Raw genomic sequence first — 51,110 nt, forward strand, 5'->3', positions numbered from 1 at the left:
TTTTCGCTGCAGGGCGGCGACTCCAGTGGGATCAAGTGAGTAAGATGACTCCAGTGGGATCAAGTGAGTAAGATGAGACTTCACAACGTACGCGCAAGCGGCGGTGAAGGCTCATCACTCACCCCACGGAAAGCGTCCGTCCTGCAGCGAAAATCATAGCGGTCACTAGTCAACGCATTACATCGCTGTATCCCTATATAGTGACCCAATAATAATCACCTTTAATACACAATAGAAAAAGAAGTAATCCATATCTATTTTAAGTCAAGATATGATAAACTTAGTGCATCCGATTAGTAAGCAGGGGGCACGAATATGCATAAAGAATTTGTTGTAATTGGTTTAGGACGATTTGGAGGAAGTATCGTTCGAGAGTTAATCGATCAAGGTGCCGACGTAATGGCCATCGATATTGCTACAGAACGAGTAGACGAATTTGCTACAATCGCTACTCAAGCAGTAGTGGCAGATACGACAGATGAAGCGGTGTTAAAATCACTTGGTATTCGCAACTTTGAGCATGTAATTGTTGCAATTGGTGACGATATCCAATCGAGTATTTTAACGACGCTAATGTTAAAGGAAATTGGTGTAAAGAAAATTACCGTAAAAGCACAAAATGATTACCATGAAAAAGTGTTACGTAAAATTGGTGCAGACCAAGTCGTGCATCCTGAACGAGATATGGGAATTCGGATCGCAAATAATATATTATCCAACAATGTACTGGATTACTTGGAACTTTCCGATGAGCATTCTATTATGGAGATTAAAGTAAATGAAAAGATTGCCCAGAAATCATTAGTAGATCTGGATATTCGGGCTAGATACGGGATTAATATTGTCGCTATTAAACGAGGGAATAGTATTAATGTATCACCACCAGCCGATGAGAAAATGCAGTTAAATGATGTGCTCATTATTATTGGTGCCGACGTCGATATTAATCGATTTGAAAAGAAGGTTCTATCTTAAAAAATGCCAGCGGGAAAATCTCCCACTGGCATTTTTTATATTTATTATCGATTAAACTTCCATAATAATCGGTAAGATCATTGGACGACGTTTTGTTTTTTCATATAAATAAGGACTTAGAACATCTGTAATTTCATTTTTTAGTTCCGCCCATTCAGCTGGTTTATCTTGTAGGGTGAAACGTAAATGTTTGTTTAACATTTGTTGTGCTTCATTTATCATTGTTCCAGATTCGCGCATATACACAAATCCACGTGAAATAATATCTGGACCAGAAACAATTTTCTTTCTATCCATATCTGCACTTACAACGACAATAACTAGTCCCTCTTCGGAAAGAATTCGACGGTCACGAAGAACGATATTACCGATATCTCCAATACCACTACCATCAATATACACATCTCCTGATGGAATTCGACCAGCGACATGCGCTTCTTTCGCACTTAAAGCAAGCACATCTCCATTTTCCATAATGAATGTATTTTCAGGAAGTACATCACAATCTACTGCAAGTTCCGTATGAATTTTTAACATACGATACTCTCCGTGAATTGGCATAAAGAATTTTGGTTTCATTAGTCGCAACATTAGTTTTTGTTCTTCTTGAGAACCATGACCAGATGTATGAATATTATTAAGTGAACCGTGAATTACTTCTGCTCCAGCTCGGAATAGAGAGTTAATCGTACGATTGACACTTGCTCTATTTCCTGGAATTGGGGAGGAAGATAAAACCACCGTATCACCAGGTTGAATTTGAATTTGACGATGTGTACCATTGGCAATTCGAGAAAGAGCGGCCATAGGCTCACCCTGACTGCCTGTACATAATATAAGTACTTCATTGGCAGGTAATCGATTCAAGGCACTCGCATCAACAAATGTTTCTTTTGGTGCTGTAATATATCCAAGCTCGCGGCCGATTGTCATTGCGTTATCCATGCTTCGACCAAATACAGCGATTTTACGGCCATGTTGCACCGCGGCATCGGTTACTTGCTGAAGTCTATGAATATTAGATGCAAATGTAGCAAAAATAATACGACCATTCACCTTACGGAAAATGGAATCCATACTTTCGCCAACTTTACGTTCGGACATTGTAAAATTCGGAATTTCTGCATTTGTACTATCGGATAGTAAGCAAAGCACTCCGTCACGGCCGATTTCTGCCATTTTTGTTAAGTTAGCTGGCTCTCCAACTGGCGTGAAGTCAAATTTAAAATCACCTGTATGGACAATGTTACCAGGTGGAGTTTTGACAACAATACCAAATGCATCCGGAATACTATGCGTAGTTCTGAAAAAACTTACTGCCGTTTTTCTAAATTTCACGATGTCATCTTCTTCGATCACATTCATTTTAGTTTGACGTAGTAAGCCATGTTCCTCTAATTTGTTTCGCAGTAAACCTAGTGCAAGTTTACCACCGTAAACTGGAACATTAAGTTGTTTCAATAAGTAAGGAATCCCACCAATATGATCTTCATGTCCATGAGTGATGAATAAACCTTTAATCTTATCTACATTTTTTACTAGATACGTGTAATCCGGAATAACGTAGTCAATACCTAATAGATCGTCTTCTGGAAATTTAATCCCTGCGTCTATTAATATAATTTCATCTTGAAATTGAACGCCATACGTATTTTTGCCGATTTCACCTAGTCCGCCGAGGGCGAAAACAGCTGTTTGATCATTTTTTACAAATTTCATAGGTTATCTCTTCTCTACTTCATAGTTCGGGCTTGCTTGCTCGTATTCTAAATGATTACCCTCAAGCAGCTGAATTAGTTCGATATTGTATTGGCGATCTTTTAATTGAGCACGAACTTCTCGTTCAGACTCTGCCTCTACATATAAGCTTTTTGTGTTTTCGCGAACTGGTACTTGCAATGCGTTTTCTTGATAATAAACTTTATAAATCATATTATACTCTCCTTTTTCACGTTCATAATAAATCAATTCTCTTTATATTATCACGCAACTTCTTTAAAATAAAGAAAAGCCCTCCATTTTTTGTGAAGGGCAAGTAATTTTATGCGATCGTTTTATTTCTGAGCATTCCACCGAGTCGTCTTAACCATTTCCTTCTTAGACGTTTCAACATGGTAACCCACTCCTTACAATATATTATATACGAAAAATGAAAATGTGTAAAGGATTTTTACTGAAAAGTCAAATAATTAGCATTGCGGATTGGAGTTTTTTAATTGGTAAATAAAGTATTGTTTTTCGATATAGATGGAACTATTTTAKATAATGATAAGAATATTCCACCTGGTGTTGTGGAATCTATTCAACAAGCAAGAGAAAATGGGCATGAAATTGTGATTTCAACAGGTAGAGCCCCATTCACAGCAATATCAATATTAGAACAACTTAAAATAGATTCATTCATATGCTACAATGGTCAAATCGTGCAGTTCCAAGGAAAGATTATTCATAAAGGAATTATCGATACAATGGAATTGCAGAATCTAACTGATTTTGCTATGAAACAAGATCAACCATTAGTTTATATGGATGATGTAGAATTTGTTTCCAATGTGCCGGGCCATCAAGATGTATACGAAAGCATCTCTTCTTTGAAAATGGCCTTACCTAGAACGGAAGAAAATTTCTTTTTGTCCAATGATATTCATCAAGCGCTTATTTTTTGCGATAGGAAAGTACAAGAAGAATATGAAAAAGCTTTCCCTAACTTGAAGTTTGTCAGGTGGCATCGGGTATCTTGTGATGTGCTTCCACAAGGCGTTTCTAAAGCGAAAGGGATAGAACTATTCCTCCAACATTTAAATAAAACACCAGAAGATGCTATTGCCTTTGGTGATGGTTTTAATGATATAGAGATGCTTCAATATGTAGGTACCGGCGTTGCCATGGGTAATGCGGTAGAAGAATTAAAAAGATGCGCAACCTTTGTGACAGACCATGTTTCTGAAAATGGCTTAGTGAATGCCATGAAAAAATTACAATTAATCTAGAGGAGTTATTATGAACGATTTAACGAAGAAGTTTGTGCTCATATATGGAGACGTATTTGTGGATTATATTGCAGATGACCAAACAAATACACAATTTACAAAATTTTTAGGTGGAGCGACCGTAAATGTTGCAGCGGGTATTGCGAGACTAGGTGCATCCTCCTCTTTTATCACGATTTCGGGTGACGATGAAACGTCCCAATTTGTGCGTCAAGAACTAACAACTGAAGGGGTAGACCTATCTTTTGCACAAATGGTACCGGAAAAACGGGTAAGTGGCGTATATGTGCACTTAACGGAAAATAATGATCGGCATTTTCATACATACGTTGATGAAACGCCTGATTTACAAGTGGATTTTGCTAATTTGAAAGAGGAAGTATTTAAGCAGGCTTCTTTATTTCATTTCTGTTCGGGTACATTATTTCATCCAACGGCACGTAAAACGACTCGCGATATTGTAGATCAAATGGAAAAATCTCAAGTGCTATTATCTTTTGACGCAAATATTCGTCCACTAAGATGGGAAAGCGAAGCACTTTGTAGAGAAACTATTTGTTCCTTTTTTAAGCAAGTAGATATATTAAAGCTCACAGAAGAAGAGCTTTTCTTTTTAACCGAAACGAAGACGATAGAAGAAGGGATTAATAAACTTCGAGACTACCAAATTCCGGTTGTCCTAATTACTGTTGGAGCAGAAGGGGCATATGTTGTAATAGAGGAAGAGACGATTCATGTAGACGTGGAAAAGGTAGTTCCCGTCGATACAACGGGAGCTGGAGATGCCTTTATGGCAGGGATTCTCTCCAAAATTAATTTAAGTGGGAAGCCAAAGACGAAAGAAGAGTGGATAGACTATGTCTCATTTGGCAATAGACTTGGAGCGATTTGCGCAACTAAGCCAGGAGCTCTTTCGGCAATGCCAAGATTAACAGAATTATAAGAAAAGGCCAGTATTACTTTTTGAGTAATACTGGCCTTTTCTTTACACTCGGTCATACGGTACGGAATTTGGTATTTCCGCGTATGGATTTACATTATTTATATGATCGTAAAACATAATGCCGTTTAAATGGTCTAGTTCATGTTGGAATGCAATTGCTGCTAATCCTTTTAACCGTTTTTTGAATGGTGTGCCATCAGGATAAAAGCCGGTTGCGGTAATTCGTGCATGTCTTGGTACATATCCCTCGATCACTTCATCAACAGAAAGGCAACCCTCACCAGCAGTAATGTAGGTGTTTTCGACGGAGTGGCTAATTATTTTGGGGTTGACTGCAACAAAGCTAACGTCCCCATCTTCAACACCTGGTATATGTAGTGCGAACATTCTCTTGTCAGCGTTTACTTGAGGAGCAGCAATCCCTATTCCAGGGCGTAATTTATATTGTTCCACCATTTCATCATCTTGACTATTGATCACGTATTCCAATAAATCATTTGCAAGCTGTATATCATCCTCTGATAAAGGAAAAGTCATTTCTTTCGTTTTTTTACGTAGTGCTGGGTGGCCATCTCTCACAATATCTTTCATTAATATCATCATAATCGTCCTTTCCGTGTTCATAGTCCTATTATACCGAAAAATCTTCAGATGCTAAACAAAAAATGCCTATTGTACGGTTGAATTTAGAAGCTAGAACAATTATAGTGAAGTGAATAGAGGAGGTTACGTGATGAAAAAATGGAAATACGTAATTCCTTTATGCTTTGTATTTCTTCTATCTGCATGTTCTTTTGGGGAGTCAACAGAAGAAAAATTGTCGAACATCTTAACGGAAATATATAATTTAGAAGCAGATTATAGAGATGTACAAACGCAGTTAGCCGAAACAGAACAAAAAGAACAAGCTAATTTTCAAAGCATGATGGAGTTAACGAAAGATCAAAAAGAAGAGCTTACGACTAAAGTGGAGGAAACGTCCCTACTTTTGGAGGAAAGACTCACACTAGTTGAAAAAGAAGCAACTTCTATTAAAGGTGCATCTGAAAAATTAACAGCAATCGATACACTTCTTTCGGAAACAGACAGCGAATCTGAAAAAGAAAGCATTCAAAAAATCGAAGAAGCGTTAAAAAATCGCTACACTGCATACGACGATTTAACAGAACAATATCATACTCTTGCTAGTTTACAAGAGAAGTTATATAACATGTTAATCGAAGAAGCAGCAGAAGTAACAACCATTCAAGAACAAGTAGCAGAAGTAAATAAACAAAGCGACATCGTACAACAATCGGTGGAAACATTTAATGAGCTTACAGCTGAGTTAAATAAAGTAAAAGAGGAAGTCTTTACTTCTTTACAAGCAGAAGATTAATAGAAAGAATAGTAGGATGTGCAACTACAAAAATAAAGTACAGGAATCTCCATGATTCCTGTACTTTATTATTTTTTTATACTTTAGGAAATAAAGTACCGCACTGTTTTGGGATACTGCGACGTAGTGAGTTGAATAAAGTGTCCGATGTGATTTTCGCTACAGGACGGACGCTTTCCGTGGGGTGAGTGATGAGCCTTCACCGCCGCTTGCGCGTACGTTGTGAAGTCTCATCTTACTCACTTGATCCCACTGGAGTCGCCGCCCTGTAGCGAAAATCAATGGAAATTTCCAAATTATTAGGATCCCATATTAACAATAAATGATTGGACGCGACAATAAGATAGCTGAACACGACAAACTAGTCGAGTAGATGCCGCCAGGCGTGTTCAACGGGCTTTAAGACATATAATTCCTATAATAGGTCGGAATTATAGTTGTCTTACATCAAGTAAAGAGCCATTTTGAGAATTGGTTGCTTTCACGAGTAATTTGATTGCTCTCGTGCTGATTTAGTTGCTTCCGTAGTAGAACTGGTTGCTCTCAGTCATCGGTTGGTTGCCCTAAGCCATTTATTGGATGTATGAAATGGAAAAATTGGGTAAAATTTTGTTTTTTTAACTGGTCTGCACTGATAAGTATGCAGATTCTATTAATTTTCACTTCTCCCAATGGAAGTCGTCCGCCCCGCAGTGAAAATCTTAGCGGTTAATAAGATGCGCTATCCCAATATAACGTCTCAATCCTAGTACACATGCTATTTTGAGAATTGGTTGCTTGCACAGGTATTTTGGTTGCTCTCGTGTTGATTTAGTAGCTTTCGTAGTAGAACTGGTTGCTCCCAGTCATCGGTTGGTTGCCCTAAGCCATTTATTGGATGAATGCAATGAAAAAACTGGTTGAAATTTTGTTTTTTAATGGGATGGTATGGATAATTGGGCAATTTCCACTGATTTTCGCTACAGGCGTCGACTCCTGCCGGATGAGTGGGCTAATGAGACATCTCAGGCTACGCCTAAGGGCGGCGGGGATGGCTCATCGCTCACCCGGCGGAAAGCGTACGACTGTAGCGAAAATCACAGCGGACACTTTATTCGCCTCACTACGTCGCAGTTTCACAATATTGCGCAATAGTAAACCAAAGCTTTTCTTACATAAAGGATGAACGGTTGTAATCTAAGAAAATACAAAACTGATATAATACAGACATAATTAATGACTAGTACAGAGTGGAGTAATTTTAATATTCTATTAAAAAGCAATCGATGATTTTAGATGATTGACCACAGATTTATTCTTGAGTATACTGAAAAGGAAAGATAGTTGTATCACTTATATTACGAGAAATTTTAATACAGTAGAAAAGGAGAGTTGCTATATGGCTGTAAACAAGTCGCCGCAGTTGGACCCAAAGAAAACGCTTCAAGAAATTGAAGAAAAGTTTGAAATGTTCCAGATTTTAAACGAGGAAGGGAAAATTGTAAACGAAGAAGCAAACCCTAACTTATCAGATGAGGAATTAGTTGAATTAATGAGTCGTATGGTATTTACACGAATTTTAGACCAACGCTCCATTTCACTAAACCGTCAAGGGCGTCTAGGATTTTATGCACCTACTGCTGGACAAGAAGCTTCCCAACTTGCATCTCAATTCGCACTAGAAAAAGAAGACTTTATCCTACCAGGTTACCGTGATGTACCACAAATCGTATGGCATGGTTTACCGTTATGGCAAGCATTCTTATTCTCTCGTGGACATTTCATGGGGAACCAAATTCCAGAAGGCGTAAATGTATTCCCACCACAAATTATTATTGGTGCACAATTCATCCAAGCAGCTGGTGTAGCACTTGGTATGCAAAAGCGTGGAAAGAAAGCGATTGCAATTACGTATACAGGAGATGGCGGTTCATCACAAGGTGATTTCTACGAAGGTATTAACTTTGCGGGTGCCTACCGTTCACCGGCTGTATTTATCGTACAAAACAACCAATACGCAATTTCTACACCGCGTGAGTTGCAAACATCTGCAAAAACAATTGCACAAAAAGGGATTGCAGCAGGGATTCCAAGTGTACAAGTAGATGGAATGGACCCATTAGCGGTTTACGTTGCAACAAAAGATGCAAGAGATCGCGCGATTAACGGAGAAGGTCCAAGTTTAATCGAAACAGTATGTTACCGATTTGGTCCACATACGATGGCTGGGGATGACCCAACTCGTTACCGTACGTCTGATACCGATTCTATTTGGGAAAAGAGAGATCCATTAGTTCGTTTCCGTACGTACTTAGAAGCAAAAGGTATTTGGAATGAAGCAAAAGAAGAAGAAATCATTGAAAAAGCAAAAGAAGAAATAAAAGAAGCTATCAAAAAAGCAGATGCTGCTCCAAAACAAAAAGTAACAGATTTGATCAATATTATGTATGAAGAAAATCCATATAATTTAGATGAGCAATTAGCTTACTATACTGAGAAGGAGTCGAAGTAACCGATGGCACAATTAACGATGATTCAAGCAATTACGGAAGCACTCCGTACCGAGCTTAAAAATGATGAAAACGTTCTAGTCTTCGGTGAAGACGTTGGCGTTAACGGAGGAGTATTCCGTGCAACTGAAGGATTACAAAAAGAATTCGGTGAAGATCGCGTATTCGATACGCCTTTAGCAGAATCTGGTATTGGTGGTCTGGCAGTAGGTTTAGCACTTCAAGGGTTCCGTCCTGTTCCTGAAATCCAATTCTTTGGTTTTGTATTCGAAGTAATGGATTCTATTAGTGGACAACTTGCTCGTATGCGTTTCCGTACGGGAGGAGCGTTTAACGCACCTGTTACAATCCGTTCTCCATTTGGTGGAGGGGTTCATACACCAGAAATGCATGCGGATAGTTTAGAATTACTTATGACATCTACACCAGGTGTAAAAGTTGTTATTCCTTCTACACCATATGATGCAAAAGGTTTATTAATCTCTGCAATTCGCGACAACGATCCTGTTATTTTCCTAGAGCATATGAAATTATATCGCTCATTCCGCGGAGAAGTACCGGAAGAGGAATATACAATTCCACTAGGAAAAGCGGATGTAAAACGTGAAGGTACAGATTTAACGATTATTTCCTACGGTGCAATGGTACATGAAAGTTTGAAAGCTGCGGAGGAACTAGAAAAAGAAGGACATTCAGTAGAAGTGATTGACTTACGTACAATCCAACCATTGGATATTGAAACGATTATCGCATCGGTTGAAAAAACAAACCGCGCAATCGTTGTACAAGAAGCGCAAAAACAAGCTGGTATTGCTGCTAATGTTGTAGCTGAAATTACGGAAAGAGCTATTTTAAGTTTGGAAGCTCCGGTTTTACGAGTTGCGGCTCCTGATACTGTTTATCCATTCTCCCAAGCTGAAACGGTTTGGTTACCTGGAGTTCGGGATATAGTAGAAACAGCGAAAAAAGTTTTAACATTCTAAACTAAAATTCAAAATAGAAAGGGTGAAAACTGTGGCATTTGAATTTCGATTACCAGATATCGGTGAAGGTATACACGAAGGTGAAATCGTTAAATGGTTTGTAAAAGCTGGCGATGAAGTACAAGAAGACGATATTTTATGTGAAGTACAAAATGATAAAGCAGTTGTAGAAATTCCTTCTCCTGTAAAAGGGAAAGTAACGGATGTTTTAGTTAGCGAAGGAACAGTTGCAGTTGTCGGGGATGTTCTTATTAAGATTGATGCACCTGGTTATGAGGATCTTCAATTTAAAGGACAAGACAGTGGCGAAGCGAAAACGGAAGCACAAGTACAAGCGACTGCGGAATCTAGCCAAGATATCGAAAAAGAAACAGTAGAAGCTCCTGTTCAAAAAGAAACTTCTGCGGAAGAACCAAAACAGCAACCAAAAGGTGAATCTCGTGTAATTGCAATGCCTTCAGTTCGTAAATTTGCTCGTGACAAGGAAGTAAATATTGCAGATGTAACGGGTTCAGGAAAAAATGGACGTATTTTAAAAGAAGATATTGAAGCGTTCTTAGCTGGAGATCAAAAATCTGCAGTGGTTGCTTCAGAGGAAGCTTCAGAAGTTACTACAAAAGATTCAAAAGCAGAAGAAAAAGTTGCTGCTCCTGTAGTGTTAGAAGGAGAATTCCCTGAAACGCGCGAAAAACTTTCGCCGATGCGTAAAGCAATCGCTAAAGCAATGGTACATTCAAAACACACAGCACCACATGTAACATTAATGGATGAAGTAGATGTGACAGAACTTGTTGCACATCGCAAAAAATTCAAAGATATTGCTGCGGAAAAAAATATTAAGCTAACTTATTTACCTTATGTAGTAAAAGCGCTTGTTAGCACGTTAAGAGAATTCCCACAACTAAATACTTCTTATGATGATGAAACAAATGAAGTAATTCAAAAACATTATTTCAATATCGGTATTGCAGCTGATACGGACAAAGGTTTACTTGTGCCTGTTATTAAAAACGCAGACCGCAAATCGGTATTTGCTGTTTCAGACGAAATTAATGCACTTGCTACAAAAGCTCGTGACGGTAAATTAGCCGCTGCCGAAATGAAAGGTGCATCTTGCTCGATTACGAATATCGGTTCTGCTGGAGGCCAATGGTTTACACCAGTTATCAACCATCCAGAAGTTGCAATTCTCGGAATTGGTAGAATTTCAGAAAAACCTGTAATAAAAAATAGTGAAATTGTAGCTGCTCCTGTGTTAGCATTATCTTTGAGCTTCGATCACCGAATGATCGATGGTGCGACTGCACAACATGCGTTGAACCACATGAAACGTTTGCTTAGCAGTCCAGAACTATTATTAATGGAGGCGTAAAAAATGGTAGTTGGAGATTTCCCAATCGAAACAGATACTTTAGTAATTGGTTCAGGTCCCGGAGGATATGTAGCTGCAATTCGTGCTGCACAAACAGGACAAAAAGTAGTAGTAGTAGAAAAAGAGCATATTGGTGGAGTTTGTCTAAATGTAGGATGTATTCCTTCTAAAGCTTTAATTTCTGTTGGTCACCGTTTTGAGCAAGCGCAACATGCAGATGATATGGGTATTACAGCAACTGACGTGAAAATTGACTTTTCAAAAGCTCAAGCTTTCAAAGATAGCGTTGTAAAAAAATTAACTAGCGGTGTTTCTGGATTATTAAAAGGAAACAAAATCGATGTAGTGATGGGTGAAGCGTATTTTGTTGATGCAAATACTGTTCGTGTCATGGATGAAAATTCAGCTCAAACGTATAAATTCAAACATGCGATTATTGCAACTGGATCCCGTCCAGTAGAAATTCCAACTTTTAAATTTACAAAACGTGTACTAAGCTCAACTGGCGCACTAAGTTTACCTGAAATTCCAAAAAACTTAGTAGTAATCGGTGGAGGATATATCGGAACAGAATTAGGTTCAGCTTTTGCTAATTTAGGTTCAAAAGTAACGATCATCGAAGGCGGCGACGATATTTTAGCTGGATTCGAAAAACAAATGACAACTATTGTCAAAAAAGGTCTTAAGAAAAAAGGTACTGAAATCGTTGTTAAAGCATCTGCTAAAGGTGTAGAAGAATCTGATACTGGTGTAGTAGTTACATATGAAGTTGGCGGAGAAGAGAAAAAAGTAGAAGCTGATTACGTGTTAGTAACTGTAGGTCGTCGTCCAAATACGGATGAAATCGGTCTAGAAGAACTAGGTATTAAATTCGCAGAACGTGGATTATTAGAAGTAGACAAGCAATGCCGTACAAGCATTGAGAACATCTTTGCTATCGGTGACATTGTTGCTGGTCCACAGCTTGCACATAAAGCTTCCTACGAAGGAAAAATTGCTGCAGAAGCAATCGCAGGTCAAACTTCTGTTGTAGATTACTTAGCTATCCCAGCAGTATGCTTTACAGATCCAGAAATGGCTACAGTTGGTTTAAACGAAGCACAAGCAAAAGAACAAGGATACGATGTTGCGGCTGGAAAATTCCCATTCGGAGCAAATGGTCGTGCACTTGCACTTAATGCTACAGATGGTTTCGTAAAACTTGTTTCTCGAAAAGAGGACGGTTTACTTCTTGGAGCACAAATCATCGGTCAAGGAGCTTCTGATATGATTGCTGAACTAGGTTTAGCGATTGAAGCTGGTATGACGGTTGAAGATATCGCAATGACTATTCATGCTCACCCAACTTTAGGTGAAATTGCAATGGAAGCTGCGGAAGTAGTAATGGGTCATCCGATTCATATTCTTTCAAAATAATACATGCATAACCTCTTTAAGTATAGAACTTAAAGAGGTTATTATTTTTTTGTCCAGTTTTAAAAGGTCAATCTATAAAAAGGTGAAGAGCAACAAACTGGTCATCGAAAGCTACTAAATCCATTCTGAAAGCAACCAATGTTAAAGTGGCGTTAATGCTTTCAGAAATGTGAGTGGAAACAGGTATAAAGTTAGAGGAAGTTGATAGAATAGTTCCTTTTGCAAAGTCTCTTTCTAGTCGTTTACAATCTGTGTGATTTAGTATGAATGTTTTGCTGCAAATAGAAAGAAAAAAAAAAGAAAAGGACTAACATCCAAAGGTCTGCATATAGTGACCTTTGGATGTTAGTTCTTTTTGTTTATAACTAATGAACTTAAGCATGAATCTAGTATTTTGAGGCTTTCCAAGGCACTTGCCTTAGGGTATCTTGGACGTGCTTGGTAATATTCTCTTTGAGGAGGATCCTTCAATTTGAATATAGTAAATTCCCCAGAGATGATAAAATTCCTAGCCATTGACATTGGAACTATCGCCCACTTACCTGGATGTTTTAATAGTGTAAGTATGAGTCCAGCAGAGTCTACACGAATTCCCGAAAATTCCAATCCATTACTCTTTTGATCATACCAAGTCCGAAATGACGGACTCCAATCATGATAAAGTTCGTTCGCGGGATCCAAACTTTGTAAATTTATGAAATTGTTCGGAAGGGTGTGCTTACCTTGGCAGATAACAACCATAGGCTCAGAATAGAACTTTTCTATTATCATGTTAGGCATTGGTTTTTCAAATAGTGCAAAGGCGATATCAATGTCTCCTTTTTCTAGCAGGGTATATAACTCAAAACCAAGAAAAGTTTTAAGCCTAATTTCTACGTTTTTTGAATGTTGAATCAAAGCTTGATAAACAGGGGGCAGGATAAAGTTGTGTATGCTGTCGACGGCTCCAATAATTAATTTGTTTTTTTTACTTGCACGGAGATGGTTTGTTTCTTGAACAAGTTCTTCCCACTTTTTTGCAATCTTTAAGAATTCCTCTCCATCTGAGGTTAGCGACAACGATCTAATTCCTCGTCCTCTGTCGATTAATGTCATACCTGTCGATTTTTCAAGTTGGACAAGCCTATGACTTAGGGTCGACTGAGAGAGATATAAAGTGTTCGCAGCACTAGAGAGGCTGCCATGACGCACAATGGCAAGAAAGGCTTCAATGCCTAACCAATCCATATTTAACACCTCAAGTATTTGTTTTTCATAGATAATTTAACGAGTTTTCCGTTTTTTATAAGAGCGATTGACTTAACTTAAAAGAAAGCTAAATTAATTGAAATCTTAATATCTATGATGTTGGTATTGTATCCCGTAAAGTTCGATTTTACAAATCTATTTTTTTTCAATATACTTCAATCATCTTCAGTTTTAAATTTTCAGAAAATTTTAAGGGGGGGAAAAAATGGAAAGCAGGTCAGAGTTATCTTGCCTAGTGGGTGGTCAACAAGGGGAAGGAATTGAAAGTGTGGGTGAAATTTTAGCCAAGTCGATGGGACGCATTGGATTTTATTTATTTAGTTATCGAAATTTCTCGTCTCGTATTAAAGGAGGACATACCGATTTTAATTTACGAATAAGTAACGATCAAGTTTATAACACTGCAGAAAAAATAGAAATTGTTATTGCTTTTGATGAAGAAACGATTAATCTTCATCAAGCATCCATGATTGAAGGTGGGGTTATTTTATTCGACCCTAAAACCGTAAAAATGGACAATATTGCGATTAGTGAAGGGGTTCACCTTTACGAATTTCCTTTTTATGAAATGGCAAAAGAAATTGGCAGTCCTTTGATGAAAAATATTGTAGCTGTAGGCGCTGCTTGTGCTCTCCTTAGTCATCCGATTGAAACTTTTGAAAGGGCGGTTAAAGAACAGTTTGAGAAAAAAGGGGAAGCCATTGTTAATAAAAATATTGTTGCACTTCAAAAAGGGTTTGAGTATTTACAACAATTAACTACTATTCGCTTTACGCTAGAAGACCCAGAACCGGGTGATCATATTTTTTTATCAGGTAATGATGCGATTACACTTGGATCTATTCTCGGTGGATGCCGATTTATGGCAGGATATCCGATTACTCCGGCATCTGAAATTTTGGAAAACTTGGTTAGGCTAATGCCACAATATGGTGGAGTTGTTGTACAAACTGAAGATGAATTAGCTGCTATTGCTATGGTAATTGGTGCAGGATATGCAGGGACACGGGCTATGACAGCTAGCTCGGGTCCAGGAATTTCTTTGATGCAAGAAGCTGTTGGGTTAGCTGGTATGACCGAAGTACCGGTTGTAATCGTGAATTGTCAGCGTGGGGGGCCGAGTAGTGGAATGGCAACAAAAGTAGAGCAAAGTGATTTAAATGCAATGATTACAGGAACACATGGTGAAGCCCCACGAATTGTACTAGCTCCTAGCACGGTTGAGGAAGCAATCAATGATATGCAAAAAGCATTTAACCTGGCGGAACAATTCCAATGTCCAGTTTTTATTGCCGCTGATTTACTGTTGGTCACATCTAAGCAAACAGTTGAATCAAATGATTTTCAACAAGCTAAACTGGAACGTGGAAAAATGATAAGTGATGCGGAACTTCTTGATAACCCAGATAAGATGTTTAAGCGGTTTGAAGTGACTGAAGACGGTATTAGTCCGCGAAGTATTCCCGGTCAAAGAAAAGGTATGCACCATTTTACCGGAATTGAACATTCCCAAACCGGTCACCCAAGTGAAGATCCGAATAATCGCGTTGCCCAAATGAATAAACGTGCGAGAAAACTACAATTTGTTCCGCAAGATGATGCCATCAAATATGATGGAAACAAGCAACCTGAGGTCTTGTTTATTGGATTTGGAGCTACTTATGGTGCTATTCGCGAAGCGAGAATGGAACTGGAGGGTCATGGGGTTAAGGTTGGGCATGCTCAAATCCGTATGGTTCATCCACTACCAAAGATGGAGCTTTCTAACTATATAGAGGAAGCAAGAACTGTCATTGTTGTAGAGCAGAACTCAACAGGCCAATTAGCAAATGCAATCAAACAAAAAATAAATGTACATTCGAAATTGCATAGTTGCTTAAAGTATAGTGGCATCCCTTTTTCTCGTTCCGATATAACCTCATTCTATAATGAAACAGCAATCGCATATAAGGAGTTGGTATAAATGGTTACAATGAAGGACTACCGCGTCGATATAAAACCGAACTGGTGCCCAGGATGTGGCGATTTTTCTGTGTTAGCTGCCATACAAAAGGCTGCTGCCAATTTGCAGATTGAACCGAAAGATTTTGTATTGTCTTCTGGGATTGGCTGTTCAGGTAGAATATCAGGGTATGTGAATGCGTACGGGCTGCATTCTATGCATGGTCGAGCTTTGGCTGTTTCACAAGGGATAAAATTGGCAAACAGAGATTTAACAGTGGTTTGCGCAGGTGGGGATGGAGATGGATTTGGTATAGGATTAAACCACTTCGTCCAAGCTGCCCGTCGAAACGTAGATATTACGTATGTTGTTATGGATAATCAAATCTATGGTTTAACAAAAGGCCAAATGTCTCCGACAAGCCCAAAAGGATTTTTAACGAAATCTTCACCAGAAGGAAATCCAGAATCTCCGATTTCACCTATTGAGGTAGCATTATCAGCTAATGCAAGTTTTATTGCACAGGGGTTTTCTGGTGACATTAAGGGAATCACATCATTAATTGAACAAGGAATACAGCATAAAGGGTTTTCCTTCATTAATATTTTTAGTCCATGTGTAACGTTTAATAAAGTCCTTACTTATGATTGGTTAAAAGAGAATATATACAATCTAGATGACGATGAAGAGTACGATACTACAAGTCGCTCAAAAGCATTTGAAAAAGTGGAAGAAAAAGATGGTTTCGTCACTGGGATTATTTACCGTAAAGAACGTATGGAATTCATTGAGTCATTACCAGGAAGAGCTGGCAAGGATAGTTTACAAAAAGAAAAACTACAATTAGATACAAATCAAATTCAAAAATTATTAATGGAATACCAATAGTACTAGGTCAATTTCATCATAATCTCATAGGAGGCGCTACCTTCCGCGAATTATGGCGGTGCTTGGCTTCCTAGATTAATAACAAATATAAATTTAAAAGGAGTCAAATTATGGGGGTTTATTCTATTGTAGACCAAGATACCTGCATTGCTTGTGCTGCTTGTGGGGCATCAGCACCGGACATTTACGATTATAATGAAGACGGAATTGCATACAATCTGATGGATGAAAATAAAGGAATTATTGAGATTTCGGATAATCTCAAGGCAGATGTATTGGACGCAAAAGAGGGCTGTCCAACTGAATCTATTAAAGTAGCGGAAGAGCCGTTTGATGGAAATCCTAATAAGTTTGAATAATTTGTGTGGTGTAATTGGGGGTATGGTATATAAATGAGTCCAACAATTGATATTTTATATGACATTGAGGAAAATATCCAAACAAGATTTATTAGTTTTATGGGTGAGAACGCTCGGCATGATTTAGCCATTATGAGAACTAACAATTTTTATGGAAAAAAGCTGGTTTTAAATCTACAGAGTAATCGGACTGCCATTATAGGGCAAGAAGATTTAAGAGAAGAAGGATATCTCGAATTTGCATTTAATATTTCTCATGAAGAGGCAAATGAACTGTTGGAATTTTTGTCATCTGTCATTTAACTTGATTCAAGGAGCCCTTAAATAAGACTTAATTGTAGAACATGATCTTAGATTCGCCAAGATTATGTATAACAATTACAACATTTCGAGGTGAAAATTATGCAACTTAGTGCAGTGAATAAGACGACAACCGCTTTTTCAAGGAATAATCCATTTCCAGCGAAGGTTCTCAAAAAGATTAATTTAAATGGAACCGGATCCAGTAAAGAAACGACACACTTGGAGTTATCATTAAGTAGTTCCGGCCTTTCCTATGTACCAGGGGATGCCCTTGGCATTATTCCTCAAAATGATCCTGAACTTGTAGCTTCCCTTCTTAAGGAGATGGAGTGGACAGAAGAAACACCTGTAACGATAAATAAAGAAGGTGATACGCTTCCACTGAGGGAAGCACTCACAATTCACTTTGAAATTACACTTTTGACAAAAAGCATTTTACAAAAAGCCGTGGAATTTACTGACAATGACGCGTTACAAAAGCTTATACTAGTTGATAATGAAAACCAACTGAAAGAATATACTTACGGGCGCGATTTACTTGATATGTTGCGCGATTTCGGTCCATGGAACGCTTCCGCTGAGAAAATCGTGTCACTTTTGAGGAAACTGCCGCCACGTCTTTATTCTATTTCAAGCAGTATTGCTGCGAATCCTGAAGAAGTGCATCTCACTATCGGAGCTATCCGTTATACAAATCAAGGTCGCGCGCGAAAAGGAGTTTGTTCTGTTTTAGTTGCGGATCGTATTCAAGTAGGAGATTCTATTCCTGTATTTTTCCAATCTAATAAGCACTTTCGTCTTCCGGAGTCCAAAGAAAAAGACATTATTATGGTTGGTCCGGGAACAGGAATTGCACCATTTCGTTCCTTCCTACAGGAAAGGGCTGTAACTAAGGCAACAGGAAGATCGTGGCTGTTTTTTGGAAATCTACACGTAGCGACTGATTTCCTTTATAAAAATGGGATAGAGCAATTTCAAAAAGGTAAGGTACTGACAAAATTAGATACAGCATTCTCTCATGATACGGAACGATTAGTATTTGTACAGCACAAAATGCTTGAGAATAGTAAAGAATTGTTTGAGTGGCTGAAAAACGGTGCCTACTTCTACGTTTGCGGAAATAAGCAATATATGGCTAAAGATGTCCATGATACTATTATTAATATTTTTGAAAAAGAAGGCAAGATGACTCACGAAGAAGCTGAAGCGTATATAGTGGGGATGCAGAAACAAGGACGTTATCAACGAGATGTTTATTAATATCAGTCGATATTATTGATAATTTCGAATTTGTAATATAAAGAGTGATTTTACTCTGTTAAGGGTGGTAATAAGGAGTCACACTTTTTTATTGCTTACCACTAACATAGGTAACTTTTAGGCGGTAGCTTGGTCGTGACATCACGGAAAATTCATTTTCGCTCATATTCCTAGGCAGATAATTGTTTTAAAGTGAGCGTATTGCAAGGACCAGCCTGAACTTGTAATTCTTTAAAAGCTTTTCTACTTCGTTATTTCATGGAATAAGTTTTGGATATTTCACTGAAAGCATAAGCTAACTTCGCAATTTCATCATTGAAATTAATTGTTTTGCTTGCATAAGCAGATGCTCTGTCAATATGTAAAAAACCATAAATCTAGTTGAATGCATCCATTTTTTCTAGGTGCGAAAGTTTAGATATGAAAATTCTAATATTAATCGACAAAACCTTCTGTTTTGGCATATTGAGAATTCAGTTAATTGTGATATTAATCGACAAAACTTTCCATTTTAAACATATTGAGGATTCAAAAAATTGTGATATAGTTGATTTTATTCAACAGAAAATATATGAGGAGGGCTCTAGTTTATTTCTAATTAATGTAAGCGGTAACAAAGTTAGTATGACTAATATCTATGAATAAATAAGTTCATAAACTTGGGAGGTTTCTTATGAGTACATTAGTATCTAAAGAGAATGAGGTCCAGAAAACAAGTTTTGGGAAAGTCGCAAATATGGTTGAACCTATGAAGCTAGAATTTAGAAAGTTTGAAATTCCAGAGGCTTCAGCCAATTCATTATTAGTGAGAGTACTTCGGACAAATGTTTGCGGCTCTGAATTACACATTTGGAGAGGGAATCATCCTACTAAAAAACAAGGAATACTAGGACACGAAATGGTAGGTATTATTGAAAAAATTGGACCTGGGTTGACCACGGATTTCGCAGGACAGCAAATTAAAGTTGGGGACCGAGTGGCTGCATGTTATTTTAGAACCTGTTTAAAATGTAAAGCATGCTTACGTGGAGATTTCAACACATGTGAAAATGGCATTGATAATTGGAATAAAAGAGCAGAAGAATATCCGCATTTTCACGGATCCTTTGCTTCCCATTACTATATTCATCCTAACCAGTACTTCTATAAAGTGGCGGATAACATTCCTGATGTTGCTGCAGCAAGTGCAAACTGTGCGCTATCTCAGGTTTATTATGGTCTTGATCAAGGTGAGTTAGCTACCGGGGAGAATGTTGTTATTCAAGGTGCAGGTGGGCTAGGTTTAAATGCTGCTGCCGTTGCCAAGGAACGAGGAGCACAAGTAATTGTCATTGATGGAGTTAATGGAAGATTAGAAACTGCCAAACAGTTTGGGGCTGACCATGTTCTTAATTTTAATGATTATGAATCTATTGAAAAGCTTGGAGAAGCCATTCGTTCATTAACAAATGGGGAAGGAGCAGATCTTGGTTTAGAGGTATCGGGAGTGCCGGCAGCCTTTGGTCAAGGAATACATTTTATTAGAAATAATGGAAGGTATGTAACTATGGGGAATATTTCACCTGGTGTAAATATAGATTTTGATCCAGGACTTTTAACAAGAAAGGCCATTAAAATAATACCTATTTTACGCTATAAGCCATGGTATTTATTTAAGTCTCTACAATTTTTATCAAAATACGTAGATAAATATCCTTTTGACAAGATGATAGACTGTGAGGTTCCTTTTGAAAATATTGCAGAGGCTTTAGAAAAATCGGCAAATCGTGAAGTTACACGTGCATCGATAACTATTTAATATTAAACCAAAAACAAAGTAAGCAAGTAAAGAAAGGATGAAATCTTAAATGCAAACTCAAACCAAGATAAAAACTTACAATAATTACATTTTTGGAGAATGGAAGGCTTCTAAAAGTAAAAATATTATTGAGATTAAAAACCCTGCAAGAAATTCAGAAATTGTCGGGGTTGTACAAAAATCTTCAAAACAAGATTTAGATGAAGCAGTAGAAGCTGCCCAAGCAGCTCAAAAAGATTGGAATAATTTAGGTTTTATAGCAAGAGGTCAGTATCTTTATAAAGTAGCTGAATTGCTAGAAAAAAATATTGACGATATCGCCTTAACCATGACGAAAGAAATGGGTAAAACCTTACCTGAAAGTAAAGGCGAAACTATGCGTGCAATTTCAGTTTTTAAATATTATGCAAGTGAAGGTATGAATAAAATTGGTGATGTTATTCCTCACACTGATAGCGAAGGATTAATGTATACGACCCGTGTGCCATTAGGTGTCGTAGGAGTCATTACACCCTGGAATTTCCCGATCGCTATCGCAGCATGGAAAATTGCCCCAGCACTTGTTTCTGGTAATGCGATTGTTTTTAAGCCGGCCCAAGAAACAAGCATAACTGCCGTTAAACTAATAGAGTGTATAGCCCAGGCAGGTATTCCCAAAGGCGTTATAAACCTAGTAACAGGAACAGGCTCTTCAATCGGTCAAGGGATCATCGATCATCCAGGAATTCAAGCAGTTACGTTCACCGGATCAAATGAAGTAGGGAAAAGGGTAGCTATAGGTGCTGCAACTCGAGGTGCAAAGTTTCAAACAGAAATGGGAGGAAAAAATCCTGTAATCGTTGCAAACGACGCAGATCTTGATTTAGCTGTTGAACAAACGATTAATGGAGGATTGAAATCGACCGGCCAAAAATGTACATGTACAAGCCGTGTAATCGTAATGTCTGAGGTATATGATAGTTTCAAAGAAAAGTTATTAACTAAAGTGAAAGAAATTACTTTAGGTGATGGAACAGATGAAGGTTCTTGGATGGGACCTTGTTCTAATGAAAAACAGTTTAATACGGTACTTAATTATATAGAAAAAGGAAAGGAGGAAGGAGCAAGTCTTTTGTTTGGAGGAGACAGATTAAAGAAAGGTGAGCTAGGTGAGGGATTCTTTGTAGAACCAACAGTGTTTGAAAATGTTACTACTTCAATGACCATTGCCCAAGAAGAAATTTTTGGACCTGTTTTAGCTTTGATCAAGGTTGAGACCTTAGAAGAGGCAATGAAAATCGCGAATGATGTAAAGTACGGGTTAAGTGCAGCTATTTTCACAAAAGATATAGGTAAAGCATTGTCATTCATTAAAGAAATCGATGCAGGATTAGTAAGAATAAACGCTGAAACAGCAGGAGTAGAACTACAAGCACCATTTGGCGGGATGAAGGAATCTAGTTCTCATTCACGTGAGCAAGGAAAAGCCGCTATTGAATTTTATACTGCTACGAAGACAGTATTTATAAAAGCATAGTAGTAAATTTCTAATTTAGAAGGAGGTCTGTCAAATGAAGGGAAAAGTTATTCTCTCTTTAATCACAGCTATTATGCTTGTTTTTTTGGCAGCTTGTAGTAGCAATAATACAACAAGTAGCCAAGAAAAAGACAAAAAGGTAAGCGCAAGCGAAATTAAGTTTCCGGAAAAGTCGATTACACTAATTGTACCTTATGCAGCTGGCGGTGGTACAGATGCAACTGCAAGGGCATTAGCAAGTGCAGCAGAAAAATATTTAGGTCAATCGATTGGTGTTGTTAATAAAACCGGTGGGAATGCTGTAGTAGGTATGACTGAAGTAGCAAAAGCGAAGCCTGATGGGTACACAATTATTATGAATGCTAATGAAATAGCTCTTTTGCCACATATGGGACTATCTCCGCTGAGTTATAAGGATTATGCACAGGTAGCGCAAATCAATTTTGATTCTGCAACTTTAACTGTGCCGGCCGACGCCCCATATAACACGATTGAAGAATTTATCACTTATGCAAAAGATCACCCAGGCGAAATTCGAGTAGGGGGAACAGGAAAGGGTGGAATTTGGCATCTTGCAGCCGCATCTATTGAAAAAGCAACTGGAGTAAAATTCAATTTTGTACCTTTTGACGGGGCAGCTCCTGCAAAAACAGCCCTATTAGGCGGTCATATTGAAGCGGTTACAATTAGCCCGGCAGAAGTACTACCACAACTTGAGGCAGGAAAGTTAAAAACACTTGCTGTTTTAGCTGGTGAAAGATCGTCAATTGTGCCTGATGTACCTACGTTCCAAGAAGTGGGTTATGATGTAGAGGTTGGTGTTTGGAGGGCTATCGATGCTCCCGCAGATACTCCGCCAGAAGTGATTAAAATTTTAGAAGAAGCGTTCTTGAAAGCAACTGAGGATGAAGAGTTTGTTAAATTTATGGAACAAAATGGACTAGGAATTGTTACTAAAGGATCTGAAGATTATGCTGAAATGGTTGCAAAAGATCATGAATATTTTGGTGGATTATTAAAAGAACTTGGTATAAGTAAATAATTACTGGATTCTATTACAAATCTAGTTAAAAGAGAAGAAAAACAAAGAACCTCTAAAAACGTTCTTTGTTTTCTCTTCTCATACTTGTTAAAAGGGGGAGGGCGTTAAATGAAAGTAGCACATATGATTAGTAGTCTTATTGCTATTGGTATAGCAGTCTTTTTCTATCTTATGACATATCAATTTGAAGAAATTACTGTTMAAGATACTGGACCCGCATTTTTACCAAGAATATATGCAGGTTGTTTGGCAATCTTGTCACTCATACTATTAATTAAATCCCTTAAATCTAAGGAACAAACAAAAAAAGAATCTAACTTCAAATTAGTTTTTACTTCTATGTTACTAGTTACTATTCTAATAGCATTAATACCTCTCTTAGGTTTTTTTCTAATAACACCTATTATAGTATTCGTATTTCTAAAGATTTTCAGAGAAAAAAATATCTATACCTTAATAGGCTTACCTATTGGAGTAGTTCTATTTATATTTTTCGTTTTTGAAAAAGCACTTTCTGTTCCTATTCCAAAAGGTGTAATTTTCCAGTAAAGGGGGAGGGGAAATGGAGTTATTCTTAGGTGGAATTACAAATATTCTGGATTTTGAGTACCTGTTGATACTATTTTTATCTATGGCAATTGGCATTACTTTGGGGGCATTACCTGGACTTACTGCAACAATGGGCGTTGCCTTATTATTACCAATCACCTTCGGGATGGAACCGGTTTCAGGAATTTTGTTGCTAGTAGGGGTCTACTTTGGAGCAATTTATGGAGGTTCTATTACTGCCATTCTATTAAGAACGCCAGGAACTCCTTCTTCGGCTGCTACTGCACTTGATGGTTACGAAATGACGAAGCAAGGACTTGCATATAAAGCGTTGACCATTTCAACCATTTCGTCAGCAATTGGAGGGGTTATAAGTGTTATTATACTGATATTAGTAGCACCTCAGCTTGCTAACTTTGCATTGAAGTTTAGTGCACCAGAGACATTTGCACTAGCATTATTCGGTCTAGCTATCATTTCAAGTATATCAGGGAGTTCGCTTATTAAAGGGTTGATGGCAGGATTTGTAGGACTATTAATCGCGACGATTGGAATTGACCCAATAGGAGGTTTTCCTCGCTTTACATTTGAGACAACTAATTTGATGGCCGGAGTTAATTATATCCCAGTACTTATAGGACTTTTTGCGGCAGCTGAAGCATTCAGAACAATAGAAGATATTTTCAAAAGTTCTAATGAAGTCAAGGCGATTGAAAAGGTTAAATTAAAGTGGAGGGAATTTAAGGGTTTAATCCCAGTAATTTTAAGGTCGTCTGGAATTGGAACATTTATTGGCTTTATTCCTGGCGCAGGAGGAGATATTGCTTCATTTGTTTCTTATGGCGAGGCTAAAAGGTTTTCTAAGAAACCTGAAGAGTTTGGAAAAGGTAACCCTGAGGGAGTGTCTGCCCCAGAAGCAGCAAATAATGCGTGTACTGGCGGTGCCATGATTCCACTATTAACACTTGGTATACCTGGTGATGCGGTAACTGCCGTTATGTTAGGTGCTCTTATGGTTCAAGGAATTCAACCAGGTCCAATGCTATTCACAAATCACGCAGAGATTGTTTACACCTTATTTATAGGAATGCTTATTGCGAATCTTCTTATATTGTTTTATGGGTTTCTGGGAATTCGTTTATTTACAAAAATATTAACAATACCAAAAGTGATTCTAACTCCTATTATATTAATCCTCTGTATTGTTGGCTCCTATGCAGTGGGAAATAACTTTTTTGATGTTTGGGTTATGTTAATAGCCGGAATAATTGGTTACTTTATGAATCGTTATGAGTTTCCGACATCACCAATTATACTAGCGTTAATACTAGGACCGATGTTAGAGGCGAATCTTCGCCGTTCTTTATTACTTTCAAATGGGGACCCAAGTATTTTGATTACAAGACCGATATCACTTATTTTAATTTTATTAGCCATTCTAACATTGTTCTACCCGCTCATTTCAACATTTATTAAAAATAGAAGGAAAAGCTCTGAGATTAAGGGTAGTGATGCATAAAAAGTAAACTATCATTTTTTGGTCCTTTCAATATTTACTAATCCTAATAGAGAATTTAGAGTAATTAAAGACCTTTAATCGTGCTTTCACGGGATTGCTTTGTTTAATTTGATAATTAAGATGTTAAGGAGAAGAATCTAACTCCCAATAATATACTGTAAAACCTTTGAGTTTTCATTAAATCAATCTTGGAGGGTCAATCAAGATACCTTAACATTCTTCATTGCGACTGAATCTTTCATACGTTTTAGCAGAATTGATATTTTGTCAAGAAATTGGACAAATTATATTGAGGCTTTCTAAAATCTTTACAGATTAAGTTATACCGTGCTTCGCTTACTAGCCTTATCATAAGCGAATAGGGTTTCACTCTACTCATTTACGATAAGGTTAAGAAGCTTCCAACGTTTCTGATGAAAAAGTATTCAATTTACTTTGTGATGTTTATCAATGACTTCCTTTCTTGTGTGTGATATAGGTTTAAGATAACTCAGTTCACGCTTAATAACACTGTGAAATAATTCGATAAAAGTGTTGTCAGAACAGTTTACTTTACGACCAATACCTGTTATTATTCCGTGTTTACTTAAGGTTTTGAGATAATAGATGTTGTATTAACTCCCTTGATCTGAATGAATATAAGACCTTCTGTCGGCTCCTGTTATCCAATTGCCCAATTAAGAGAGGTAATGACAAGATTCTTCGTCATTCGAATACTTATATGCCAACCTTCCCTTGTACAAATATACATAATATCACCACCACGAACCTTCCCGGGGGGCGTCTACTTGAAACGCTTGTTTGAGTAGGTTCGAATATATCGGAAGAAAGTGTTTAGAATCCTTTGACAGTTTGGAAATTGGGAGTAGAAACAGGTATAGAGTTTGAGGAAATAAATAAAATTGTTCTTCTTGCAAAGTCTCTTTATAGTCGACTATTACCAGTGCTAAAGGAATTCTAATATAAGTAGCTCTAATATGAATCCTACTCCAGAAGAAGTTGAGCGCATGTAGTCTATTTCAAAGGAATTAGTTATTTGATTTGAAAACCATTAATAGATGTAACACTATTCAATACGACAATCGGGATGCTAAGAGCGAATTATTAACAGCAAAGAGAATTTTTGTTGTGTCTCTTTCCAAGGTGATTTGTGTAGTGGATTGCTCTAGATCAGTAACACAGTTGAATGGTCTTGTAGCTAAAACTTAACATGTAATCTCACGTTCAAATACCGCCAAATCCTATAGTAAAATATGAATAGTGACTCAATCATAAGATTACCGAAAAAGAGGGACAGAAAGTGAATTACCACTTATTGTCTCTATTGATATTTATATCTATTTATGATCTGATCAATGCGAAGCCCAAATACGATAATAACAATGTAGAAAAGCTGCTATTAAAATGAGTAATACACTTCTCTTCCATTTTCATAAATAAAGTAATAATATTGCCCTAAATATGAAAATTGATTCTATAATAGGGATTAGAGTAAAAATAATAATTGTAGGGGGCATTAAAATGGAGTTAGGCTTAAAAGGGAAAGTTGCAATAATCACTGGATCAAGTAAAGGAATTGGCTTACATACGGCTTTACAATTAGTCCAAGAAGGTGCATCTGTTACAATTTGCGCTCGTGGAAAAGAACAATTGGAAGAGGCTGCGCAGTTTATAAAAAACGAAACAGGGAAAGAAGTATTAACAGTGTCTGCTAATATTACAAACGAGCAGGAATGTATCAAAATTATTCAAGAAACGATCGAGCGTTATGGAAGGTTAGATATTTTAGTAAATAATGCTGGGACATCATCTGCGAATCCTTTCGAATCAGTTGATACAGAATTATGGCAAACAGACTTAGATTTAAAAGTGTTCGGTGCTATACATACTTCAAAAGCTGCCATTCCTTATATGCGTGAAGTAGGCGGAGGTGCAATAGTCAATGTAACAGCAGTACTTGGAAAAACCCCGCCAGCATCTTCTTTACCAACAACGGTAAGTAGAGCTGCCGGTATGGCGCTAACAAAAGCGATGAGTAAAGATTTAGGTAAAGATAATATTCGTGTAAATACAGTCTGCATTGGACTTATACGTAGCGACCAAATAGAGAAAATGTGGAAAAAAGCTGCCCCGCAACTTTCATGGGATGAATATTCCAAAGACGTTGCAGGACCTTCTATCCCATTAGGAAGAATCGGTGAAACAATGGAAGCTGCAAATGTGATTACATTTTTAGTTTCAGATGCAGCATCATACGTAACAGGTACCGCTGTTAATATTGATGGTGGATCTGGCGGTACACTTTAACTTAGAAATCAAAAAGCCGTGTGGAAATACTCTACACGGCTTTCTTTATTACATGATAAAATAATGGTTGAAAGGGACGGGTGATCAAATTGAAAAAAACAACATGGATACTACTTGCAGTGTTGATGCTTGTACTTTCAGCATGTGGAGTTTCAGAAGAAAAACCTGCTGCACAAAAAGAAAGTGAAGAAACAATCGAAGTTACTGGTGAAGAAAAAGTAGAGGTAACTGGGGAAGTAGTGGAGGAAGAACCAGTAGAAGTACCAATAGAAGAACCACAACAACTATTTTATGAATTAAACACAGCAAATTGGACATTCCAACCAATAGGAGAAGCTAACCCAAAAGTAGTATTACTAACAATTGACGACGCTCCCGATAAATATGCTGTTGAAATGGCGAAAACGTTGAAAGCATTAAATGCACCAGCCATTTTTTTCGTCAATGGACATTTCCTTGAAACAGATGAAGAAAAAGCGAATTTGAAAGAAATATACGACATGGGCTTTGCAATTGGTAATCATACACAAACACATGCGAATTTAAAAGATATCTCTGAGGAACAGCAACGAGAAGAAATCATGAAGGTAAATGAAACAGTAGAGGCTGTTATTGGTGAAAAGCCGAAATTTTTCCGCGCTCCTTTTGGTATCAATACTGATTTTAGTAGATCACTAGTTGAAAGTGAAAGAATGCTTTTGATGAATTGGACATATGGGTATGATTGGGAAAAAGACTATATGAACGCCAATAGTTTAACAGATATCATGATTAACACGGAATATTTAACAGATGGGGCAAATTTATTGATGCATGATCGAAAATGGACTGCAGAAGCTCTAACGGGAATTGTAGAAGGTTTCCGTGCTAATGGATATGACTTTATAAATCCCCATACAATAAAAGGAATGGAACAGTAAGCACAATGGTTATCGCCTAAATTGGACGATAACCGTTTTTATGTCAATTTATTCAGAAAAATGGTTATATTAGTTTATACATTGTGTAAATTAGGTAAAATAAGGGATGAAATATTCTTAAAAAAGCGGCATTTTAGTCGGTTTTGTACAAAGTGGCGTCTTGTTCTCTTTCTGTAACCCTAGACATGATTGGTAAACGGGCGTAAAATATTTCCTATTAATAGTTTTGGAGGTGAGTACTTTAAAAGGATAGTCTTTTAAAGCTACTATATGAAAAAATATATTCGCATTGTGCTTCAAATTTGTATATTGTACCTATTTTCTTTAATAGGTTCTTTTATCGTACAAATTCTACATATTAAATTTCCAGGAAGTATAGTAGGGTTATTGTTACTTCTAGGCTGTTTATACTTGAAAATTATCCCTGTCGATTTTATTAAAGATGGAGCAGGCTTCTTATTAGGTGTATTTGCATTGTTTTTTGTTCCTTCAACGGTCGGGGTAATGAATTATCCAGAGCTGTTGTCTTTAAATGGGATATTTCTTGTTTCCTCGGTAATGATAAGTACGGTACTTGCAATTATTATAACCGGAAGGGTGTGCCAATATTTAGAGGATAGAAAATCAGGGGAGGAGGTTCAGTGATGGCAGTTAGTATGATTATCGGGACAATCTTCATTTTTGTGCTTATGACAAAATTGAACAAAAGATTTTCAACTCCCCTTTTATTTCCAGTACTTACGGCAACTATTCTAATCGTTGTTTTATTGAAATCATTCTCTTTTTCTTATGATACATATATGAGTGGGGCGAAGTGGATAGATGCAATGCTTGGACCAGCAGTAGTTAGTATGGCTTATCCCTTATATACGCAACGAAATATTATTAAACAAAATATGTTTTCTATTATAACTAGTGTTGTAGTTGCGATGCTCTCTGGACTAGTAAGTATTATCGTTTTTGCTAAACTACTAAATTTAAGCAATGATTATATTTTGTCTTTATTGCCAAAATCGATTACGACTCCTGTGGCAATGCAGATTAGTGGTGCTATTGGAGGTTTTCCATCGCTAACTGCTGTTTTTGTTATTATCGCTGGTTTAACTGGTGCGATATTCGGACCAATTATTTTTAAAATAGCGCGCATTGAGAAGTCAGTTAGCAGAGGAATATCAATGGGAAGTGCTTCGCATGGATTTGGTGTTTCAAAGCTCACAGAATATGGAGAGCGGGCGTTGTCAATGGGCTCTGTTTCGATGACATTGAGCGCAATTATAGGTGCTTTTATATGCCCATTGTTTGCATTGTTTTTTCAATAAAAAGGAGAAATCAGTTGTTGTGACGGGTCCCGTTACCGTTCGCAAAACGTCAATTTGCACAGAAAAATGCAAACCAAAATGTGGGACAATTTGTAAGGCTAGTATGAGAATTCATAGGCGGAGAATTTCCTGCTAATGTATATTGAGGAAGCCTAAGAAGCGAAAATAAGCGGAGAAATTCCGACTAACTACTCAAAATAAGACAAAATCCAAGGGTTTGGTTAATATAAGCGGAAAAACTCCCCTTATTTTTAAGGAAATATAGGTTTTTCCCAATTTAGCCGGAATTTATCCGTCTATTTTTATACACAGAGAAATCAATAGAAAGTTTAACTTAGCCTAACCATCTATTTTTTTGTATATCGATTTGTAAGTAAAAATGTAGTGTATTTGGCTATTGTAGCCCCCATTTTAATATACAAATTGCACTATAAACTCTACTAAAGTAATTATCAAAATCCTTTTATATAAACAAAAATAGACCTTCAAATTACCATACAATTTGAAGGTCTATTTTGCATTACATTTTTAATGCTTGCGATAGGAAACAGAACTCGTTACAGTTGTTGAGCTTTCCGTTTCCTTTTAAATGATTGCTTGATGTTCTTTTATGACAAGAATCATTTCTAATGTATCGTCTTCTGGTCCTTGTACTGGAAGACCGGCTTCCATATTCATCAGAATATAGTCGATATTACCTGATGTAATTATTTCCCCGGGAATAAAAATTGGAATACCAGGAGGATAAACCATCACGAACTCCGCAGAAATGCGGCCACTTGCTTCTTTTAATGGTACTTGTTCTGTAGCTGCGTAAAATGCATCACGAGGAGACATCGCAAGTCCTGGAATATCAGGTAATGTAACAGAAGGCTCTATTACTACTGCTTCTGATTCATGTGCATCCACCATTCTAGAAAGGGCATTTACAAGTAAATTTACCTCTTTTTTCGTATCCCCGATTGTGATCAAACAAAGAATATTATATAAATCGGAAAGTTCTACTTCGATATTTGCTTTTTCTCTCAGCCAAATTTCCGCTTCATAACCAGTCATTCCTAAGTTTTTCACACTTATTAATAATTTCGTAGGATCCATATCAAATGTTGCGGATGTTTGTAAAATTTCTTCCCCAACACAGTGAATATGTGGGATCGCATTTATGCGTTTGCGGGTGTCTTTAGCTAGTCTAATAACATCTCCGAGTAAATCTTCACCATGTATGGCTAATTGTCTTCTAGCAGTGTCTAATGACGCAAGAAGCGGATAGGAGGTAGAAGTAGTCGTAAGCATAGATAATATCGATTGCACGCGTTTTGTAGAAACGAGCCCTTCACGCACATTTAAAATGGAACTTTGTGTCATAGATCCGCCTAATTTATGAACAGAAGTAGCGGCCATATCGGCACCGGCTTCCATTGCAGAAATAGGGAGCGACTTATGAAAGTGAATATGCACGCCATGTGCTTCATCCACAACTACTGGAATACCTTTATCATGTGCTATATCTACAATTTTTTTCAAGTCTGCAGCTAATCCAAAATAAGTAGGATTTATAACGAGTAATCCTTTTGCATCAGGATGTGACTCCAATGCTTTTTCAACAGATTCTACGGAAATACCATGTGAAATACCTAATTCCTTATCTACTTCCGGATGGATGAACACAGGAATAGCACCTGCGAAAACTATCGCGGACATAATCGATTTATGAACATTTCGTGGAACTAGTATTTTGTCTCCGGGACCACATATGGTAAGAATCATCGTCATAATGGCACCGCTTGTCCCTTGAACAGAGAAGAATGTTTCATCTGCTCCGAATGCTTCGGCAGCTAAGCGTTGCGCTTGTTTGATCGCACCTTTAGGGGAATGTAAATCATCTAATGGGGCAATATTAATTAAATCTATAGAAAGTACATTATCTCCAACGAACTCTCGAAATGCAGGGTCCATCCCTTTCCCTTTTTTATGCCCCGGAATATGAAACTGGATAGGATGACGATTTCGATGCTTTAGTAAGGCATCGAATAAAGGAGTTTCTAATTGTGACAACGCTCATACCACCTCTAGCTAAAATTTTTATTTTGTCCAGCTCCAGCGCCTTGCCCCTCGGGGTCAAATGTGAAAAAGCTGTGGTGGCTGAGAAACTGCCTCCTCCCTTTTCCCCATTTGCCTGTCGGAGGCCTGCAGGATGCAGGTCATGCAGTCGTTGCGACACGATGTCGCGAACTTAGACTGTATTCCTCTAACATAGGCGCTTGCGCTTTTCTTAAAACAAGAGAATTATAGCACTTCATCTGTTGTTTTACTATAAAAAATATTTGTGAATTGAACTAAATGGATAATTCTTCTATACTGAGAGTAGGAGGGATGAGAATGAATTTTCAGACAAGGGTAACGGATATCTTGGGGATAGAGTATCCAATCATACAAGGGGGACTTGCTTACTTGGCTTATTCAGATCTTTGTGCAGCTGTTTCAAATGCGGGAGGTCTTGGGCAAGTTACTGCAATGAGTTTAAAAACACCAGATGAATTGAGAGAGGAAATTAGAAAGGTAAGGCAGTTAACAGATAAACCGTTTGGGGTTAATTTCGCCATAGGACAAACAGGAAGACCTTATGAGCATATGCTGCAAGTGGCAATTGACGAAGAAGTACCGGCTATTTCTATGACTGGTGGAAATCCAGCGCCGATTTTAGAGAAACTTGCAAATACTCCTATAAAAAAATTAGTACTTGTTGCAGCAAAACGACAAGCACAAAAAGCAGAACAGCTAGGTGCAGATGCGGTCATGGTAGTAGGCCAAGAAGGTGGTGGGCATTTAGGTAGAGACGATATTGGCACGATCGTATTAATACCTCAAGTAGTAGATGCCGTATCCATACCAGTCATTGCTTCTGGGGGAATCGCAGATGGTAGAGGCTGGATGGCTGCACATGCACTTGGAGCAGAAGGTATTGAAATGGGTACGCGATTTATCGCAACAAAGGAATGTGTGCATGCATCCGAAGCATATAAACAAGCATTAATCACAAGCACTGAAACAGATACGACCGTTATTAAAAGATCAATTGGTGCACCTGCAAGAGCGCTTAGAAATAGTTGGACGCAAGAAATATTACGTATTGAATCTGAAAATCCAACATATGATGCATTAAAAGAGTTCATTAGCGGCGAAGCAAATAAGCAATTCATCTATGAGGGCAAGGAAGAAAATGGGTTTGGTTGGGCAGGACAGTCAATTGGTCTTATACATGATGTGCCGTCAACTGAGGAACTAATCGAACGAATGGTAAAAGAAGCAGTTGAGATAAGGAAAAAATGGCAATAATAGGAGGAAAACTATGGAATACACATATCCTTTTTCTTTAGATTGGTCTACAGAAGAAATAGTAGAGGTCGTCCAATTTTTTGAAGCAATCGAAAAAGCGTATGAAAAGGGCATTAAACGAGAAGAATTATTAATGAAGTATAGACGCTTTAAAGAAATCGTTCCTTCTATTGCAGAAGAAAAAACATATTTCCGAGAATTTGAAAAAGAAAGCGGTTACGCAAGTTATCCAATTGTGAAAATGATGAAAGAAAAAGTGGAGAACACTATTATTAAAGGATAAAAATTTCCTCCTATAGCATCAAAGTTATAGGAGGAAATTTCTACTTCTTATTTACCATCGTTTTATAAATAGGTAACAAGTAATTGAATGTTTCTTCAGCGAAGTTTAAGAACTCGCCTTCTGTGAATGTAACCGCATTTTCTCTAGAAATATGACGACCAACTAGAAATTCAGCTTTTTTTACATTATGTAATCTTGTTAATAATTCCTTCAATTCCCCTTTTTTGGCTTGTTTCAAAGGAATAGCATCTGGTTTCATATGATCTCCCGAAACGATGAAATCGTCTGGTAATTTATTGAATAAGCTTTTCTTCTTTAACAATTGTTCCGCTATGGCTACTTTATCAGGTGCTTCATAAATGACTGCTACAATGATAAATAAATGGCTTCCCCATAGCCCAATTTGAAAATGAGGCAATGATTTATATCCTCTCTTATAGGGTGCAAAAGCAACCCAACTATCGTTTGGGGGATTGACAGAGCGTCTAGCATGCTTTGCCACATGAGGAAAGAACTCGTCCCCTAGAGTGCTCGAAAAATAGTGACTATATTGCATTCCGAGTTTTTCGAACTTAGGACGGACATTTTCAATAAGCGCGTTCATCCTATTTTCTAAACCTTCCACTTGAAACACATCAAAATCTTTGGTTTCCCAAAATGTTTTAACCATTTGTAAACTCCTTTCGTTTTCCATGTTTATTTTATAGGAAATATGGGTAAAAATCATGTAAGTAGTATTTCTTCAGTTGACAATATTTCATTTACAGCATAAAATATTAAAAATCTTCTGAATATTACGGAATAATAAAAAGAAGGGGTGTTAGTTATGAGACAGGTAGTGCACATTATTCGTAAAAATGATATGGAAAAAGAAAAAATTCAAACGTTAAAATTGGAACTGGATTATCAGCTTGCTACTTTGTATGATGCATTGAATGACCAAAATGAAAAAGAAATAACAGAAGCAAAAATGGAATTGACCGAAATTCACCGCCTTTTGAAAGAACTTGATGCGCTTGATTGATGCTTTACTTTTTAGGAATCCATAAAAACACCTGCTAATCGAAAGACAGCCGGTGTTTTTTTCTTTATACTATAGAAAAGCGGATAAGGGGAAACTAAACGAAGAAAGGGTTGTTGAAGTGAATATACATAAATTGGACAAAATAGCAAAGTCATTAATTAAAGAAGCGGCAGGGAGAATTAGAGCTTCCTTTACAACGGAGCTAATAATTGAAACGAAATCGGAAGCAAATGACTTAGTTACCAATATCGATAAAGAAACGGAACAATTTTTCATTCAACAAATAAAACAAAACTTTCCAGACCATAGAATAATGGGGGAAGAAGGCTTTGGTGATGAAATACAAGATTTAAATGGTTATGTTTGGATACTCGACCCTATCGATGGAACGATGAATTTTATTCACCAAAAAAAGAATTTTGCTATTTCTTTAGGCATTTTCAAAGACGGTGAAGGTTTACTTGGGTATGTATATGATGTGATGGCAGATGATTTACTTTCTGCGGCACAAGGCGAAGGTGCTTTTTTCAATGATCAGCGAATTCCAAGAGTAGAAGAAGCACAATTGGAGCAATCTATTATTAGTATGAATGCGAGCTGGGTTGCACCAAATAAATACATTGAACATGACGGAATGATCGAACTTTTACGTTGTGTTCGAGGAACGAGATCATATGGCTCTGCAGCGATTGAAATATTGTATGTCGTAATGGGAAGACTAGACGCTTATATTTCGATGCGTTTATCGCCATGGGATATTGCTGGAGGAATTGTAATTGCGAAAGAGGTGGGTGCTATTGTAACGACATTAGGTAACGAGCCTATTGATTTATTGAAACAAAACACTTTTATCGTGTCGAAACCTGGTTTGCATCATGACATAGTCACGAACTTTGTTAAACTAAAGTAAAAGATCAGCAAGAAAATTCTTGCTGATCATTATTTACAAAAGTCCTTGGTCGCGCATTTTTTTCTTTGTTTTGAAGCCGAACCCCATTACGACAAAAAGTAATACAAGAAACAAGAAAACGAGTGGAATATTTCGTAGTGCAACAGCAATTCCAACTAATACCATCGATAAAATTGCGCCGAAAGAATAAAGAACAAAAATCCATTTAATATTGCTCAATACAATTACCCCCAAAAAATGATAAAAAAAGATTATTACTTTAGTTTCACTTGTGATATAATAACACAGTTATGGACTCGAAAAAAGAATATGGAGTGGAAATATGACAAATTTACGTCAAGATTTACGAAACATTGCAATTATAGCACACGTTGACCATGGGAAAACGACTTTAGTCGACCAATTATTAAAACAATCAGGTACATTCCGTTCAAATGAGCATGTAGATGAAAGAGCGATGGACTCAGGTGATATCGAACGTGAGCGTGGAATTACAATTTTAGCTAAAAATACAGCAGTTGATTATAACGGTACGCGTATTAACATCCTTGATACACCTGGACATGCCGACTTCGGTGGGGAAGTAGAGCGTATTTTAAAAATGGTTGACGGAGTTGTTCTAGTAGTTGATGCATATGAAGGATGTATGCCACAAACACGTTTCGTACTGAAAAAAGCATTAGAACAAAAGTTAACACCAATCGTTGTAGTAAATAAAGTAGACAAAGATTCTGCTCGTCCATTAGAAGTGGTAGACGAAGTATTAGAATTATTTATCGAATTAGATGCGGATGCAGATCAATTAGAATTCCCTGTTGTTTATGCTTCGGGTGTGAATGGTACTGCTTCATTAGATCCAGATCCAGCTTCACAAGAAGAAAACATGGCATGCCTATTTGAAAAGATTATCGAAGCAATTCCAGCACCAATCGATAATTCAGATGAACCACTACAATTCCAAGTAGCGTTATTAGATTACAACGACTATGTAGGTCGTATTGGTATCGGACGTGTATTCCGTGGTACGATTGAGGTAGGTCAACAAATTTCTTTGATGAAATTAGATGGATCTATTAAAAATTATCGTGTAACCAAATTATTCGGTTTCTTCGGGTTAAAACGTGTAGAAGTTCAATCTGCTAAAGCCGGAGATTTAATCGCTGTATCTGGTATGGAAGAAATTAACGTAGGGGAAACAGTTTGTCCGACAGACCATCCTGATGCGTTAGTTCCATTACGTATCGATGAACCAACATTACAAATGACTTTCTTAGTAAATAATTCACCCTTTGCTGGTCGTGAAGGAAAATGGGTTACATCTCGTAAAGTGGAAGAGCGTTTACGTTCTCAACTACAAACAGATGTATCACTACGTGTAGATGATACAGAATCACCAGATGCATGGATCGTGTCAGGTCGCGGAGAGCTTCATTTGTCGATTTTAATCGAAAATATGCGTCGTGAAGGCTTTGAGCTTCAAGTATCGAAACCGAAAGTAATTATTCGTGAAATTGATGGCAAAAAATGTGAACCAATCGAACGTGTACAAATTGATGTACCAGAAGATAGTGTTGGTTCTATTATTGAATCAATGGGATTACGTAAAGGTGAAATGGTCGATATGATCAATAATGGTAATGGCCAAGTTCGTTTAATCTTTATGGTTCCTGCTCGTGGATTAATTGGATATTCCACAGAGTTTATGTCTCTTACAAAAGGTTTTGGTATCATAAACCATACATTTGATAGCTACCAACCAGTAGTTTCAGGTCGTGTTGGTGGACGTCACCAAGGGGTACTTGTTTCGATGGAAACTGGTAAAGCGACTACTTATGGTATGATGCAAATTGAAGACCGTGGTACACTATTCGTAGAACCTGGTACTGAAATTTACGAGGGTATGGTTGTTGGTGAAAATACTCGTGATAATGACATCACTGTAAATATTACAAAAATGAAACAAAAAACTAATATTCGTTCTGCTAACAAAGACCAAACGAATGTTATTAAAAAACCTCGTATTTTAACGCTTGAAGAAGCAATTGAGTTTTTAGGTGATGATGAGTATTTAGAAGTAACACCACAGTCAATCCGTCTACGTAAACAGATTCTAGAGAAAAGTGAACGTGAACGTGTGACGAAAAAAATGAAAAATGCAGAACTTGAATAGAATCAGAAAAGGGTGAACAACCTTGGAAGAACAGCAATTCGTATTTGGCAGAATGTCTAGTATATCAAAATTTATCTACGAGATAATGCCAAATTTCGACATAGCGGGTTATGTATTATTTTTGACAATTTTCTTGTTATCCGTGCTTGTGTACAAGCTAGGATTTGCAAAAAAATTACGTGTTGGACAAAATATTGTCATTTACGTATTCTTATTTTTAGGATGTTTGATGTTAACGTTTTTAGCGTTTTTCCTTCCTGTTGTCGAAGGATTAATCGTGGCAGCGCTCATTTTAATCATTTATAAGATTCGTTTACGACTTGAGAAAAAACAAAGCTCGACTACTTAACAGTAGTTGAGCTTTGTTTTTTTGCATAATAGGGAGACTGCGCCGTAGTGCGTTGAATAAAGCGTCCGACCAGTAGCGAAAATGCCAGCGGACTCCTCATTCAACTCATTACGTCGCAGTATCTCTATATCTCGAAGTAAATAATAGGACACTACCCACCATCTTGAAGCAGGTAGTGTCCTATTATTTGTTAAAATTCATTATCGATTAGTTTGGATGTTTTGTAGAAAATGAACTTGCCTGTTGCTAAGCGTGCGTTTGTTTTATCTTCGATACGGTCATGACAGACGGGACACATATACGTGTGAATTAGCCGATTTCTTAGCTTTTTTGCTAACGGCAAATCATCGGAGAGCACGTCGATTCGATCGCATATGACACATTGTACTTTCATAAAATCAACTCCTATTCGATACGAAATGCAGTAACCAATTTAATCGGACTATTAATATTGGAACCATCTTTTTTAATAACATGCACAGGACCGTCTTCACGAAGCGGTTTCCCTTTATGGCTAAATTTTAGTAATAGAGAATCTAATTCATTTAATGGAAAACGATGCTCTCCTTCAGTAGTTTCAATGATTAGCGAAGAAGCTTCTGCTAGTGGCTCGGCGTTCAAGATAAACGGTTTTAGCTCTACACCAAAAGTGCTTGTTAGTACTTTCGTGCGCTCGTATTTTTTTTCCGATTGCAAAGTAGGAGGAACAGTAGAGCCTTCTATAATTTCACGTGACCAATGAGCGGAAGTCACTTTTGTGTATTCCTCTAACTCATCTTTATATTCATATTCTCCTGAGAAAAATTCATCTAAATCAATTTTTCGATCATCAAAAATCCAAACAGTTGGATCAAGCGTAATAGTAAATTTAACTGCACCTGTAATAGGGATAATAAATTCCAACGAAATTGCCTCCTCTTATCTCTTTTATCTAACTAAGTATATCGCTAAAATCAAAATATCTAAAGAATCTTTCACTTTTTTCTAAACTAAAATGAGAGAACACTTGCATTTTTTCTCATCAAAAGATACACTTTAGGGAGGTAATTAAGTAGAAATTATAATAATGGGGGCGTCCTCATGGATACTAAAATACAGCTTTCGTATCAAGAAAAAGCATTAGAGCTTTTAAAAAATGATGCGGAAAAGATTGCACAACTTATAAAAGTGCAAATGGACAATTTAATGATGCCTCAATGTCCGCTTTATGAAGAGGTTTTGGATACTCAAATGTTTGGACTATCGCGCGAAATAGATTTTGCGGTCAAACTTGGACTTTTAGAGAAAAGTGAAGGAAAAGAAATCATTGCTTCACTAGAACAAGAGTTATCCGTTTTACATGATATCCATACAGAAAAATAATTATAAAACTCAAACGATGCTTTCTGTTTGAGTTTTTTTTTCTAATGGAAGAAATAGAGGTTTAAACATGATCCCATATTTAAAACGATTTTTAAAAAACTTTGATTATCCGCTATTTTTTGTTTATTTAGTATTAAGTTTATTTGGTTTGGTAATGATTTACAGTGCTAGCATGGGTTGGGCAGTAATTAATTATAGCAGGGAACCTGATTATTTTTTCAATAAACAAATAAAAAATCTAGTAATTGCAATTCCTACGTTTTTTTTAGCGGCTTTTTTCCCTTATAAGCATTATAAAAGTAGGGGAATGATGCAACTTATGCTTATTGTAATGTTCATACTTTTAATATTAGTACATTTTATCGGGACAGGCGGAGAGAGTGGATCTCAGAGTTGGATTCATTTAGGTTTTGGGAATATTCAACCTTCCGAAATTGCAAAAATAGTAATAGTTTTATATTTTGCTGGTATTTTTACAAAAAAATATGAGAATGGCACGTTGAATAAATTAAATGAATCGGTAGGACCTCCATTATTAGTATTATTTTTTGTATTTGTACTGATCATGATGGAGACAGACGTTGGGAATACAATGATTATAAGTTTTGTTGCAATTTCGGTTATTGCAGCTAGCGGAATAAAATTAAAATCTTTTTCCAAACTTGTCGGATTAATTGGTATAGTAATAACAATGGGACTATTTGCAATCTATATTATGAAGGATACATTTATAACTCCCCGTCGACTTGGACGATTAGAAGCATTTTTTAATCCGTTTGACTATGAGAAGGATTATGGTTATCAAATTGTAAATGGATATATTGCAATAGGATCAGGTGGTTTAAAGGGATTAGGTTTAGGGAATTCCAATCAGAAGTATGGTTACTTGCCTGAACCACATACAGATTTTATAATGGCTATTATAGCGGAAGAGCTTGGACTGATAGGGGTATCCATCATCTTATGTGGACTGTTTTTTATCGTATTGAGAGGAATAACAATTGCTTTATCAACACGAGATCCACAAGCTCGAATGATTGCTGCTGGCATGGCCAGTATTATTGGTTTTCAAACATTTGTTAACTTAGGTGGAATGCTAGGTATTATTCCGCTTACTGGAGTTCCACTTCCTTTTATTAGTTACGGTGGTACTTCTATCATTATATTATCCGCAGCAATTGGGATATTAATGAATGTATCTATGTTTGTAAAGCATGAAAAAACAAAAGAATAAGGGGTGCCAATGGATGGAGAATATTAAGAAAATTGTTGTTGCAAACAGGGGAGAAATTGCCATTCGAATCTTCCGCGCGTGTACGGAGTTAAATCTGCGTACCGTCGCGATTTATTCTAGAGAAGATAGCGGTTCTTTTCACCGTTTTAAGTCGGATGAATCTTATTTGGTTGGGGAAGGCAAAAAACCAATCGATGCTTACCTAGATATCGAAGACATCATTCGTATCGCAAAAGAGAGTAATGCGGATGCTATTCATCCAGGTTATGGTTTTTTATCTGAAAATTTAGAATTCGCTAAACGTTGTGAAGAGGAAGGGATTATTTTTATAGGTCCTACTTCCGAGCATTTAGATATGTTCGGAGATAAAGTGAAGGCCCGCGCGCAAGCGGTAAAAGCAGGTATTCCAGTTATTCCGGGTAGTGATGGTCCAGTTCAAAGCATAGAAGAAGTTCGAGCATTTGGTGAAACGCATGGCTATCCACTTATGATCAAAGCTTCCCTTGGCGGCGGTGGCCGTGGGATGCGTGTTGTACAAACGAAGGATGAATTGGAAAGTGCATACGAACGTGCTAAATCAGAAGCGAAAGCTGCTTTTGGATCGGACGAAGTGTATGTGGAGCGATTTATTTTTGAACCTAAGCATATTGAAGTTCAAATATTAGGGGACAAACATGGTAATTTAATTCACCTGTATGAACGTGATTGTTCGATCCAAAGAAGACACCAAAAAGTAGTGGAAATTGCCCCTTCGAATTCATTAAGTTCTGAATTACGCAATAAAATATGCCAAGCTGCTGTTCAATTAATGCAAAATGTTTCATACATAAATGCAGGAACTGTAGAATTTTTAGTAACAGACGATGAATTTTTCTTTATCGAAGTAAACCCGCGCATTCAAGTAGAGCATACGATTACAGAAATGATCACGGGCGTAGACATCGTACATGCGCAGATTAAAATTGCGGATGGTTTAGCCTTAAATAGTGAGAATATGGGAATTCCGAGTCAAGAGAATATTCCTCTTTTCGGATTTGCTATACAATCCCGTGTGACAACTGAAGATCCATTAAATAATTTCATGCCAGATACGGGGAAATTAATGGTGTATCGTTCGGGTGGTGGATTTGGTGTCCGTCTAGATGCGGGTAATGGCTTCCAAGGAGCAGTGATCACCCCTTACTATGATTCCCTGTTAGTAAAAGTTTCTACTTGGGGTATGTCTTTTAAAGAAGCTGCAGCAAAAATGGACAGAAATCTACAGGAGTTTAGAATTCGTGGTATTAAAACGAATATCCCTTTCCTTGAAAAAGTGGTAAAACACCCAAGTTTTCTTTCTGGACAATTTAATACTAGTTTTATAGATTCGACACCTGAATTGTTCTTATTCCCGAATCGAAAAGACCGTGGAACAAAATTGTTAAATTATATTGGAAATGTAACGGTAAATGGATTCCCTGGTGTGGAACAAAAATCCAAGCCAGTATTTGGAGTACCAAGAAAACCAACAGTAGATATTTCACAAGCACCACCTTCCGGTACAAAGCAAATTCTTGAAACACAAGGTGTTGAAGGCGTTATTAAGTGGGTGAAAGAGCAACAAGGCGTGTTATTAACAGACACTACATTCCGCGATGCTCATCAGTCTTTACTTGCAACACGTGTGCGCTCGCATGATATGTTTAGTATTGCGAAAGAATCTGCACAAGGATTGCATAATCTATTCTCCTTTGAAATGTGGGGAGGAGCAACCTTTGATGTTGCCTATCGTTTCTTAAAAGAGAGTCCTTGGGATCGATTGCTTAAAATGCGTGAAATGATCCCGAATGTATTATTCCAAATGCTATTCCGAGGAGCAAATGCAGTTGGATATAAAAACTATCCTGATAATGTAATTCGGGAATTTATACAAAAATCTGCGGAAGCAGGAATAGATGTATTTAGAATATTCGATAGCTTGAACTGGATAAAAGGAATGGAAGTTGCAATCGATGCGACCAGACAATCTGGAAAAATCGCAGAAGCAGCTATATGTTACACCGGAGACATTTTAGATGACTCTAGAGCTAAGTATACAGTGCAGTACTATAAAGATATGGCGAAAGAGTTAGAAGCTGCAGGAGCTCATATTTTGGCGATTAAGGATATGGCTGGTTTATTAAAACCGGAAGCTGCCTATCGTTTAATCAGCGAGCTAAAAAGTACAGTCGATTTGCCAATCCATCTACATTCACACGATACGAGCGGAAATGGTATTTATATGTATGCAAAAGCAGTGGAAGCAGGAGTAGATATTGTTGATACTGCATTAGGTTCAATGGCTGGATTAACATCACAACCAAGTGCAAGTAGTTTAAGTTATGCCATGTCAGGATCCAATAGAGAAGTTGTTGGTGACGTTGACGCTTTTGAAAAAATATCTTATTACTGGGAAGATGTACGTAAATACTACCAAGACTTTGAAAGTGGCATGATGAGTCCACATACAGAAATTTACGTACATGAAATGCCAGGTGGTCAGTATAGTAATCTTCAACAACAAGCAAAAGGAGTGGGCCTCGGGGAAAGATGGGAAGAAGTTAAAGAAATGTATTCCCGAGTAAACTTATTGTTCGGCGATGTTGTAAAAGTTACACCTTCTTCTAAAGTAGTAGGGGACATGGCATTATTCATGGTTCAAAATAATTTGGATGAAGTGTCTGTAATTACAAGAGGAAAAACAATCGATTTTCCAGACTCCGTAATTGAGTTTTTCGAAGGATATATCGGACAGCCCTATGGCGGTTTCCCAGAAGAACTGCAGAAAGTAATATTAAAAGACCGTCAAGCTATTACAGTTCGTCCTGGTGAGTTATTAGAACCGGTTGATTTTAAAGCTGTAAGGGAGCTACTGTTTAATCAACTAGGGCGTCCTGTGACAAGTCAAGAAATTTTAGCGTATACTTTATATCCAAAAGTATTTGAAGAGTATAGTGCTACAGAAAAGAATTTTGGTGATGTGTCCGTTTTAGATACACCTACATTCTTATACGGTTTACGACTTGGGGAAGAGATCGAAGTAGAGATAGAAGTTGGGAAAACGTTAATCATTAAATTGGTTTCTATCGGTGAACCGATGCAAGACGGTAACCGCGTCATCTATTTCGAACTAAATGGTCAGCCGCGTGAAATAATCATTCAAGATATGAATATTGAAGTTAGTCACTTGGCGAAACAAAAAGCAGATTTAACGAATGAACGTCATATTGGAGCAACCATGCCAGGAACGGTCTTAAAAGTTGCTGTAGATACAGGAAGCAAAGTAAAAAGAGGTCAACATATGCTTATTACCGAAGCGATGAAAATGGAAACAACCGTACAAGCGCCATATAATGGTACGATTAAGGAAATTCATGTGATAGCAGGAGAAGCAATCGCAACAGGTGATTTATTAATCGTGATGGATAAGGAATAAAAAAAGGCTGTTTGACAAATATTTGTCAAACAGCTTTTTCTAATTCGTGACACATGGTAGTACATTCTTTAAAGATGCTTTTTAGTGAAACTGCGTGGCAGAGACCGCTGTGATTTTCGCTGCAGTCGTACGCTTTCCACCGGGTAAGCGATGAGCCTTCACTGCCGCTTAGGCGGACGTTGTGAAGTCTCATTTTGCTCACTTATCCGGTAGGAGTCGACGGCTGTAGCGAAAATCAAAAAAAATTGCCCAATTATCCATACCATCCCGTTAAAAAACAAAATTTCAACCGGTTTTTCCATTGGATTCATCCAATAAATGGCTTAGGGCAACCAACCGATCACTGGGAGCAACCAGTTCTACTACGAAAGCAACTAAATCAGCACGAGTGCAACCAAATTAATCGTGAAAGCAACCAATTCTCAAAATAGCTCTTTACTTGATGTGAGACAACTATAATTCCGACCTATTATAGGAGTTATATGTACTAAAGCCCGCCTAACACGCCTGGTCGGCATCTACTCGACTAGTTTGTCGTGTTCAGCTATCTTATTGTCGCGTTAGTAGTGGATATTGTCTCGTTCAACCATTTATTGTTAATAGGGGATCTCAATAATTTAGCAATTTCCATTGATTTTCGCTGCAGGGCGGCGACTCCAGTGAAGGCTCATCTTTCACCCCGTGGAAAGCGTACGCCCTGAAGCGGAAATCACGGTGGTCACCTTACCACGCAGTATCCCTATATTACGAAATAAATAGGACACTACTTGCTCATTTCGAAACAAGTAGTGCCCTATTATTTGTTTATTCTTTTGTTAATAGGGAACATGAAATAAACATATACTTAATTTTTTGCCCTACTTCTCGATAACAATAGAATCATATAGCATAATAACCCAAAAAGTAATGAGATAAACAATGAATGTAATAACGCAATATACAAGTTTAACTTAGTTAATATAACGAACATCCCGGAAAATAGCTGACATGATACTAATATAAGTGCGATGATCCAACTCCAATAAATTGTTCGTTGAGATTTGTAATTTTTTATAACATGAATTGTTGCGATTAGTATCCAAATAAAAATCAATCCAGCAGCAACCCGGTGACCCATTTGAACCCACTCGTACAAGTTTGTAGGTAATGAAAATTCGTCATTTCGACATAATGGCCAATCCCGACACACTAAGCTAGACTCTGTATGTCGTACAAGTGCACCTGTATAAATGACTACATACGAATAAAGTGTAATACCAATTGTATGAAATTTTAGGGTTTTACCTATTCTAATATTACCTGTGTCGAATTTCCTATCGACTTCAAAAACTAATAAAGTTAATAATAATACGGCCGCAAACGAAATAAGAGAAATACCAAAATGAAGTGCAAGGATAAAATCACCCTGTCCCCATTTTACTTGTGCAGCTCCAATAAGAGCTTGTAATACTAAAAAAAAGACTGCCATGAAAGATAAGAATTTTGTTTCGCGTACATGTCCTAAAGAACGCCAAGCCCAAACAGCTAGAGCGACGATAAAAATACCGACTGCTCCTGTTACAAGACGATGTGAAAATTCAATTAAAACTTCTGTTGTTATTACATCTGGAATAAGTTGTCCATTACAACCTGGCCAATGTCGTCCGCAACCCATGCCGCTATCAGTTTTCGTAACTAGTGCCCCGCCTAAAAGGATGAGTAACATACCAACTGTAGAAGCTATAGCAAGGGCTTTTAAATATTTATGAATGTGCAATGCGCCACCTACTTTATGTATCTTGTTCGTCTATTAAAGACGGTATCTGCTACTAGATAATATCGAAACATGAGAAAAATTACAATGTATATACGTTGAACACCCTAGAACGAAAAAGGTATTTCACAAATTGTTCATAAATTCGTGCTCGAACCTTCACAAATAACGACAAAAAATGATTTACTATGGATATGTTCTATCGATATTTAGATTTTTATAGAACTTATTATTCGAAAATCTTTATTCACTATAGAAATCAGAAGGGATTTTCGATATAGTAAAAGGTAGCGGAATATGCTTACAATTTTGAAAGGAGGGGCAGCATGTCAAATGGTCATTCATTAACCGCTACTACCGAAGCTGAAACAGAACCAGTATCTAGTTCATTTTTGAAAGATTTTCTGTCGCTTATTAAAATTGGAATAGTCAATTCCAACTTAGTAACGACATTTACTGGAATGTGGCTAGCTTTTCAAATTACTAATGTCAATTTTCTACATGAGTTAGATTTGTTATTTTATACGCTTTTTGGCTCAGCACTTATAATTGCAGGATCGGCGGCAATGAATAACTATATCGATCGTGATATTGACCCTATAATGAAAAGTAAGAAAGGTAGACCTACTGTTACTGGAAGATTCACACCATCAGCCGTGCTGATAACTTCCTTTTCATTTTTAATTGTAGGTGAAATCTTGTTATTTATGGCTTCAACTTCTGCGGGAGTTTGGGGACTGGCGGGGATTATTAGTTACGTTGTTTTATACTCTATGTGGTCAAAAAGAAAACATGTTAGTAATACAGTAGTAGGTAGTATTTCAGGTGCTATACCTCCATTAATCGGATGGGCAGCAGTAGAACCAGGTCTCAGTTTTGGTGCGCTTGCATTATTCTTAATAATGTTTGCTTGGCAGCCACCGCATTTCTATGCGCTTGCAATGAAGCGAACGGAAGAATATCGAGCAGCTAATATTCCAATGTTACCTGTTGTAAAGGGTTTCAAACGTACAAAAGTATCTATGCTTTTATGGATTTTACTTTTGTTCCCATTACCCTTCTTATTATTGGATTTAGGAATTATTTTTGTGGTGTTAGCAACGGTGCTTAATATTGGCTGGTTATTGCTATCAATTAGAGGCTTTCGTGTGGAAGATGATATAAAATGGGCTACTCGTATGTTTATCTATTCGTTAAACTATATGACGATTCTCTTTGTATCGATGATTATCTTTTCTATCTTTATTTAACTACTGGGATTCTTTCTTTTAGTCACCAAGAATTCATATAAAACAGAACGACCGTCCAAATGCACATGAATACAACTATGAAAGAGGGGTTTGATTTAGCTATGATGAAAGGGCTTAAAAAATGGCGACTTTTTTCACTGTTAGCAGCTCTAACGATTTTCCTATCGGGTTGTGGCGAGGAATACTTATCAACACTTACACCTGCTGGACAAGTCGGAAGAGATCAATTTAATTTACTACTATTATCTACTGGTATTATGACATTAGTTGTTATCGTAGTAGTAATTATTTATGTACTTGCAATAGTGAAGTTCCGACGTAAAAAAGTTGGAGAAAATGTGATTCCTAAACAAGTGGAAGGAAGTCACACACTAGAAGTTATTTGGACAGTTATTCCAATTCTTCTATTAATAGTACTTGCTGTTCCAACTGTAATCTATACCTATAAACATGCTGATGTATCAGCAATGGATCATGTAGATGCAGAAGGAAACAAAACAGCTGTTACAGTAAATGTAACTGCAAAACTATATTGGTGGGAGTTTGAATATCCAGATTTAGGCGTTGTTACTGCACAAGAACTTGTAGTTCCTACAGGGGAAAAAGTTTACTTTAACTTAAAAGCAGCTGACGTTAAACACTCATTTTGGATTCCAGCAGCTGGTGGTAAGTTAGATACAAACGTAGAAAACGTCAACCAATTCTATTTAGAATTTGATAATGAATCTGCTGGATTAAAAGACGGCGTATTTTACGGGAAATGTGCGGAGCTTTGTGGTCCATCCCATGCTTTAATGGATTTCAAAGTTAAGACATTGAGTCGTACTGACTTTAATGCATGGGTAGAATCAGCGAAAACAACAGAAGCTGTTGCAGACGGTGACCTTGCTACTCAAGGAGAAGAAATTTTTAATACAAGCTGTATCGCATGTCATGCAACTTCGGCTGCTGGTTCTGCTGGTGGAGTTGGTCCAAACTTAGCTGCATTTGGAGACCGTAATCGTGTTGCAGGATTTATGGAACATACAGAAGAGAATTTAAAAAATTGGATTAATGATCCACAAAGCTACAAACCAGGTAACCTAATGCCGCAGCCAGAAACATTGAACAATGGCGAAAAATTTAGTGAAGAGCAATTAGATGCTCTTGCAGAATATTTAATGGGACTATCTATTGAAAAGTAATTTCAATAGATAATTATGAGGGAGGTTAAAGTTGTGAGTTCTATCGCACAGAAAAAAGGCTTTGGCGCAACTCTATGGGACTATTTAACAACAGTCGACCATAAAAAAATCGCTGTCATGTACCTCATCGCTGGTGGATTATTTTTCGTAATCGGCGGTATTGAGGCAATGCTAATTCGTATCCAATTAGCAAAGCCAGATAACGATTTTGTTAGTGCAGGTCTGTTTAATGAAATTATTACAATGCACGGAACAACCATGATTTTCCTTGCGGCCATGCCGATATTATTTGGATTTATGAACGCAGTTATGCCACTTCAAATTGGTGCACGTGATGTTGCGTTCCCATTCTTGAATTCACTTGGTTTTTGGTTCTTCCTATTTGGTGGTCTATTCCTTAACCTTTCTTGGTTTATGGGGGGTGCACCTGACGCAGGATGGACGTCTTATGCGTCATTATCATTAGCTTCACCAGGTCATGGTATTGACTTTTATGCTATTGGACTTCAGATTGCTGGTGCCGGAACTTACATAGGTGGTATTAACTTCCTTGTAACGATTATTAATATGCGTGCACCAGGTATGACATATATGCGTATGCCATTATTTACTTGGACAACATTTGTTGCAAGTGCCTTAATTCTTTTTGCTTTCCCACCACTTACGATCGGGCTATTCTTCTTAATCCTTGACCGTATGTTCGGAGGAAACTTCTTTGACCATACAATGGGTGGTAATACAATTATTTGGGAGCATTTATTCTGGATTTTCGGACATCCTGAAGTATATATCTTAATATTACCTGCTTTCGGTATTTTCTCAGAAATTTTCACTATTTTTGCTCGTAAACGTCTATTCGGTTATTCATCTATGGTATTTGCGACTGTATTAATCGGTTTCTTAGGATTCATGGTTTGGGCTCACCATATGTTTACAGTTGGTTTAGGGCCTACTGCAAACGCTATTTTCGCAGTAGCTACAATGGCGATCGCTGTTCCTACTGGTATGAAAATCTTTAACTGGTTGCTGACGATTTGGGGAGGAAATATTAAAGTTACGACTCCAATGTTGTACGCTTTAGGATTTATCCCATCTTTCGTAGCAGGTGGGGTAACAGGAGTTATGCAAGGGGCTGCACCTCTTGACTATCAATTACATGACTCTTACTTTATCGTTGCCCATTTCCACTACGTAATCGTAGGTGGAGTAGTGCTTGCAATTTTAGCTGCAGTGCATCTATATTGGCCATTAATGTTTAACCAAATGTTAAGCGAAAAATTAGGTAAATGGACTTTCTGGTTCTTCTTTATCGGTTTCCATTTAACTTTCTTTATCCAACATTTCTTAGGGCTAATGGGGATGCCACGTCGTGTATTTACGTTTAGAGCAGACCAAGGTTGGGATTTATTCAACTTAATCAGTTCTATCGGTGCTGCTTTTATGGCAATTGGTGTTATTATTCTTGTTGTTAACATCATTATTACGGCTGTTAAAAACGTACCAGTTGGAAATGATCCATGGGAGGATGGTCGTACATTAGAGTGGGCTATTCCACAACCAGTACCATTCTATAACTTTAAACAAACTCCACTTGTTCGTGGACTTGACACATTCTGGATTGAAAAACAAGAAGGAAATAAAGAAGGCATGACATATGCAGAACCTATTTCTGATATCCATATGCCAAATAACTCATTTGTCCCTTTCATGATCACATTAGGTACATTTATAGCTGGTTTCGGAGCACTTTATCATGGTGAAAAAGAGTGGGGAGTCCCAGTATTAGTACTTGGTTTAGCTATCACTTTTGCTTCAATGGCTGTTCGTTCATTAAAAGATGATCATGGTTACCATATTCACAAAGAAGATTTGATGAATGAAAAAGGGGGTAAATAATAATGGACTTAAATAAAAAGTACACCCCACAAACTTGGCCGGATCACCCAGAACAAGTTACAATGGAAGGTAAGAATAAGTTTTTAGGTTTCTGGCTGTTTCTAGGTGGAGAAACTGTACTATTTGCAAGTTTATTTGCTACTTATTTAGCGCTTAAAAATAAAGGACCAAGTGGTATGGAGTTTTCTACTCAGTCATTATTTGAATTACCGCTTGTATTCATTATGACAATGGTACTTCTTACTTCTTCTTTAACAAGTGTTTATGCAATGTATCATATGAAAAATCATAACTTTAAAGGTATGCAACTTTGGTTAGGAATCACAGTAGTTCTAGGTCTTTGCTTCTTAGGTTTAGAAATTTATGAGTTTAATCATTATGTACATTTAGGCTTTAATTATAGTCAAAGTGCGTTTTCATCCTCTTTCTTTACCTTAGTTGGTACGCATGGTATACACGTAGTAATAGGTTTAGTTTGGTTTATCCTATTAATCGTACGTAATGCAAAACGTGGATTTAATTTGTATAATGCACCAAAATACTATACTGCTTCTCTATACTGGCACTTCATCGACGTTGTGTGGGTATTCATCTTTACGGTAGTATACTTGATGGGAGTTGTTGGTTAATATGTCTCACGAAGCTCAAGTTTATGTTAAATCAGACGCTGAATTTAATTATTTGAAGCAACAGAGAAGAAAAGATATGCGTGGCCAATTAACAACATTTGCAATTATGATTTTCTTTACTCTAATTGCGTTCACTACTGTTGCTGCTGATTTCTCTAAGTATTTAATAGCACCTGTAATTTTGTTACTTGCTGTAGTTCAAGTAATATTACAACTTTTTTACTTTATGCATATGAGTGAAAAAAATCATAATGTTCCGATGTATTTCTTGTTTGTTGGAGCATTCTTCGGATTTATCTTCATCCTTACGTTCTTAACGATCATTTGGTGGGGTTAATCCAAACAAAAAAAAGTCGAGTCTAAGAATCTTCTTAGTCTCGGCTTTTTTTTCTTGGGAAGTTCCTAAATTAATGGTACGTGCAAAATTCCTTCAAACTCTAGAAGGTATAGCGCTTTTTAGGGAAACTGCGACATAGTGAGTTGAATGAGGTATCCGTTGGGATTTTCGCTGCAGGACGGACGCTTTCCGTGGGGTGAGTGATGAGCCTTCACCGCCGCTTGCGCGTACGTTGTGAAGTCTCATCTTACTCAGGCAGAGGAACAAAGGCTAAGAGCGCCACATCGTGTGGCAACGCCTTCGTGACCAACATCCTGTTGCCCTCCACTAGAGTCGCCGCCTGCAGCGAAAATCCATGGGAATTACTATCTAATTTAGTGTCGACACATATCAAAGGTTAAATTAATCCATTCTACTATGTAA

General features: G+C 37.3%; 46 protein-coding genes. 36 read left to right on the forward strand and 10 right to left on the reverse strand.

From position 1 onward, the window contains the following. Positions 1–315: 315 nt before the first annotated feature. On the forward strand, positions 316–975 hold the full coding sequence (locus AC1DFT_RS15330; RefSeq protein WP_478159602.1) for a potassium channel family protein: 660 nt from the start codon (positions 316–318) through the stop codon (positions 973–975). 51 nt (positions 976–1,026) lie between these two features. Here the strand turns inward: AC1DFT_RS15330 and rnjA are convergent, their stop codons facing one another. Both rnjA and AC1DFT_RS15340 read right to left on the reverse strand, forming a co-directional pair. After that, positions 1,027–2,694, reverse strand: a complete 1,668-nt coding sequence (gene rnjA, locus AC1DFT_RS15335; RefSeq protein WP_478159603.1) for a ribonuclease J1 — start codon at positions 2,692–2,694, stop codon at positions 1,027–1,029. Positions 2,695–2,697: 3 nt separating this feature from the next. Continuing rightward, a complete protein-coding gene (locus AC1DFT_RS15340) occupies positions 2,698–2,907 on the reverse strand; it encodes a DNA-dependent RNA polymerase subunit epsilon (protein ID WP_478159604.1) in 210 nt (69 codons plus the stop codon). A gap of 284 nt (positions 2,908–3,191) precedes the next feature. On the opposite strand from AC1DFT_RS15340, the gene AC1DFT_RS15345 reads away from it, so the two are divergent. Further along, the gene (locus AC1DFT_RS15345) at positions 3,192–3,965 is read left to right on the forward strand and encodes a Cof-type HAD-IIB family hydrolase (RefSeq protein WP_478159605.1); all 774 of its coding nucleotides are present in this window, start codon (positions 3,192–3,194) and stop codon (positions 3,963–3,965) included. 10 nt (positions 3,966–3,975) lie between these two features. Continuing rightward, positions 3,976–4,908 (forward strand): carbohydrate kinase family protein, encoded by a 933-nt coding sequence (locus AC1DFT_RS15350; RefSeq protein ID WP_478159606.1) that lies wholly within the window; start codon positions 3,976–3,978, stop codon positions 4,906–4,908. A gap of 42 nt (positions 4,909–4,950) precedes the next feature. On the opposite strand, the gene def is transcribed toward AC1DFT_RS15350, so the two are convergent. Beyond that, the gene (gene def, locus AC1DFT_RS15355; protein ID WP_478159607.1) at positions 4,951–5,508 is read right to left on the reverse strand and encodes a peptide deformylase; all 558 of its coding nucleotides are present in this window, start codon (positions 5,506–5,508) and stop codon (positions 4,951–4,953) included. A 133-nt stretch (positions 5,509–5,641) separates the two neighbouring features. Between def and AC1DFT_RS15360 the strand changes: the two genes are divergently transcribed. The 5 genes from AC1DFT_RS15360 to lpdA all read left to right on the forward strand — a co-directional run bounded on the left by AC1DFT_RS15360 (position 5,642) and on the right by lpdA (position 12,546). Then, positions 5,642–6,286 carry a YkyA family protein gene (locus AC1DFT_RS15360; protein ID WP_478159608.1) on the forward strand — a complete coding sequence of 215 codons (645 nt, stop codon included), beginning with the start codon at positions 5,642–5,644 and terminating at the stop codon, positions 6,284–6,286. Between the two features lie 1,378 nt (positions 6,287–7,664). Continuing rightward, positions 7,665–8,777, forward strand: coding sequence for a pyruvate dehydrogenase (acetyl-transferring) E1 component subunit alpha (gene pdhA, locus AC1DFT_RS15365; RefSeq protein ID WP_478159609.1), 1,113 nt, complete (start codon positions 7,665–7,667; stop codon positions 8,775–8,777). Positions 8,778–8,780: 3 nt separating this feature from the next. Further along, on the forward strand, positions 8,781–9,758 hold the full coding sequence (locus tag AC1DFT_RS15370; protein ID WP_478159610.1) for an alpha-ketoacid dehydrogenase subunit beta: 978 nt from the start codon (positions 8,781–8,783) through the stop codon (positions 9,756–9,758). A 31-nt stretch (positions 9,759–9,789) separates the two neighbouring features. Beyond that, positions 9,790–11,130, forward strand: a complete 1,341-nt coding sequence (locus AC1DFT_RS15375; protein ID WP_478159611.1) for a dihydrolipoamide acetyltransferase family protein — start codon at positions 9,790–9,792, stop codon at positions 11,128–11,130. 3 nt (positions 11,131–11,133) lie between these two features. Further along, positions 11,134–12,546, forward strand: coding sequence for a dihydrolipoyl dehydrogenase (lpdA, locus tag AC1DFT_RS15380; protein ID WP_478159612.1), 1,413 nt, complete (start codon positions 11,134–11,136; stop codon positions 12,544–12,546). A 345-nt stretch (positions 12,547–12,891) separates the two neighbouring features. On the opposite strand, the gene AC1DFT_RS15385 is transcribed toward lpdA, so the two are convergent. Next, complete coding sequence (locus tag AC1DFT_RS15385) at positions 12,892–13,773, reverse strand: LysR family transcriptional regulator (RefSeq protein ID WP_478159613.1); 882 nt, start codon at positions 13,771–13,773, stop codon at positions 12,892–12,894. Between the two features lie 226 nt (positions 13,774–13,999). On the opposite strand from AC1DFT_RS15385, the gene AC1DFT_RS15390 reads away from it, so the two are divergent. The 14 genes from AC1DFT_RS15390 (at position 14,000) to AC1DFT_RS15455 (ending at position 29,516) form a co-directional block, all read left to right on the forward strand. Next, complete coding sequence (locus AC1DFT_RS15390) at positions 14,000–15,757, forward strand: 2-oxoacid:acceptor oxidoreductase subunit alpha (protein WP_478159614.1); 1,758 nt, start codon at positions 14,000–14,002, stop codon at positions 15,755–15,757. Then, on the forward strand, positions 15,758–16,624 hold the full coding sequence (locus AC1DFT_RS15395; protein ID WP_478159615.1) for a 2-oxoacid:ferredoxin oxidoreductase subunit beta: 867 nt from the start codon (positions 15,758–15,760) through the stop codon (positions 16,622–16,624). It abuts the gene before it with no gap. A 110-nt stretch (positions 16,625–16,734) separates the two neighbouring features. Further along, complete coding sequence (locus tag AC1DFT_RS15400; protein WP_478159616.1) at positions 16,735–16,983, forward strand: ferredoxin; 249 nt, start codon at positions 16,735–16,737, stop codon at positions 16,981–16,983. 33 nt (positions 16,984–17,016) lie between these two features. Next, positions 17,017–17,286 carry a DUF3055 domain-containing protein gene (locus AC1DFT_RS15405; RefSeq protein WP_478159617.1) on the forward strand — a complete coding sequence of 90 codons (270 nt, stop codon included), beginning with the start codon at positions 17,017–17,019 and terminating at the stop codon, positions 17,284–17,286. Between the two features lie 99 nt (positions 17,287–17,385). Next, positions 17,386–18,546, forward strand: coding sequence for a diflavin oxidoreductase (locus AC1DFT_RS15410; protein ID WP_478159618.1), 1,161 nt, complete (start codon positions 17,386–17,388; stop codon positions 18,544–18,546). 673 nt (positions 18,547–19,219) lie between these two features. Then, positions 19,220–20,344 (forward strand): zinc-binding dehydrogenase, encoded by a 1,125-nt coding sequence (locus tag AC1DFT_RS15415; RefSeq protein ID WP_478159619.1) that lies wholly within the window; start codon positions 19,220–19,222, stop codon positions 20,342–20,344. A 49-nt stretch (positions 20,345–20,393) separates the two neighbouring features. Further along, positions 20,394–21,860, forward strand: a complete 1,467-nt coding sequence (gene gucD, locus AC1DFT_RS15420; protein ID WP_478159620.1) for an alpha-ketoglutaric semialdehyde dehydrogenase GucD — start codon at positions 20,394–20,396, stop codon at positions 21,858–21,860. A 34-nt stretch (positions 21,861–21,894) separates the two neighbouring features. Further along, positions 21,895–22,902: a tripartite tricarboxylate transporter substrate binding protein gene (locus AC1DFT_RS15425; RefSeq protein ID WP_478159621.1), complete on the forward strand. Its 1,008-nt coding sequence runs from the start codon at positions 21,895–21,897 to the stop codon at positions 22,900–22,902. A 108-nt stretch (positions 22,903–23,010) separates the two neighbouring features. Further along, complete coding sequence (locus tag AC1DFT_RS15430; RefSeq protein ID WP_478159622.1) at positions 23,011–23,451, forward strand: tripartite tricarboxylate transporter TctB family protein; 441 nt, start codon at positions 23,011–23,013, stop codon at positions 23,449–23,451. 13 nt (positions 23,452–23,464) lie between these two features. Then, complete coding sequence (locus AC1DFT_RS15435) at positions 23,465–24,970, forward strand: tripartite tricarboxylate transporter permease (RefSeq protein ID WP_478159623.1); 1,506 nt, start codon at positions 23,465–23,467, stop codon at positions 24,968–24,970. 1,521 nt (positions 24,971–26,491) lie between these two features. Then, the gene (locus tag AC1DFT_RS15440) at positions 26,492–27,277 is read left to right on the forward strand and encodes an SDR family NAD(P)-dependent oxidoreductase (protein WP_478159624.1); all 786 of its coding nucleotides are present in this window, start codon (positions 26,492–26,494) and stop codon (positions 27,275–27,277) included. Between the two features lie 89 nt (positions 27,278–27,366). After that, positions 27,367–28,197, forward strand: coding sequence for a polysaccharide deacetylase family protein (locus tag AC1DFT_RS15445; RefSeq protein ID WP_478159625.1), 831 nt, complete (start codon positions 27,367–27,369; stop codon positions 28,195–28,197). A 270-nt stretch (positions 28,198–28,467) separates the two neighbouring features. Continuing rightward, positions 28,468–28,842, forward strand: coding sequence for a CidA/LrgA family protein (locus AC1DFT_RS15450; RefSeq protein ID WP_478159626.1), 375 nt, complete (start codon positions 28,468–28,470; stop codon positions 28,840–28,842). Then, a complete protein-coding gene (locus AC1DFT_RS15455) occupies positions 28,842–29,516 on the forward strand; it encodes an LrgB family protein (RefSeq protein WP_478159627.1) in 675 nt (224 codons plus the stop codon). Before AC1DFT_RS15450 ends, AC1DFT_RS15455 begins: the two co-directional genes overlap by 1 nt. 585 nt (positions 29,517–30,101) lie before the next feature. Here the strand turns inward: AC1DFT_RS15455 and AC1DFT_RS15460 are convergent. After that, entirely contained in the window at positions 30,102–31,571 is a 1,470-nt protein-coding gene (locus AC1DFT_RS15460; RefSeq protein WP_478159628.1) for an aminotransferase class I/II-fold pyridoxal phosphate-dependent enzyme, read from the reverse strand. Between the two features lie 324 nt (positions 31,572–31,895). On the opposite strand from AC1DFT_RS15460, the gene AC1DFT_RS15465 reads away from it, so the two are divergent. Both AC1DFT_RS15465 and AC1DFT_RS15470 read left to right on the forward strand, forming a co-directional pair. Further along, positions 31,896–32,852: an NAD(P)H-dependent flavin oxidoreductase gene (locus tag AC1DFT_RS15465; protein WP_478159629.1), complete on the forward strand. Its 957-nt coding sequence runs from the start codon at positions 31,896–31,898 to the stop codon at positions 32,850–32,852. A gap of 13 nt (positions 32,853–32,865) precedes the next feature. Further along, complete coding sequence (locus AC1DFT_RS15470; RefSeq protein ID WP_478159630.1) at positions 32,866–33,135, forward strand: UPF0223 family protein; 270 nt, start codon at positions 32,866–32,868, stop codon at positions 33,133–33,135. A 40-nt stretch (positions 33,136–33,175) separates the two neighbouring features. On the opposite strand, the gene AC1DFT_RS15475 is transcribed toward AC1DFT_RS15470, so the two are convergent. Further along, positions 33,176–33,805, reverse strand: a complete 630-nt coding sequence (locus AC1DFT_RS15475) for a YktB family protein (protein WP_478159631.1) — start codon at positions 33,803–33,805, stop codon at positions 33,176–33,178. A gap of 156 nt (positions 33,806–33,961) precedes the next feature. Between AC1DFT_RS15475 and AC1DFT_RS15480 the strand changes: the two genes are divergently transcribed. Both AC1DFT_RS15480 and AC1DFT_RS15485 read left to right on the forward strand, forming a co-directional pair. Next, complete coding sequence (locus AC1DFT_RS15480) at positions 33,962–34,159, forward strand: hypothetical protein (RefSeq protein ID WP_478159632.1); 198 nt, start codon at positions 33,962–33,964, stop codon at positions 34,157–34,159. A 118-nt stretch (positions 34,160–34,277) separates the two neighbouring features. Beyond that, positions 34,278–35,069, forward strand: a complete 792-nt coding sequence (locus AC1DFT_RS15485; RefSeq protein WP_478159633.1) for an inositol monophosphatase family protein — start codon at positions 34,278–34,280, stop codon at positions 35,067–35,069. A 33-nt stretch (positions 35,070–35,102) separates the two neighbouring features. Here AC1DFT_RS15485 and AC1DFT_RS15490 read toward each other — a convergent pair whose 3' ends face one another. Continuing rightward, positions 35,103–35,288 carry a YlaF family protein gene (locus tag AC1DFT_RS15490; RefSeq protein WP_478159634.1) on the reverse strand — a complete coding sequence of 62 codons (186 nt, stop codon included), beginning with the start codon at positions 35,286–35,288 and terminating at the stop codon, positions 35,103–35,105. Between the two features lie 103 nt (positions 35,289–35,391). Between AC1DFT_RS15490 and typA the strand changes: the two genes are divergently transcribed. Both typA and AC1DFT_RS15500 read left to right on the forward strand, forming a co-directional pair. Then, positions 35,392–37,239: a translational GTPase TypA gene (gene typA / locus AC1DFT_RS15495; protein WP_478159635.1), complete on the forward strand. Its 1,848-nt coding sequence runs from the start codon at positions 35,392–35,394 to the stop codon at positions 37,237–37,239. A gap of 22 nt (positions 37,240–37,261) precedes the next feature. Continuing rightward, a complete protein-coding gene (locus AC1DFT_RS15500; protein WP_478159636.1) occupies positions 37,262–37,588 on the forward strand; it encodes a YlaH-like family protein in 327 nt (108 codons plus the stop codon). Positions 37,589–37,778: 190 nt separating this feature from the next. Here AC1DFT_RS15500 and AC1DFT_RS15505 read toward each other — a convergent pair whose 3' ends face one another. Both AC1DFT_RS15505 and AC1DFT_RS15510 read right to left on the reverse strand, forming a co-directional pair. After that, entirely contained in the window at positions 37,779–37,982 is a 204-nt protein-coding gene (locus AC1DFT_RS15505; RefSeq protein ID WP_478159637.1) for a YlaI family protein, read from the reverse strand. An 11-nt stretch (positions 37,983–37,993) separates the two neighbouring features. Continuing rightward, positions 37,994–38,491 (reverse strand): peptidyl-prolyl cis-trans isomerase, encoded by a 498-nt coding sequence (locus AC1DFT_RS15510; protein WP_478159639.1) that lies wholly within the window; start codon positions 38,489–38,491, stop codon positions 37,994–37,996. Positions 38,492–38,668: 177 nt separating this feature from the next. On the opposite strand from AC1DFT_RS15510, the gene AC1DFT_RS15515 reads away from it, so the two are divergent. The 3 genes from AC1DFT_RS15515 (at position 38,669) to pyc (ending at position 43,638) form a co-directional block, all read left to right on the forward strand. Continuing rightward, positions 38,669–38,950 (forward strand): Fpa/YlaN family protein, encoded by a 282-nt coding sequence (locus AC1DFT_RS15515; RefSeq protein ID WP_478159641.1) that lies wholly within the window; start codon positions 38,669–38,671, stop codon positions 38,948–38,950. A 67-nt stretch (positions 38,951–39,017) separates the two neighbouring features. Beyond that, on the forward strand, positions 39,018–40,184 hold the full coding sequence (locus AC1DFT_RS15520) for an FtsW/RodA/SpoVE family cell cycle protein (RefSeq protein ID WP_478159643.1): 1,167 nt from the start codon (positions 39,018–39,020) through the stop codon (positions 40,182–40,184). Between the two features lie 13 nt (positions 40,185–40,197). Further along, on the forward strand, positions 40,198–43,638 hold the full coding sequence (pyc, locus tag AC1DFT_RS15525) for a pyruvate carboxylase (RefSeq protein WP_478159645.1): 3,441 nt from the start codon (positions 40,198–40,200) through the stop codon (positions 43,636–43,638). Between the two features lie 844 nt (positions 43,639–44,482). Here pyc and AC1DFT_RS15530 read toward each other — a convergent pair. Continuing rightward, a complete protein-coding gene (locus AC1DFT_RS15530) occupies positions 44,483–45,394 on the reverse strand; it encodes a COX15/CtaA family protein (protein WP_478159647.1) in 912 nt (303 codons plus the stop codon). A gap of 323 nt (positions 45,395–45,717) precedes the next feature. Here AC1DFT_RS15530 and cyoE point away from each other — a divergent pair, with 323 nt between their 5' ends. The 5 genes from cyoE to AC1DFT_RS15555 all read left to right on the forward strand — a co-directional run bounded on the left by cyoE (position 45,718) and on the right by AC1DFT_RS15555 (position 50,687). Beyond that, complete coding sequence (gene cyoE, locus AC1DFT_RS15535) at positions 45,718–46,641, forward strand: heme o synthase (RefSeq protein WP_478159649.1); 924 nt, start codon at positions 45,718–45,720, stop codon at positions 46,639–46,641. Between the two features lie 101 nt (positions 46,642–46,742). Beyond that, a complete protein-coding gene (coxB, locus tag AC1DFT_RS15540) occupies positions 46,743–47,825 on the forward strand; it encodes a cytochrome c oxidase subunit II (protein ID WP_478159651.1) in 1,083 nt (360 codons plus the stop codon). 33 nt (positions 47,826–47,858) lie between these two features. Continuing rightward, positions 47,859–49,721, forward strand: coding sequence for a cbb3-type cytochrome c oxidase subunit I (locus tag AC1DFT_RS15545; protein WP_478159653.1), 1,863 nt, complete (start codon positions 47,859–47,861; stop codon positions 49,719–49,721). A 2-nt stretch (positions 49,722–49,723) separates the two neighbouring features. Further along, positions 49,724–50,350 (forward strand): cytochrome c oxidase subunit 3, encoded by a 627-nt coding sequence (locus AC1DFT_RS15550; protein WP_478159655.1) that lies wholly within the window; start codon positions 49,724–49,726, stop codon positions 50,348–50,350. 1 nt (position 50,351) lies between these two features. Further along, a complete protein-coding gene (locus AC1DFT_RS15555; RefSeq protein WP_478159657.1) occupies positions 50,352–50,687 on the forward strand; it encodes a cytochrome C oxidase subunit IV family protein in 336 nt (111 codons plus the stop codon). Positions 50,688–51,110: the final 423 nt, after the last annotated feature.

It is taken from the genome of Psychrobacillus sp. 05T411, assembly GCF_056396485.1.

What these genes read in the sequence shown, in the direction of transcription:
- AC1DFT_RS15330 (WP_478159602.1), top strand. Translation starts at nt 316, where the DNA reads ATGCATAAAGAATTTGTTGTAATTGGTTTAGGACGATTTGGAGGAAGT.
- rnjA (WP_478159603.1), bottom strand. Translation starts at nt 2,694, where the DNA reads ATGAAATTTGTAAAAAATGATCAAACAGCTGTTTTCGCCCTCGGCGGA.
- AC1DFT_RS15340 (WP_478159604.1), bottom strand. Translation starts at nt 2,907, where the DNA reads ATGATTTATAAAGTTTATTATCAAGAAAACGCATTGCAAGTACCAGTT.
- AC1DFT_RS15350 (WP_478159606.1), top strand. Translation starts at nt 3,976, where the DNA reads ATGAACGATTTAACGAAGAAGTTTGTGCTCATATATGGAGACGTATTT.
- def (WP_478159607.1), bottom strand. Translation starts at nt 5,508, where the DNA reads ATGATATTAATGAAAGATATTGTGAGAGATGGCCACCCAGCACTACGT.
- AC1DFT_RS15360 (WP_478159608.1), top strand. Translation starts at nt 5,642, where the DNA reads ATGAAAAAATGGAAATACGTAATTCCTTTATGCTTTGTATTTCTTCTA.
- pdhA (WP_478159609.1), top strand. Translation starts at nt 7,665, where the DNA reads ATGGCTGTAAACAAGTCGCCGCAGTTGGACCCAAAGAAAACGCTTCAA.
- AC1DFT_RS15370 (WP_478159610.1), top strand. Translation starts at nt 8,781, where the DNA reads ATGGCACAATTAACGATGATTCAAGCAATTACGGAAGCACTCCGTACC.
- lpdA (WP_478159612.1), top strand. Translation starts at nt 11,134, where the DNA reads ATGGTAGTTGGAGATTTCCCAATCGAAACAGATACTTTAGTAATTGGT.
- AC1DFT_RS15385 (WP_478159613.1), bottom strand. Translation starts at nt 13,773, where the DNA reads ATGGATTGGTTAGGCATTGAAGCCTTTCTTGCCATTGTGCGTCATGGC.
- AC1DFT_RS15390 (WP_478159614.1), top strand. Translation starts at nt 14,000, where the DNA reads ATGGAAAGCAGGTCAGAGTTATCTTGCCTAGTGGGTGGTCAACAAGGG.
- AC1DFT_RS15395 (WP_478159615.1), top strand. Translation starts at nt 15,758, where the DNA reads ATGGTTACAATGAAGGACTACCGCGTCGATATAAAACCGAACTGGTGC.
- AC1DFT_RS15400 (WP_478159616.1), top strand. Translation starts at nt 16,735, where the DNA reads ATGGGGGTTTATTCTATTGTAGACCAAGATACCTGCATTGCTTGTGCT.
- AC1DFT_RS15405 (WP_478159617.1), top strand. Translation starts at nt 17,017, where the DNA reads ATGAGTCCAACAATTGATATTTTATATGACATTGAGGAAAATATCCAA.
- AC1DFT_RS15410 (WP_478159618.1), top strand. Translation starts at nt 17,386, where the DNA reads ATGCAACTTAGTGCAGTGAATAAGACGACAACCGCTTTTTCAAGGAAT.
- AC1DFT_RS15415 (WP_478159619.1), top strand. Translation starts at nt 19,220, where the DNA reads ATGAGTACATTAGTATCTAAAGAGAATGAGGTCCAGAAAACAAGTTTT.
- gucD (WP_478159620.1), top strand. Translation starts at nt 20,394, where the DNA reads ATGCAAACTCAAACCAAGATAAAAACTTACAATAATTACATTTTTGGA.
- AC1DFT_RS15425 (WP_478159621.1), top strand. Translation starts at nt 21,895, where the DNA reads ATGAAGGGAAAAGTTATTCTCTCTTTAATCACAGCTATTATGCTTGTT.
- AC1DFT_RS15435 (WP_478159623.1), top strand. Translation starts at nt 23,465, where the DNA reads ATGGAGTTATTCTTAGGTGGAATTACAAATATTCTGGATTTTGAGTAC.
- AC1DFT_RS15440 (WP_478159624.1), top strand. Translation starts at nt 26,492, where the DNA reads ATGGAGTTAGGCTTAAAAGGGAAAGTTGCAATAATCACTGGATCAAGT.
- AC1DFT_RS15450 (WP_478159626.1), top strand. Translation starts at nt 28,468, where the DNA reads ATGAAAAAATATATTCGCATTGTGCTTCAAATTTGTATATTGTACCTA.
- AC1DFT_RS15455 (WP_478159627.1), top strand. Translation starts at nt 28,842, where the DNA reads ATGGCAGTTAGTATGATTATCGGGACAATCTTCATTTTTGTGCTTATG.
- AC1DFT_RS15465 (WP_478159629.1), top strand. Translation starts at nt 31,896, where the DNA reads ATGAATTTTCAGACAAGGGTAACGGATATCTTGGGGATAGAGTATCCA.
- AC1DFT_RS15470 (WP_478159630.1), top strand. Translation starts at nt 32,866, where the DNA reads ATGGAATACACATATCCTTTTTCTTTAGATTGGTCTACAGAAGAAATA.
- AC1DFT_RS15475 (WP_478159631.1), bottom strand. Translation starts at nt 33,805, where the DNA reads ATGGTTAAAACATTTTGGGAAACCAAAGATTTTGATGTGTTTCAAGTG.
- AC1DFT_RS15480 (WP_478159632.1), top strand. Translation starts at nt 33,962, where the DNA reads ATGAGACAGGTAGTGCACATTATTCGTAAAAATGATATGGAAAAAGAA.
- typA (WP_478159635.1), top strand. Translation starts at nt 35,392, where the DNA reads ATGACAAATTTACGTCAAGATTTACGAAACATTGCAATTATAGCACAC.
- AC1DFT_RS15505 (WP_478159637.1), bottom strand. Translation starts at nt 37,982, where the DNA reads ATGAAAGTACAATGTGTCATATGCGATCGAATCGACGTGCTCTCCGAT.
- AC1DFT_RS15515 (WP_478159641.1), top strand. Translation starts at nt 38,669, where the DNA reads ATGGATACTAAAATACAGCTTTCGTATCAAGAAAAAGCATTAGAGCTT.
- AC1DFT_RS15520 (WP_478159643.1), top strand. Translation starts at nt 39,018, where the DNA reads ATGATCCCATATTTAAAACGATTTTTAAAAAACTTTGATTATCCGCTA.
- pyc (WP_478159645.1), top strand. Translation starts at nt 40,198, where the DNA reads ATGGAGAATATTAAGAAAATTGTTGTTGCAAACAGGGGAGAAATTGCC.
- cyoE (WP_478159649.1), top strand. Translation starts at nt 45,718, where the DNA reads ATGTCAAATGGTCATTCATTAACCGCTACTACCGAAGCTGAAACAGAA.
- coxB (WP_478159651.1), top strand. Translation starts at nt 46,743, where the DNA reads ATGATGAAAGGGCTTAAAAAATGGCGACTTTTTTCACTGTTAGCAGCT.
- AC1DFT_RS15550 (WP_478159655.1), top strand. Translation starts at nt 49,724, where the DNA reads ATGGACTTAAATAAAAAGTACACCCCACAAACTTGGCCGGATCACCCA.
- AC1DFT_RS15555 (WP_478159657.1), top strand. Translation starts at nt 50,352, where the DNA reads ATGTCTCACGAAGCTCAAGTTTATGTTAAATCAGACGCTGAATTTAAT.